Source organism: Natrinema hispanicum (assembly GCF_900111485.1).
Taxonomy (GTDB): Archaea; Halobacteriota; Halobacteria; order Halobacteriales; family Natrialbaceae; genus Natrinema; species Natrinema hispanicum_A.
Map to the genome: position 1 here is coordinate 1 of NZ_FOIC01000020.1, position 48,214 is coordinate 48,214.

Below are 48,214 nucleotides of genomic sequence, written 5' to 3' on the forward strand. Positions count from 1 at the left end.
TGCAAAGACGAGATCGAGACACCCACCGCTCCCGGCAACGAGACTGCCGGTATCGACCTTGGTATCAGCAACTTCGCCGCCGTCGCCTACAGCACCGAAGACGCCGACCTATACCCCGGCAATCGCTTGAAGCAAGACGGGTACTATTTTCCGAAGGAGATTGCTAAATGCGACAATAGCGGTGGTGAACGAGCCACTCGCTTGCACCACAAGTGGTCAGAACGCCGCACTCACTTCTTCCACAGCCTCGCCAAACACATCGTTCAGCGATGCGTGGAGAAGAGTGTTGGCCGCATCAATGTCGGAGACTTGGAAGGCGTCCGCAAGGACGAAGACGGCGACTCGAAGAACTGGGGTCGGCACGGCAACCTTGACCTGCACGGGTGGGCGTTCGACCGCTTCACGTCGATTCTTACCTACAAGGCGAAGGTCGAGGGTATTGAAGTCGTAGAAGTGTCCGAACGGGACACGAGCAAGACGTGTTGCGTGTGCGGTAGGGAAGACGACGGTCAGCGTGTTGAACGCGGGTTGTATGTGTGCGAGTCGTGTGACGCGGCGTTCAACGCTGATGTGAACGGGGCGGAGAACATCCGTCTCGGCATCAACAAAGAAAGTAACTCTGAGTCTGCGCCCGGTTTGGGTAGGGATAGGAGTACCGGCTGGTTGGCACAGCCCGGAGTCTACCTGTATGACCTCTCCTGCGGATTCCAACCGCAACGAGAGGTGGTGGACTGCAAACCGTAATATCCCAACCTTGGGATTCCTCCGCCTGAAGGCGGAGGAGGATGTCAATCGAAGTCGATGAGGGGTTTGATGATGCCGTCTTCTTTGGTCTCCATCAGCCGGAACGCCTCGTCGATCTCGTCGAAGGCGAACTCGTGGGTCGTCATCGGCGTTGGATCGACCACGTCTTCCTCGAGCAATCGCAAGAGCCGGCGCAATCGGAGTCGACCGCCGGGACAGAGGCCGGTCACAATGTCCTTTTCGGCCATCCCGACGCCCCACGCCTCGCGTGGAATGTTCACGTACTCTCCCTCGCCGTGGTAGCCGACGTTGGAGATGGTTCCGCCGGGTTTCGTCGCCGCGACACACTGCTCGAGCGTCGTCGAGGAACCGAGCGCTTCAATGGCGGCGTCGACGCCTCTGCCGTCGGTCAGTTCGTGAATCCGTTCGACGGGGTCGTGTTCTTCGAAGTCGACGATCGCCGTCGCGCCGTAGCGCTCGGCGAGCTCCTGGCGTTTGGGGACTGATTCGACTGCGAGGATCTGGCCGGCTCCCTGCAGTGCAGCCCCTTTGGTAGCCATAAGGCCGACGGGACCCTGAGCGAACACGGCAACGGTTCCGCCGATCGGGATGTCGGCGTGTTCGGCACCCATAAACCCTGTACTCATCATATCGGTGGTGTAGGCGGCTTCCTCGTCGCTGACATCGTCGGGAATGTGGGCCATATTCGCGTCAGCCTCGTTGACGTGGACGTACTCGGCGAACGTGCCGTCTTTGACGTTCGCGAACTTCCATCCGCCGAGGGCACCGTTCGACTGTGATGGATGGTCGTCCTGTGCCGCGTCGGAGCCCCAGTCGGGGGTGATCGCACCAACAGCGACACGGTCTCCCGGTTCGAACGAGTCGACGTCGGTGCCGACTTCCTCGACGACCCCGACGATTTCGTGGCCAAGCGTGAGGGCTTCCCGCTCGCCGATCGCGCCGTGGACCGTATGCACGTCGGAAGTACAGACGAGCCCCTTCGTTGGCCGGAGGATCGCATCGGTTGGACCCGGTTCTGGCTTGTCTTTGTCTGTGAACCCGGTTTCGCCGATCGCTTCCATGACAAATGCTTTCATGGCACGCACACGGTACCACAACTAAACCCTTGAAACGGTATTGTTCCTCCAACCGAAGATCTACCTGCAGTGAATTTTTCCATACTGGCATCCCGTGGATCGTTTCGGTGATGCTAGTGCAGCATCTCCCGCTGTTGAATCACGTATTCATGCGGCGTGACGCGGCATACACGAGATCGTCCGAAAATCGGAACGTGATTGCGGTTACCTCTCGTCGGACGGGTGTGGCTCGCGGATGATCGTCACGGACCCCGGCGACCGACGGACGACCTGTTCGGCGACGCTCCCGACCAAGAATCGTGACAGCCCACGCCGGCCGTGACTCCCGAGGACGATGTGATCGATATCGTGTTCCTCTGCATACCGGACGATCGACGACGCCGCCGTTCCGACCGTCGTGTCAGTCGTCAGGTCCGCGTCGTACTCCTGTGCGATCTCGGTCGCTTTCTCGAGGAGTCGTTCGGCGGACTCCTGTGACTGTCTATAGGCCGTCTCTGAGTAGAAGCCATCCATGCCGTCGGTACTCACCCACTCCTGTGGATCACTCACGTGGAGGACGTGAATCTCGGTGTCGGTGTACGTCGACAGTGCGTAATGTAATGCGGCGGTCGCCTGCGGTGATTCGTCGAACGCGACCAGAATCCGAGATGCCATGGTCTTCCTGTGGACGGCCAGCAGTGAATACGCTTTGGGCGCTCGTTTCGATGACGATTCCCAGGCCCACTGACCCCCCTGATTCATAGGGGCTGCTGTCGTACGCACGGTATGTCGCCGAAGCACCACCACCATCGCTGTAATTTCTGTGGCGACGACTTCGACACCGGCGAACAGCTTCGTGAACACGTCGAGCGCCGCCATCCCAAGGAGGACGTCCACTGGTGGGTCGTTGCGGAAGATCCCGCGAAAGAGCTCCGTTTTTCTTAGGCGTTCGACCATCGCCAGTGGCCGAGTGAGCGTTGCCGACGCTGGCGGCTGTCAGGGACGGAAACCCATCGAAAAGACGCGGTCGGTCGATGACGATCACGATCACCGAGTCGGTTTCCATCGCTCGCGACTACCCTTGTGGCGTTCGGCCGAGTTCGCGTTCAACCGTTGCCACTCTGTCTGCCGTATGCTGCTCGCGATCGGGTTGATGGTCGATTTCCAACGAGGTGATGGTTCGGTCCTCGTCGATCGCTTCGTGTGCGGCCGCTGCAGCGTCGAAGATCTCGCTCACGTCGTCGGCTTCGATGATCGTATCCATCGGTGTGAGTTCGTATGAGATGTCGAACTGATCGAGCGCATCGACTGCGGCGGCGATCTGATCCGACATGTGTTCTTCTCGAATCGGAATAATCTCGAGTCTGGCGATTGCTGTCATGAGTTTCTCCTCCATTAGACCCACGGTTGTTTGACACCGTGGCACACGACGTACCACCGGCATCGTCAAATGCTTTCGCGAGTCAGCGCTCGAGAGCAGCAGCCCTCACATCCCGGCAGCAACAAAAGAGGATGGTTATCCGAACAGTTCTCCGAGCCCCTCGCCCGACACGTCTTCTTCCTCCTCTTCTTCTGGTTCTTCCGCTTCCTCCTCTGGGGCTTCTGCTTCCTCTTCCGCTTCGTCCGCCTCTGCAGCGGGTGCAGCAGGTGCTGGCGCACCGATTGCTGCCTCTGCAATTGCGTCCTCGATATCGACGTCCTCGAGTGCGGCGACGAGTGCCTTCACGCGGGATTCTTCGCTATCGACACCCGCGGCCTCGAGCACGTCGGTAACGCTCTCTTCTGTGATTTCCTGATCGGCTTCGTGTAAGATGAGGGCTGCATAGACGTATTCCATGGTAATCACCGGTTCGAGCCGGAGTCGATCCACGACGTACACTTATAAGTGTCCCGTGTGACTCGACCCCGGTTCGAGCGACCCCTACATCGACGAGATACATAATCACTCCGTTGGTCACGACGTATGAAAGACATGCGAGTGGACACGACAGCCGCTCTCGAGAGACGAGCGATCGTAACAATTGGGCTGAGTGGCACACCCATCCCACAGCAGTCGGGCGAGCAGGTGTGCACTGCCGGTCAGTTGCTACTGTCGATGACGATCAGCATAGAATTACATTCATAGGATAGTAAATTACAGCACGACCTGACTAGCTCCCGGCCGATTCTCCCGGCGATTGAACGAGCCGGCGGCATCTCCCGACGGCCAAGCTTTAACTCATCTCGAGTGGCCCGTCCACTGGGCAGTTTGTATGCCCGTGAGAAGCGCTATGACTGAGGAACGTGATTCCACCGACCGATTCGACACGCAACTAGAGCGGCTCCAACGGCAGTTCGAAAACATCTCGCGGATGTGGGACCTCGAGCGGTTCGGGCTCTCGGAATCGGAGATGACGTCGATTGGAATCGATTTGATCGATCACGGAGACGAGTTCGAACTCACGGCGAACGTTCCGGGCTTCGATCGTGACGAGATCGACGCTCGGATCTCGGAGAACACGCTGACGATCACAGCCGAGCGCGAAGCAGAGACCGAAGCAAAAGAGGAACTGTACCTCAAGCGCGAACGAGCACACCGGTCGGTTAGTCGCTCCATTCGATTACCGGAACCGGTCGACGAAGAAAACGTAACTGCAACGTATGAGAACGGTGTCCTGCGGCTTACACTTCCGAAGCAGCAACCGAGCGATGTCGGTGGACACACGATAGAAGTCGAGTAATCGCGCTGTCGCCATTGGCCAGCTCGCGATTCGGGATGGCTCGTTACTGTCGTCCGCTCTCTGCCTCTCATCGATTACCCGGGGGCAGACGATGGGTACGCGTTCACGCGGTGTCGTCGGCAGATGAAACGCAGGATCGGACGTGAACAGGTAAACTTCGTTACTGTGGTATCGCCCCCGCCACTCCCTCCAAGAGTTTTGACGTTCGGGGTCGTAGCTCGAGCGTATGGAGTACGACGAGATCGATCTCCGGCTGCGTGAGCGCGACGGCCAGCGAATCATCGAGATAGACGGGTACTTCCGACCACATCCAGAATCGAAGACGTCTGAATACAGACGACACGCGATCATCGACCTGACAGAAGAGCAAGCACAGACCCTACACGACGACCTCGAGGAGTGTCTAACTGAGTGATCGACGCATGGTGTCAGACAGTGGATTCGATACGTGACCGGGAACTATGCCGATCCGCTCGGCCGTCCCCGTATCAGCGTTACAGGTATTGTCGATCGGCGTGACACGGTCTCAGCGACGCTGCCAGTGATGAGTCGCGCAGGCAGGGACCGACCGTGACTCCCCATGATGAGCTGGTCGAATTCGTTGTCGGCTGCGTAGTCGACGATCGACCGAGACGGCTCCCCATATATCAGTTCCGTCTCGACGGCGAGATCATCGTTTTCGATTGTCTCGACGGCTGCTTCGAGGATCGATTCTCCGTGCTCAGTGAGGTCGTCGACGATCTGCGCTGCGTACGTGCCGTCGATAGCATCGACATCGTATTCGAACGGCAGCGCTACGGCGTGGAAAATCGTGATCCGCCCCTCCGGAAACTGGCTGGTCGCGTACTCGAGCGCGGCGAGTGACTGATCCGAACCGTCGACGGGAACCAGAATGCGACCGGGGAGCTCTCGCTCGAGGAGTTCCGACTGGGACTCCGGAACGATCGTCGTCGAGACGGGGGCTCGCCGGACGACCGCTTCACTGACGTGGCCGAGAAACGGACGAACGATCGGTGATTCGCCGTGGCTTCCCATGACGACGTGGTCGATGTCGTGTTCGACGGTGTACTCGACGATCGTGCGATGTGGGACGCCTGTCTCGAGTATCGTCTCGAGTTCGCGGCCGTGCTCCAATGCAATCTCGCGTGCACGCTCGAGGAGCTGTTCGCCAGCCTGTTCAAGCCGCTCCTCGCTCGATTCGGGGGAGCCGACCGTTGCGTACGCGTCGTGTTCGGTGTCGGTGACGTGTATCGCGGTGATGGTGGCATCGGGAAACGAGACGAGCGTATAGATGAGCCCTGCGGTCGACTGTGACGAGCGATCGATTGGAACGAGAATGGTCGTTGACATGGTCTCTGATGGGATCACAGCATCCGGCGACGATGCGTGACAGTGATCCCGACGACGCCGAGAGAAATAAACCAGGGGTGACTGAGAGGCTCGAGCGGCGCACGCTGCGACCAGCACAGGCGCAATCCCGCAGTGGTCGCTGTGAACGGACGGTGTCGGTCGGTCATCGATGCTCGTCTGCTGACGTGGGTGCCTCGAGCTTGGCGTCGGTGATTCGAATCTGTCCCCACGTGCCGTCCCACTCCCGCTCGAATTCGAACGCGATGGGACGAGACATGTGCGGACCGTCGGTGACGATCGTCTGGAACTCGCCGCCTTCGCCCAGCAGATGGACACCGTATTCGCGGTGGAGCGCTTCCAGTTCCGCCAGCGCATCGTGATCGAGCTGGCGGCCGAGCCACGACTCGTCGAAGCCCGGCCCTGCCACCTCGACAATGTGTATCGTCAGTCCGCCGTCGATCATCGTCTCTGCGAGTTCACGCGGATCCATCTGCCACAGCGGCGCGAAGAACGCACAGTCGAGACGGTCACACATCGACTGCAGTCGATCAGCCTGATAGTCACTCGTGACGGTCCCGGCGACGAGGCCGCACAAACCGCCATCGAATTCGGTGTCCAGCCGCTCGAGGGCGGGCTCGAGTGCTTCTAGCTCATCCGCTTGCCCTTCTGACACACTCGTCCGCAAGTCGGGTGGCTCCATGTCGGTGACGGGAAGCCCAACGTCGAGGAGGGGAAGGCCAATACTGCGTGCAGCCAGTCGGATTATCGACTGTGCGGGCGCATGATACATGGACGACGTCTCCGGCGGCTGGACGACGACGAGTGTGCGGACGTCACGACCGGACTCGAGGGCCTGGTAGAGTGCCCACGAAGACTCCTTGCCTCCCGAAAAGAGCGCGGCCCAGCCACCGTTGGCTTCGGACATACGGCCCCTTCTCCATGGATGGATAAATTCCTGCGGCTCGGCTCGCTGGCGGTTCGTTCGATCCGTCCGCCTGCAGTGCCACCCGCGGGGACGGAGCGCGAGTCACTGACGACACGCTGGGATGGGTCGTCGTCAGCGGACGACGGTGACCGGAACGGTCGCCTGTTCGACGATCACTTTTGCCACGCTGCCGAGTAACCGTTCCATCCGCTCCGAGCGGCCGCGGTGGCCGAGATAGATCGCGTCAAACCCTTCCGTCTCGGCGTAGTCTGGGATTTCCGTGCTCGGATCGCCGTAGAGGAGTTCCTCTTCGACGTCGACGTCGCGTTCCGCGGCGACCTCGACCATCTCCTCGAGGATGGCGACGCCGCGTTGTTCGGCGTCTTCGATACTCTCGAGGACCAGCCGTTGGTCGGCGTCCGAGAGCGTCGAAATCGGTTCGCTGCCACCTTCGTCGTAGACGGCGGGATCGACCGCATGGACCACCGTTATCGAGCCGTCGACTGCGTTTGCGATCTCGAGAGCGTAATCGAGGGCGCTTTCGGCTTCGTCGGAGCCGTCAACGGCTACCAGAAACCTCATAGCCGTGAATTCGTTCCGGAGCGAGTTAAATCGCTGCCCGTTTTTCAGTTCGCCGTCGATGGCCGTCGTCCCTCCGCACGACCGTCACGTGCGGTTCTGGTTTGAGCTGCCCCTCGTCTCACGATCGGCTGCTCGGTGTCTGATCGTCGAGGATCGAGTCCGGATCGATCGCGATACCAGACGCCAAGCAGCACGTCCACCGATTGCACCGAGTGCGGTGAGAATCAGAAACGAGCAAAAATACCACGGCTTGGATTGCACCACGGCGAGTCCTTTCGTGGAAGCGGGGACGACACCGAGTGCCAGTAGATAGCAACCGGTGAGGAGACCAAGCGACGAGCGGTGGTACTCGTGCCAGTAGAGAACGCCGACGAGGAGTCCCGCGAGGAGGCCGAGTTGGCCGGAGTGAAGTTCAGGAATCGTACTAAAAATCGAGGACAGGACTGTCTCAACGGTCGCCATATCTACGTTGTGCTACGGAGGAATCGACATACGAGTTGACCTGCAACTGGACAGCTACTATAGTCCTTGAACGACAGCGGTTGCGCTGCGACCCGAGCGTTGCCCGTGCGCGCGAATCGGCAATCGTCCGGGACAGTCGAGGCCGTCGACGTGTCTGTCCGATCAGTCGTCGGCCTGTCCTGATTCTTTCATCCGGAGCGCAGGGCCGAGTACTGGATCCGCTTTGAGTTCGTCTCTGAGCTCTTCCGCTCGCGCGTTACACCGTGCTGATGGATGCGGCTCGCCGTCGAGCTCTCGTAGCCGCTCGAGTTTCTCGTACTTCGAATACGCTTCGAGCGTCTCTCTGAGGAAGTGGAGCGCGGATTCCGAGCTTCGTCCCTTTCCGGCGAGTTCTGCAACCATCTTTGCGACCTTTTGGTCGATCTCTCGCTTCGGTTGCAACTCGTGGTTCTTATCTAACTCGAGGACGGCATAACTTCCGTCCGTGTACGCGTCCCCATCTTGCAAAACTCGAAGGTCGTCATCCAACGTCAGGTCGCCGCTGACGGACTCGTCTCGGAAGCAGACGAAATAGCCGGGCTGGAGGAGCTTGTGTCTCGTCTGTGGCTGGTTGATCTCGAGCCAAAGTTCTTCGTCGAGTATCTCGTCGTGCTGATCGATATTGTTCACGAGGTCGACCAGTGGCTTCGAACCGAGACGGGCGATGTTTGCATACGTAGCGAGTTGTGGAAAGAGGACAGCGGAACTCTCTGAAAACTTCTGTATCGTGTCCACGAGGTCGGTATTGACGCCGTCGACATCGTATACCTGCACTCGGAGATGAAGTCGGTCGTTCTGCAGATCTGGCACCGATACGATCACATCGTCGAAAAAGTCACCTCGCCAGCCAAGCCGTTGTTCTTTTTCGATATAATGGAGCCGATCTACCGGTGGTTCGTTCTTGAACCGATATCTCGTTTTGACGATGAGATCGTTGTGCCATCTGCCGGGCGGTTTGAACCGATCCCGCCGCTCCTGAACCATTACACCGGATAATCGAACGCGGAGTTGATCCGCCTCGTGGAACGTCTTCGCTTCCGAGAACGTCTCATCGAGTGGTTGTAGACTTTGCCGCTCATCACTGCTATGACTCGTTCCTCTCCACATGACTGATTGCTTCTTTGCTGAGCGGCTTAGTACTATCTAGAAACACGCTGAATAATACTGGTGAGTTGACTAAACAGCCACATGTGATTTTGTCAAACTATGACAGTCACGATGTGGCTGATTCACTCGTTGAGAGGCGGCCGAGGCGAATGCCCTGCGGCGATTCACTGGCTCTCTCGAGGGTACCCATGCCACCTCTCTAGCTGTGACTATTGAGCCGATTGAACACAGTATGAGAGTGTCATAGAATGTGGGACTTACACCTACTATGCTGCCCCCAGGTTCGATACGTACAGGTCGTACCGTTATCGGCGTGAGATGCCGCCTATTTGTCTGCTACCAAGATCGGTCTGCTGAATAGAGAGGCTGATTCAACACGATGATCTCGTTTATTTCACGGCCAACCTACTGAACTAGCCGTTCTGCAGATGTGCTTATTGACCGCTGGGGATCCTACCAATCAGCGTATCTGTTCGAAGAGTCGTAATGAATACAGAGCGCGAATGTGGTACAATACTGAGAATCAGTCTTCGAAGAATAGTGGCCAATAGAGGGCCCTCATACGCAGAGCCTATATCGTTAGAGGTAGTGTACAACCGATCTCACTAGCAAATAACAATTAATCAACCCCCATTTGAATGCGGTGATGAAAGACGATCAGAATAATGCCGAAGTGGTTTAAAATAATAATAACCATGACGGTAACGTCCATCGACGAAAATATATGAAGGGAATTGGAGCCAGTAGCGTGAGTATGGCAGCCCTTGGGGGAATGTCGGCGACCGCCGGTGCACACGGTGATGGGTCGACATCCCAATCCGTTACCTACACACTTCAAGGTCAGCCCTTTAATGGGACGGATCCCTGCGTTTACGAACAAACCGCTGGAGAAGATGAGAAACTCGTTGTCCCCAATAGTGTGAAAATCAATCGAAATATCCCGAGGGACCGATGTTCACCCGTTGACGTGTACTTCAAGACGGAGTACTCAGAGGTCGAAGGAACCCTCAGTCCCAAGATTGCCCTGGGATTCATGGACTCCGAGGATGCGATATTAACCATCGATGTCGGGGACATTCCGTGGGGACCGAGAACCGCTGGCCCACAAGGATGGATCCGCATTCAGGATGTCGATTCGCTGCTTGCTGAATGGGAGGCCTTTATACAGGTGCTTCCACAGATAATTAACGAGCTACAGGGTGCCTCGCTACAGGGTATCTCGATGGATGACCTGGACATAAGCCAGTTTGTACTGGCGTTCTACACCTCTGAATTCACCGTTCGCCGATCGTCCGCAGACGACAACTGCGATACCAGTTAACAGTAAGACCACTGGCAACCGTAGCAGAACTGAAAGCTAAACACAGTCAGGGCTGCTAAACGCGGACTACAGTCCATTTTCCCGCAACTGTTTGAGCCGATAGTGGAGATTTTGGCCTTGTTGAAACCCTCACTCGGTGATAGGTTTCAGCGGGTGTGCTGAATACAGGGCGCGTACCAATCACCGATCACTCCTCCGAGTAAAGACTATTCTGATGCCACTCGTCTATGGACGGGGGCTATCGATATGGACGGAATTACAGTCACCACACAAGCCGAGTTGGAAGAACCAGACCGAACTGTCGATGTTTCTCGACAAGTCGTCTTCGAAACTGAGGATACCATCATGATTCAGTCGCGGGTTGCTGGCGGGGTCACAACCAGATGGCATCATAATGGTGACCGCCACGTCTACGGATATGTCGTGAAAGGGCACGCGATACTCGAATATGGGCCTACAGGCGACGCCTCGATTGACCTTGACGCGGGCGACTTCGTGTACGTTCCACCCCAAACTATTCGACGGGTGGTGAACCCCACCGATGAAGACTGGACGATCGTCATCAGCTTCATCGGGTCCGGGCCGCCCGCCGTTTCCGTTGATGGGCCCCAGTCAGAAGTCGAGTAGTCGACACTCTATGCTGAATTCATCCTCTCTATTCAGCAGGCGGCTTTTAGCATCGTTCGGATAGATCGATAGCCACTTCGGTAACTGCTTGCCCTGTACTAAGCGAGCACCACTTTCGTAGATTGGTCAGATCTCGTGTCGCATTCACACCTTGGATTCAGCAGATCCTGTCCGAACTACCGAGTAGCTGTCACGCTCTTGCTCAAACGAGCGAAACGACTCCAGAGTACGGAAAGCATCCCGCCTCCTGCTATCGATTGTGCCTACCCAACCAGCAGTCGGCGGAATGCTTCAGCAACTTGTATCGCTTGGTGCTTTAGAATTCCAGATCGGGCCGTTCGACGCCATCGTCAAGCGGATGTCCGTCGTCGTTCAGTTCGGATCGAGCGTCACCGTTCGCTGATTCCGGATGTCGGCGTAGCCGGAAGCAGTGAAGCGAAGACGAGGCACGCCGGGTGTCGTGAGTGTCTGGATGGCGAGTAAAGGCCGCTCGACGTCCATACCGATGTCTCGGAGCGCGCTCTCCAGCGTTTCGTAGGCGGCGGCCGTTTCCTCGACCGGCATATCAGCACATCGCCCGGCAAGCGGCAGCGGAACGTCTGCAACGACGTTGCCGTCGGCGACGGCAGCCCACCCACCGTCCATGTCGATGACTCGGTCCAGTGCCCGCTGCATCGCCGCCGCTGTTGATCCGACGACGAGGTGACCCGGATACTCCCAAAGCATCGACGTGGCGACAGCGCCCCGGAGAGGGCCCAGTCCCGTGACGAATCCCGTGAACGACGCTCCGTCTCCGTGCGGTCGCCGCTCGACGAGCGTAGCTTTCAGTAAGCCGGCGTCGGGATCGGCTACGAGTTCGCCGTCACGCTCGACGACTGGCTCGCGGGTTTCTCGAGTGAGCAGGCCAGAAACGTACTCGACCGCGCGGACGGCGTCGCCAGAAACCGCATCGCTGGGCACCCGGTATCGGTCGGGCTCGCGTGAAACGGTCGCAGTTTCGCGGAACGAATCGGGGTAGTCCGGCTGCATCGGCTCTACCAGCGCGTCACCGCCCCGGACGACGACGTCCCCATCAGCGACGACGGTGTCGACCGAAACCGTCTCGAGTTCGTCGAGGACGAGAATGTCAGCGACGCTGCCCGGAGACAGCGAGCCGCGATCGTCCAAGCCGAAGTGGCGGGCCGGGTTCAGCGTCGCCATCCGGAACGCGTCGATCGGATCGATGCCAGCCTCGATGGCCCGTTGGACCACCACGTCCATGTACCCCTCACTGACGAGGTCTCTGGGCCACATGCCGTCTGACGATAGTGAGAGCTCTCGTGTCGGTACCTGTTCGGCCGCCTCGGCGATCGCGCCGATGTCGTCACGAATGGTCCCGTAGCGGCCGACGGTGTGGATACCGCGGGTGACGCGTTCGATCACCTCCTCACCGGTGATCGCCTCGTGGTCGTTGTCGATGAGCGTCGCGAACGCGGAGAGGTTCTCGTCGCGACAGCCGGCAGCGTGCCCGGTGACCGGCTTGCCGACGGCGGCGGCACGGTCGTACAGCGCGGTTGCGGGCGTTTCGTTCCCGACGGCGTGAATCCAGTCGGTTTCACCGACGCCGACGATACGGGGGTGATCCAGCAGCGCACGGAGTGCCTCGTGATCTTCGGGCCGCCCCGGTTGGGGCTCGAACGTGTCGAAGAACAGTTGCGGTGGAACGGTAAACCGGACGTCAATCGGGAGCGTCGCTGTCCTGTCGAGTAGCGTCGTCACGCCATCGGCACCAAGCACGAGGGAGATACCCGGGCATTCGGCGATCAGCCCCGTCGTGCCGCCCTCCAGGATACGATGAACCGCTCCTTCGAGACTCTGATGTAAATCGACGTGTGTGTGCGCGTCGATGAATCCCGGAAGCACGTGCTGATCGGTCGCATCGATCACGTGCGTCTCTGAGCCCGTGACTGTGGACGCGTCGTCGGTGAGAGTGGCCACGACTCCGTCCGACACGGCGACATCGAGCCGCTGGAATTCGCCACGTTCCGGGAGGAACACGTGGCCACCACGAACGACGAGATCTGCTGTCGCTTCGCCAAGAGCAACTGCCTGGAGGTCGGTCATCTATTCGAGACTGCGAACAGCGCCGTGCTAAGCGTTCTGTTTCCGTCCGTCGATCGGTGGGTGCTATCGAGAGCAATCGTCGCGTTCCAGCTGGTGCCATCAATAGCGACGATGGACGGTCTCGATCACATCCCGACAGGCGATTCACACGTCATACGCGTGGGTTTCGAGCGTCTCCATATCCACGGAATCCAACACTACCTCGTTCGTTGCTTCGAGAACAACCGGCGGGACGGTCGTCTCCGGGAGCCGTTCGGTCCGGGTCGCTTCGAGGGCCTCGATCCACCGTCCAAGACAGAGACACCAGCGATCTCCCGGCTTGAGGCCGGGAAACTGCAACGCCGGGCGCGGTGTCACGAGATCGTTGCCCCGTTCTTTGCTGAACGTCAGAAAGTCCTCGGTCATCACCGCACAGAGTTCGTGTCGGCCCCGGTCGTTGGGATGGGTTCCACAGCAGCCGTCACGCTCGAACCCGGTCGTCGGATCAGCACTACAGGTGGCAAGTTCCCCACCGAGGACGTTCTGTTCGGACATACTGGTAGATCGTGTTGCGGGAATAAAAACACCTTCGAGGCTCTAGTACTCGTCCTCGGGGATTGTCAGCGGGTCGCTGCCCACGAACGGACAGCCTCCATCAGGCCCCGTTCCTGCCCGACGATGTCACGGCGATAGTGCATGTACACGGCACCGAGTGTCGGCTGGATGAGGTAGGCGAGCGCGATCGGCAAGACCGCTTCTGCTGGCGGGAACCCGGGCGCGGCTGCGATGGCCAGCGCGACCGAGAGGCTACGCATACTGGTCGCGTACACGAGCGCGACCGATTGGGCGTTATCGAGCAGCGTGCGACCGATGGCGGCCCCGGTAGTGAGGATCAGCGCGTAGAAGGCCACCAGCGGCACGATCACGAGCGCCGAGGCGACCGGCGCTGCGAGGATACTCCCCGATTGCATCGTCATGGCGATGAACACGATCACCATCACGCCGACGGAACTGACCCCGCCGAGCTTCGGCTTGAGACGCTTGAATCCCGCGGTGTCGTATCGGTGTAACAGCCACCGTCTGGTCAGGTTGCCGGCGACCATCGGGATTACGACGACGGTCGCCAGCTGGCGGTACAGCGCGGCCGGATCGAACCCGACAGCATCCCCGACGAGCACCGACAGATACGGTGGCAAGACGAACACGGCGACGATCAGGTTCACGGCGATCGCGACGAGGGCGTTTTCGAGGTCGCCTCCCGCCAGCCCGGTCCAGGCTGCCGTCATCCCAGACGTCGGGATCAGGGCGATCAGGTACAGCCCGACCGCGTAGTAGGGGTCTCCCGCGAAGAACAGCTGGGCGAGGCCAACGGCGACCGCCGGCGCGATCACGAAGTTCACCACGAGCCCCAGCACGATCGCTCGGAGGTGGTTTCTGATCTGGAAGATCTCCTGCACGTCGAGGTTGATCATCATCGGGTAGATCATCACCAACAGGGCCGGCAAGACCGCCTGCTTGAGGAGCGACCGCGTCGCCGGACCCACGACCTGTCCGGCGGCCAGTCCCGCGAACAGCGAGCCCACCACGACGTAGATGAGGTTTTGCTTGACCGTCTCGAGTGCGTCCCCGATCATCGTCCACTCTCCGCGCTGTGTCGGCCGTATTCGATGGTCGTTGCGACCCACACACGTCGTATCGAATCCTGCACCATGATATTGTGTAGTATTGTGACAATCCTACAAAACACTTCTGTCTGTGAGGGTGAACGTCTCGTCGGTTGCCTTCCGAATCAGTTACCGGTGTGATAGGAGGGCACTATACAACCTGCCGAGAGTTGAAGGCGAACACGTACCGCTGTGCGTCCAGCAGGGCTGCCATGAGTGGATATCGAGGGCGTTCCGCGGACAGCATTCCGAGACAAGCGGTGAAGACGAGACCGGTAAAGCGCGTACCTGTGACAACAACGACAAAACCGAGCGACGGTCGGGTCACGCCGGCTCAGTTGCCAGCACATCGATGATTGCGCTCTTGTCACTCGACTGGCTCGGCTTCGGGGAACTGACAACTCCCGTCGAGAATCTCTTCGTGAGGGAGAGAGCCGGCCCATATCTCGCCATCCCTCCGGCGTGTAGAGGACGTTCGACTGATCGGGGTCGGCACCGAAAGTAATCGTGATACTGCCGTCATCGGCTCGCTCTGCGGTCACAGTGTTAAGATTGACCCAGAATATACGAGTCAGGCGTGTTTGCTCACCGAGTGTGAGCAGCCAACTCGCGCAAACCGACGGGGTAACTCACCCAGTGCAACCGGTATCTCTAGCCTCGCTGCGCTCGGCCGCGCTGTCATTCGTTGGGCATCGGGACACAAACCACAGGGACGTCAGCGTTCCGGACGACGTTTTCCGTGACACTGCCCAGAAGGTGACGCTCGAGTCCGGAGCGACCGTGCGTTCCGATTACGATCAGATTGACCGCTTTCTCATCGGCATACTCCAGAATAACTCTCGCCGGTGGCCCGTTTGCGACGGTTCCTGTAACGCTAACACCGCTCGCTTTCGCACGGTCACGAACCGATTCGAGCGCGGTCTCGCCTGTGCGCTCGAGTTCAGACAGGATCGTACTCGGCTTCGATCCCATCGTGAGCCGGCTCGTGTCGGCCGAGTACAGCGCATGCACCATCGAGTCGAATACGTCCGCGAGATGGACGCCCCGGTCGACGGCAGCCGCTGCGCCCTCGCTTCCGTCCGTTGGAAGGAGAATATGCTCAGTGGTCTCCCGAGTGAGTGAGACGCTTTCTGCCGCCGGTGGAACGACCAGCACTGGAATGTCGACCGTCCGAAGGACGTTTTCGGTCACACTCCCGAGGACGACCCGCTCGAGTCCCGTCCGGCCTTTCGTTCCCATCGCGATGAGGTCGATTTCGGCCGTATCGACGTAGTCGTCGATACACTGAAACGGCGTGCCCTGTTCGATCGCCGTCGTGACCTCGAGGTCGGGAGCCTGTTCCTGAGCGATCGTCGCCACGGCTTCGACGGCCGACTCGGCGTCGGCTTCGAGCGCGTCTCGTTCCTCTGCTACCGCGTCGGTGTCGAGAACCAACGAGAGATCATCGAAGTCTGTCGTGTCGGCGACCGAGAGGACGTGGACCTCCGCGCCCACTGTAGTGGCTAGGTCGATACCACGCTTTGCGCCCGCGAGAGCGCCATCGCTCCCGTCTGTCGGTAGCAACACCGCATCGATCGACTGGGTTGCCCATGGCATCGTATTGCTGTTCACCGACTCGCCGAATAATTGTAGGGGGTCGCTGTCTTCGGCGGCTGGCCATCAAGTATCTTATACTTACGGGCGACAGGTCACTCGAGTCGACGGGACGACGCGATTCAAGACGGCGAACACCTAGAAAATCTGATGACCGAAAAGACGATTGGGTTCTTCCTGGTATCTAGTGGCATGGACGAGACACAATGGCCGGAGCTCAGCGGAACGGAACTACAGTACGGCGACCACACGTGGGAACTTACCGGGACAGTCGATGTCGGGAACACCGGTACCATGCTTGCGGTCGAAGCGAAGCAAGTCGACGACGTTCGCCAACGGAAAGCCGTCCTTCGGTTCGCCCTTGACGGCGATGCGCCGTCGTTGAATCCCGGTAATCTCGGGAGCCACTTCGACAGCCTCGAGCAAGCGGGTGGCACACAGCATCTCGTCGTCAAAAAAGCGGCTCGAACCTATCGATACGAACTACACGGGTTCGAGTACGAATGACCACTGCGACACGCTGCCCACTCTCTCCTGTTCGACGAACACCGATTGCGATGAACGAGAGGGGTGAACAGAACGACGGGGTGAACAGAACGACGACACCACTCAGTGCGTGTGCGAAAGCTACTGGCCAAGACGATGAACGAGATTCACGACAGAACAGCATGGCGAGCGTCCACCGATATCGAGGCTGCTGTGTCCGACGTTCGGTCGGTTGGACACGACCTGACGAGCCCGGCTGACCTTGACCAACTCGTCGAGCGATTCGGCGACAGGAAATACGTGCTGATCGGGCCTCGAGTTCCTCGACTGGCTCGAGGTGCACAACCAACTGCTCGAGCAGGACGACCGAATCGGCTTCTACGGCCTCGATGTGTATAGCCTGTTCGAGTCGCTAGACGCGGTCATCGACTATCTCGAGGACGTCGACCCGGATGCCGCAGCCGAAGCGAGAGACGCCTACCGATGTTTCGACCCGTACGGTGGTGACGCGCGGGAGTACGCGCAGGCGCTCAGGATGGTCCCTGAGACGTGTGAAGACGAGGTCCTCGAGACGCTGACGAACCTGCAGGAGGCGGCCCCGACGTACGATCACGGACAGGACGACTATTTCAATGCCGAACAGAACGCGCTCGTCGCGAAAAACGCCGAACAGTACTATCGGGAGATGGCCCGCGGCAACACTGACTCGTGGAACGTGCGGGACCGACATATGGTCGAGACGCTCGAGCGCCTCCAGCGCCATCACGGTGCGGAGTCGAAGGGGATCGTCTGGGCGCACAACACCCACGTCGGCGATGCTCGAGCGACGGACATGGAACAGCGCGGTCGGCTCAACATCGGACAACTCGTTCGGCAACACGAGGGCGCGTCCGAGGTGGCATTGATCGGCATGGGGACGTTTCGTGGGAGCGTCATCGCCGCCGATTCGTGGGACGCGCCGATGGAAGAACTGACAGTGCCGCCGGCACGATCCGGAAGCTACGAACACGTTTTTGAACAAGCCAGCGAAACCGATCAGCTCCTGCTCACTGACGAACTCGATGACGAGACGCCACTTCGAGAACCGCGGGGCAATCGTGCGATCGGCGTCGTCTATCATCCGAACCGTGAATCCGGAAACTACGTACCGACCGTCCTCCCCGACCGCTACGACGCGTTCGTTTACCTCGGCGAAACGAGCGCACTCCATCCGTTTTCGCTTCATGCAGACCGAACACACGTGCCAGACCTCTATCCGTGGGGGCTGTGAACAGAACGGCAGCGACTCCCGAAATCCTGACAGCCGGGTATTATTGGACCGGCAGGTGAACGGGGTGCCATGACGCTCGTTGCCTTCGACTTCGACGAAACGCTCTCCCAATCAGACCCGAGTATCCTCCTCGGGAGAGAGTACGACGTGGCAACGGAAATGCGCGGGTTCCTCGAGCAAGGTGTGCGTGACGACATCGATTTCGAAACGAGCCTGCAAGAGCGCGTCTCGTTGCTCGAGGGGATGCCGGAACGTCGGGTCGAAGCCGCGTTCGAGCGGTGTTCACTTCGTGACGGTGTTGCCGACATGATCACTGCACTCCGACGGTCGGATATCCGTGTGGCCGTTCTCACGGGCAGCTTCGAGCGAGCCGTCGAGGCAGCGCTCGAGCAGGCCGAAACGACGGTTGATCACGTCGTGGCGAACCGCCTTGTGATAGAAAACGGTGCAGTAACTGGCGGTGTCGATGGCCCCGTGCTCGATGGCCAGAAGGATGGGCCACTTGGGGAACTCGCCGTTGCCGACGGCGTCGATCTCGAGCAGACGATCGCGGTCGGCAACGGGGCCACGGATCTCTCGATGCTTCGTGCTGCTGGGACTGCCGTTGGTTTCAATCCGGAGCCGGTCGTCGAGCAATACTGTGATGTCGCCGTGACATCGGTTCGGAAACTTCACCTCTACTTCGAACAGCACGGCATTATCGACACGGGCGAACGCTAGTGTCGATGCTCGCTGACACTGCTGGTGAGTAGCCAGCGCTCTGTGCGCGCTCGTCATGGCTTGTCGAGACACACCTATGTTATATGCTACTGTCCATCGTTCGATGACCCGATGGGAGGAGCACGTCGATTTACCGACCGAACTGATGCGGGAGCGCAACTCGCAACGGCGCTCCGTGAGCGGGGGCTCGACGCGGATATCGCACTCGCCATCCCGAGAGGCGGCCTCCCGCTCGGGCGTGCAGTTGCCGATGCACTCGACGTCCCCCTCGATATCGTCGTCGCAAAGAAGATCGGTGCCCCGGGGAACCCGGAGTATGCGATCGGTGCTGTCGCAAGCGACGGGAGCGTCTGGCGGAACGAAACAGCGTTTCGGGGGACGAGCACCGATGAAGACTACTTCCAGGAAATGCGTGAGACGGAAGCAGCGAACGCACGTCAAAAGGCCGACCGCTATCGTGGCGACCGGTCGGGACCCGACCTGACCGAGAAGACCGTTGTCGTCGTCGACGACGGCGTGGCAACGGGATCGACTGTCAGAGCGTGTCTCAAGCGGCTTCAGAACACGGACGCCGAGCGCATCGTGCTTGCAGTGCCGGTCGGCCCGCCGAGTACGATTGATGAGTTGCAGGATGAAGCTGACGAGGTCGTTTGTCTCGAGACGCCCAGTGGCTTCCGGGGCGTCGGGCAGTTCTACGAGAACTTCGCGCAAGTGTCCGACGAGGAAGCGATGGAATATCTGGAGTCAGAGCCGTGACCGAACTACGACGGCCCACGTCTCGATTTGGGATCCCGAGACGACTCATCGAGGACGTGGGAGACAGACACCACACGCAGCTGCAAGCAGCACAGTCGCATCGGACGACAGATCGAACACTCGAGCGGATACACACCAACACCCATGGATATCGCTGACATCGTTTCGGACGAATACGTCGAATTCACGCCAGACACACCGGTCTCGAAGCTCGTCGGAACGTTCGAAGATTCCGACGTCAAGGGTGTCCTGATACGGGACACCGAGTTCGAAGGGGTCGTCACCAGACGACAACTTGCGACATCGCATCGCCAACCCGACGAAAAGCTCGGGTCGCTGGTCTGGCACGTCCCCAGACTCACACCTGACGAGGACATCCGCAAGGTCGCACAGCTCATGATCGAGAGCGACTCACAGCTCCTGCCGGTCTTCGAGGGACGGGAACTGATCGGCGTCGTCACCGTCGATGCAATTCTCCAGAAGGTCAAGCCATATCTTGACGCTGCGACCGTCGCCGAGGCGTATTCGAGCGATCTCGTCGTCCTCGATCCGGCGTCGACACTCGGTGAGGCGCTCAACGTCTTCCGGCAAAACAAGATCACGCACCTCCCGGTCGTCGACGGGAATTCGGCAACTGGTATCCTCAGCCTCTACGACGTGACCGACCTGACGGTCCGAGCAGAGGTCCAGAGCAAGGGCGGCGATGCGGGCGGGACAGACCCGTTCGGTGGCGAAATCTCCTCGAGCACTGGTCGCTCAGGGCGCGGCGGCTTCGGCGCTCGAGAGGGCGAGACGGCACGGATTCTCGACCTTCCGGTTCGGGACGTCATGGCCTCGCCGGTGCGTACGATCCCGCCAACCGAAACGCTCGAAACGGCCGTCGAAGAGATGTTCGAGGTCGGTGGCTCGTCGCTGGTGGTGACGTCGAACGGACAGCCCTATGGAATCGTCACGAAGACCGATGTCCTCGACTCGCTCACGTGGGAAGCAGGCGGGAATCGGGGCGTCCAGGTCTACGGGACTGATTTGATAGACGACGCGACCTACGACGAGATCGTCGCAATGGTCGAGAAGTTCGACGACAGAGACCACGGGATGAACGTCCTCGACGCAAAGATTCACCTCCACGAGCACGACGAGACACGTCGCGGGCGGCCACTCCTGCTTGCTCGCATCCGATTGCATACCGATCGGGGGCTCTACATCGCCTCTGGCGAAGGATACGGCGCGAGTCACGCGCTCAATGAGGCCCGCGAGGTACTGGAGCGACAGATCCGCGACCAGAAGACACACGGTCGGAGCAAGAAGCCTCCGAGCGCGGAGTTCTGGGAGAAGCGGTTCGGGTGGCTACTCGAGGAATAAGCGATCCAGCGGACGAACAGAATTTGGCCGGGACGTCTCTGTGAGGGAGGATCACGGCGCGTAGGCACCGGTCAACTGCGTTCGAGCGACGACGTGTTTGTCCATCGCCTCACCGAGGGCGTCGACCGTCGCCCCCTCCTCGAGGTCGAGTACGGTATCTAGCGCGTACAGTTTGAGCCGGTAGGTGTGTGTCTCATCTGGTGGGTTCGGTCCACTGTACCCGACGTCGTCGAAATCGTTCTCGCCTTCGACGGCGTCGGTGGGATCCCACCCTTCCGGTATCGTCGACGTCTCCAGTGGAACGTTCCACACCAGCCAGTGAACCCAGATCTGACCTGCTGGCTCGACTGCGTCGGGATCGTCCATCACGAGCACGAGCGACTCGGCGTCGTCCGGAACGCCGCCGATTTCGAGCGGGGGATTGACGTTCGCCTCGGCGTATCCGTATTCGTCGGGAATTCGCTCGCCGTCGTCGAAAGCAGGGCTCGTAAGCCGCAGGTCGCCTTCTTGGGTCGCCTCTGAAAGTGCGGGATTGTTCGCTTCTGTTCCTTCGGTCTCGTCACTGCCGCCGTTGTCGCTCCGATCGATGCAACCAGCAATTCCGAGTGCGAGCGCGACAGAGAGTTCCCGTCGTGTGATTTCTGAACGCTTTCGTCTCATAGCTCTCTTATATGATTCTTGACAGCCGAGTTCTGTCGATCGGACCACGATCGCTGCGTCACTGCGCTGTTGGTCGATGACCGACCGGTAACAGATACAGCGCCTCGAGCCGTGTCGGCAGCGACAGCGCTGCTGCGACGGCAGCGTCCGTGAACGCGCCGACGGGACAGGTATTCAACCCGCGCGCCTCACAGACGAGGTGGACGTTCTCCGCGACGTGTCCGGCCTCCATGTGGACGTACCGCTCACCGTGGTCCGGATACTGTCGTTTCGTTCGGTCGCCGTCTGCCGTCACCACGATCGTCATCGGTGCATCCGCGATGACCGACTGGTCGAGCGATGCGGCAGTGAGGTCGTCGTGGACGGCTGTCTCGAGTTCGCACTCGAGTGCGTGTCGCTGCTGATCGTAGCGGTACACGCCCGGCTCCAGGTCCTCGCTTCCGTTCGGCGCAATCTCGAGAACGACGGTAAGCGGATACGTCGCACCGGCGCTTGGTGCGGCGCGTAGCTCGACGCCGTCTCGGACGTGCGTTCGTCCCTGTGCCGCCCACAGGAGCTGTGCCACGTCGTTGATGTCGATCGGCGTCCGGGCAAACGATCGGCGGCTTTCTCTGGTCGCGATCGCCTGTTCGACGCTCGTCGATCCGTCGGTTTCGGGATCGGGTAGCTCGATCGAGGCCATCTCGAGCGTGTACGTGCCCCAGGAGGTTATAGCACTCCGTGGGAAAGCAGTGTGTATGTCGCGGACAGTGCTCGTTCCCGTCGACGGCTCGCCGTTATCGTTCGACGCACTCCGGCACGCGTTTCGGGAGTTCCCGGACGCAGCGATCGTCGCGTACCACGTCGTCGACTTGTTCAGGCCCGACTACGGGACGCTCGAGGACCTCGACTCGACGTACGAACCGATGATCGGGACCGCAGCGTGGGACCATGCCGTCGATAACGCCACCGACCAGCTCTTTGCGGAGGTCACCGACGTTGCTGACGAGTACGATCGGTCGGTCGTGACCGATTCGGATATCGGTGATCCGAAGCGGCTCATCGTCGAGTATGCAACGGTCGAAGACGTCGATCACGTTGTCATCGGCTCGCACGGCCGACTGGACGACCGGCGGCCGCTCTATGGGAGCGTCACTGAAACCGTCGTCCGTCGGGTACCGGTTCCGGTCACCGTAATTCGGTGAGTGCGGGTCTCTCGGCTGCTGGCAGCCAGCCGTCGTATCACGATCGCGAAACGTGTGGGTGCGTTTGATGCCCGTTCAGGTCGAACGACCGGCTATGTTCAGCACGATGCTCGTCCCGACAGACGGGAGCGCTGGTGCCGAAGCGACGATCGGTCATGCAGTCGAGTTTGCTCGGACCTACGGCGCGGCCGTGCACACGCTCTACGTCGTCGATACCGGTGCTGAGCCCGCAGGTATCGCCGGATCCGATCGCGAAACACTCTATGCGCCATCCGAACGACGGGGACGTGAGGCGACGATCCGGATTACGGACCGTGCTGCGGACGCCGACCTGACGGCTGCTCGAGAGGTACGCGAGGGAGTCCCGCATCAGGAGATTCTCGCGTACACGGACGAACACGACGTCGATATCATCGTGATGGGGACGCACGGTCGGACTGGCGCTGATCGCGCTCGCTTGGGAAGTACGACCGAACGCGTCCTCACGCTCGCTGACGTGCCGGTGCTTTCGGTCCGACTGGGTGATGACCGCGAGACAGCGGCGGCGGGACCGTACAAGCAGGTGATGATTCCGACCGACGGGAGCGATGCCGCCGAACGCGCCGCGGAAACAGCACTCGATGTCGCCGAGAAATACGACGCCGACGTGCACGTCGTCTACGTCGTCGATCCGACACCGTACGATCTCGAGGATGCACCACGGAGCATCATTGGCTCTCTCAAAGAGGGCGGCCGCAAGGCGACGGAGACGATCGCGACCATGGCACGCGATCGAGATCTCTCCGTGACGACCGCCATCCGTCGCGGCGAGCCAACAGACGAGCTCCTCGAGGCGGCGTCGGCGGTCGATGCCGACCTCGTTGCGATGGGAACGCGTGGCCGAACCGTCGGAACCGATCGATTGCTAGGCAGCACGACGGCACGCGTCGTCCGACGCTCGTCGATTCCCGTCTTGACGGTCGGCTAGCGGACTCGAGCGGTGTCCTGTGTCGCCTCCTTGCTGTGGGCTATTGCGGATCGACTGCGGTGAGGATGTCGCTGAGCCTCTCACAGCGATAGTGTCGTATCATTCCCTCTTGGCTATCGTACTCGATCAACCCCATGTCCTCGAGCAGTGGTAAGTGGATGTGGTGAAGGTCACGTTCCCAACCACTGATCGTTTCGTCCTCGTGTGGCACTCCCAGCCGCTGTGCCAACTGCTCGCGGTGAATCCAGTTGCTCTCACAGTTCTCTAGCGATACGACAACCCGTCGTCGGGAGGCGTCTGCGAGCAGACGAAGCACCTCATCTGTCTCACAGGTACTCTGCACGAGCCCGTCGTTGTCTGTGATCGGGAACTCGGTCATGGCTCGAGTTGAACCGACTATCGAGATACTGGTTGAAGTACCCCTGCTGGTGTTCCCACGATGTGGAAGCTCCATCGCTGGTGACCAGTCTGTTGAAGCCATCGGAACAAACGGTAAGTTCAGCTAGGCGTACTCGTCGGAATCGTGTTCGTTATCCGCTGGTGGCCCTGAAGATGAATGTGACCTCCGCAGAATCCCGTGCAGGCGAGGACCACGCGCTAATCAGTCGTGGTTATCGGATCACCGTCGATGACGGCCGTGACTCGTTTTATGCGATCTGTATCGAAGAACAGGACAGCGAGACGGCGTGGATCATGTCCGATACCGTCCGATCGCTGGAAGACATGCGATAGCTATCGCCGACATGATCATATAGAACGTCCGTGAACGGAATCTATGGGGAAATGGATCAAACGTCTTGGAAGTCTCCTCGTTGGTGTATTCGGCTTTCTCGCCGTCGGGATCGGCGTGACAGTCGCACTCGAGCCCTACATCTGGCCGTCCGCGATGCTGGGCTTGCCTGCTGGCGTCATCGCCGGAGCCGCCTTGTTCCCGCTTACGTATCTGGGGCTGACCTATTGGGAGGAGCGAACCGCCACTGGCACGGCGTCGCCGGAAACGTCGCGACGGTTCTGGACGACGGTTGCAGCGATACTCGGATTCCTCGGTGGTGGTGGGCTTGCCATGATCGTTCTCTCAATGCAGGCTATCGGACTCGCGGCAGCGATGCTATTCGGTGGCGTCCTGGTCGGAATTGGCTCGGGAGTACTCGCTGCATACGTCGTTTCCCATCGTAACTGGGGCCAGCACTCCAACACCGAGTCGGTGATTCGGTAACGGATCGCTGAAACATCTGTCGTCCGAGGAACTCTCCGAGCGTACAGCCGATATGCTCCTGTGTGGAATCGTTCATCGTGTCCCGGTCGGACATTCCGTGTCCCTGCTTGATCTCGAATTTTTGATGCCGGTCTCGAAAAACGCAGTATCTCGCCATGCGCTCGATTTTCAACCACTCAAACGGTCTGAGAAAGATCTTAAGACGATTTCTGTGGTAGTATGTAGTATGCCTGGGCCAGACGAACTGGCGGAGTACCTCCCCGAGGACCTCGAGGTGACGTCCATCGAGCCGGAGGAACTCCGCGACCGTATTGCTGCGGGCGAACAGGTAACCATCCTCGATGTCCGTGCAGAAGACGAGTACGAAGAGTGGCACATCGAAGATGACGACATCACGACGGTGAACATCCCGTACTACGAATTCCTTGACGATGTCGACGACGAACTGCTCGAGCAAGTCCCGGAGGGAGATCCGATCGTTGCGGTCTGTGCGAAAGGTGGCTCGAGCCACTTCGTCGCTGGAACGCTCCTCGAGCACGATATCGACGCCGTAAACATGGCCGATGGGATGAACGGCTGGGCTCGCATCTACGATGTCGTCGAGGTATCGCGCGCGCCCGGGCCGGCGACTGTGCTGCAGTTCCAGCGGCCCTCGAGTGGGTGTTTCTCCTATCTCGTTCACCACGACGGCGAGGGGGCGCTCGTCGACCCGCTCCGGGCGTTCGCCGACTTCTACGTCGATCTCGCCGATGATCTCGATATCGAACTGACGTACGCGATTGACACGCACGTCCACGCGGACCACATCAGCGGCGTTCGCGAGGTTGCAGACCGCACTGATGCCACCGCCGTGCTGTCACAACGTGCCATCGAGCGGGGCGTCGAGTACGATGTGGACCGCATCGTCGAGGACGGTGACGCTCTCTCGGTCGGTGACGCCACCATCGAGGTTCACGCGACGCCGGGGCATACGACGGGGATGACGTCCTTCCTCGTCGACGACGGTGTGTTACTGACCGGCGACGGCCTGTTCACGGAGAGTATCGCGCGACCGGATCTCGAAGAGGGGGCCGAGGGTGCACCCGACGCCGCTCGCCAACTGTATGACACGCTACAGGAGATCCTGTCGCTGCCGGATGACACCGTCATTTCACCGGGGCACTTCAGCGACGCGGCCGAGCCAGCGTCGGACGGCACCTACACGGCGCGGCTGGGCGACCTCGAGGACCGCATGGCGGCGCTGTCGATGGACCGCGACGAGTTCGTCGAGTTCATCCTGTCGGATATGCCGCCACGGCCGGCCAACTTCGAGGAGATCATCGCGACGAATCTCGGCCAGCAGGACGTCGACGACGACCGTGCGTTCGAGTTAGAGCTCGGCCCGAACAACTGCGCTGCAACCCAAGAGGCGATGACGGGCGACTGATTACCCGAAGCTGAACACGTGGGCAGCGTCCGCCGTTTCGTCGAGGAACGCGGCTGCACCGGCGAATTCCGTCGTCACCGCGTCATCCATTCCTTCGCGGTCCCAGCCGAGCATGTCAATGGTCGTCGTGCAGGCGACGGTCGTGACGAGTTCGTCCCCGGTTTCGACGAAATCTCCGAGCATGTCGTAGGGGTCGGGCACGCCCGCCTCGACCATTCGCTCGAAGTCGCCGAGGTCCTTCTCGCCCGCCATCAGATGTGTGAGGCCGTCGAACGTGAAGTAGACGATTACCTCCGTGTCCATCGCCAGGGCAACCTGACCGAGGTTCATCGCCATCGCGAGGCTTTTCGGATCGTCACTGTACACGATGATACCGATCTTGTCAATTGCTGGCATTGTTACACCACTCGTTGGATCTCTGTGTCGGCCATGTGCTCGAACGCGGTCGGCGAATCGGTGCTCATGTCGTTGTCCTCCGGACGTAATGCCGATAGACGGTCTCACCGTCTTCGTCGCCCTCGGCTTGTTCGAGAAGTTCTACCCCGTCCGTCGAGCTCGCCCACCCTTTGATGTCGGACATACTTCCGGGGTCGGTCGCGATGACCGCAAGAACGTCTCCCGACTCGAGGCTGTCGACTGCCTGCTTCGCCTTCACAACCGGCATTGGGCAATTCAACCCTTTGACGTCGACCGTTTCGGTGATGTCGTAGTCTGTACTCATGTGTCTTGCCGGCCTCGTACAGCGTTATCTATCGCGCACAGGTCGATAAAGTTTCGTCCCTCTGAAAATTGAGTGATATTTTCAACCGCAGACACTGGTATTCGCGGCGGTATCGTCTCTCTTTGACAGCGGTGTTCGGATGACGGGCGAGACGCAATGGCGCTGATTCAGGTCATCTCGCCGGTTGAAATGCTCTTCTTTCGGTATATTGTGCAATCCGCGCAAGTTTTAAGTGTTATCTTGACGCACGTTGATTGTTGCCACGAACCAACAGAGGTGGTCTCCATCACGAACTATGGCTTCGTTATCGACAACAGGCGGTGTATCGGCTGTCATGCCTGCACGGTGGCCTGTAAGGGTGAACATGACGATCCGATCGGCGTGAACAAGACGTGGGTCAAGTATATCGAAAAAGGTGAGTTTCCCAATACGAATCGAAACTTCTCGGTGATGCGGTGTAATCACTGTGCGGACTCTCCGTGTACCGATGTTTGTCCCGTTACGGCGCTGTGGGAACGCGAGGACGGCATCGTCGACTTCGATCCGGAGCGCTGTATCGGCTGCAAGGCCTGCATGCAGGGGTGTCCGTACGACGCGCTCTATATCGATCCAAACTCGGAGACGGCAGCGAAGTGTAACTACTGCAGCCACCGGGTCGACACGGGGCGCGAGCCCGCCTGCGTGACCGTCTGTCCCGAGGACGCGATTCTCGCCGGCGATCTCGAGAATCCGGACACTGAAATCGCTCGCACGATCTCCCGCGAAGAAGTTCAGGCCCGCAAACCAGAGAAGGGGACGGAGCCGAAGCTGTTCTACGTCGACGGCGACGAAGGCAGTACCACCCCGGGGACGACCGCCCGCGAGGAACACTACATGTGGAGTGACGCGCCCCATCAGGTCGAGACCGAGGGCGGCTCGGTTCCCGATTTCGACCTCGAGAAGGCAGCCGAGTCGCTCGCGGCGTCCGATGTCTCGCTTGGCAGTGCCGACAGCTCGGAGGATTCGGAGGCCCGCGCGGACGGTGGGCGGGGCGAGTGTGGCTGTGACTCCTGTGCGTGTGGCGACGGAGAGACCACCGAGCGGTCCGAAGCCACCAGGACCGCAGACCGGCAGTCAGACGGTGGCTACCAATCCGACGGTGGCTACGCCACTGAACCGTCCGGACGGACGCGCGACGACGAGGGCAACGCGAGTCGCACCGAGCGCGCGTATGAACTCCTCCACGAGGAGGCAACGCGGGTTTACGACATCGGTGAGAGCCACTATGGCTCCTGGGGGTGGGAGGTGTACTCCTACACCTGGACGAAGGGAATCGCCGCCGGGATGCTCATGCTCCCGGCGCTGTTCATGCTGTTCGGACTGGTCGACCCTAACGTGGCCGCCTTCGGCGCGAGCGCGTTCGTCAGCGGCCTGTTTCTGGCGGCGACCGGTGTTCTCCTCATCCTGGACCTCGAGCAGCCGACGCGGTTCCACTGGGTGCTGTTGCGGCCGAACTGGAACTCCTGGCTCGTGAAGGGTGCCTACATCATCTCCGCAACTGGCGCGTACCTCGGGCTCGTCGTATTGGGGGCGCTTCTCGGAATCGAGGCCATTGTCACCCCGCTCTCGCTTGGTGTGGCTGCTGTCCTCGGTGCGGCGACGGCGGTCTACACGGCGTTCCTGTTCAGCCAATCGAAGGGCCGCGACCTCTGGCAGAGCCCCGCAATGCCGCTGCACATGTTCACGCAGTCGGTCATCGCAGGCAGCGCGACGCTGGCCGTCCTTGGCGTTGCAGGTGTGCCGTGGTTTGAGGCAATGGTCGGACCAGCGGCGCTGGCACTCGGTGCCGGCCTCGTCGGCCATGCCGTGCTGGTTGCCTCTGAGATCTTCACACCCCATCAGACCGAGGACGCCGAAGAGGCCGCCGCGCGCATCACTCGCGGCCGGTTCCGGACGGCGTTCTGGATCGGCGGCGTCGTTGTCGGCATCCTGTTGCCGCTTGCGGCGCTGGCCGTCGGGTTACCGATCCTCGCGGCGGTGGCTGGCGCGCTCGCGCTTGTCGGGCTGTTCGCCTTCGAGTATTGCTGGATAACCGCTCCGCAGACGATCTCACTCGCCTGATCATGGGACACGAATTCGATCCGAGCCGCATCGAGAAACTCGCCGAACGACTCGGCGTCATTTCGAATCGCACCGAGAACACGAAAAAACAGCGTCAACGTCGCGGCGTCGACGGCATCGACCGTATCGCTCCGGAGGGTGAACTCGGCTCGTACCCCGACCCCGACCAGTGGCACGACTGGGTCGAGTACGAGTCCGAGGGACTCCCGAAGGAGTATTCGGTCGTCCCGACAGCCTGTTTCAACTGCGAAGCCGGCTGTGGGCTGCTCACCTACATCGACAAGGAGACCGGCGACATCCGCAAAATCGAGGGCAATCCCGAACACCCCGGGAGCCGGGGGCGAAACTGCGCGAAGGGGCCGGCAACGATCAACCAGATCAAAGACCCTCAGCGCATCCGTTATCCGCTCAAGCGTGACGGCCCACGCGGGAGTGGCGAGTGGACTCGCGTGTCTTGGGACGACGCTCTCGAGGACATCGCTAGCGAAATGCGCGAGACCATCACCGACGGTCGCGAAAACGAAATCACCTATCACGTCGGCCGGCCCGGCCACGAAGGATACATGGACCGGGTCATCAACGCCTGGGGGCTGGACGGACATAACTCCCACACGAACATCTGCTCGGCGGGTGCCCGGGCGGGCTATGCCTTCTGGCAGAAGTACGACCGGCCGAGCGCGGACTTCGCCAACGCCGAGTTCATCCTGCTGTTGTCCGCTCACCTCGAGTCCGGCCACTACTTCAATCCCCATGCCCAGCGCATCATCGAGGGGGTGATGGAGGGCGGCCAGCTCGCAGTCTTGGATCCGCGGCTGTCGAACACCGCCGCTATGTCGGACTACTGGCTGCCCACCCAGCCTGGCAGCGAGGCCGCGGTCTTGCTGGCGATGGCGAACGTCATCCTTCGAGAGGGACTCTACGACGAGGAATTCCTCTCCAACTGGGTGAACTGGCAGCAGTTCCTCGATGAGAAACATCCCGACCGCGAGCGGACGTTCGAGACGTACCTCGACGTGCTTCGGGACACGTACGCGGGCTTTACACCCGAGTACGCCGAGGCCGAGAGCGGCGTCGACGCCGCGACCATCGAGAAAGTAGGCCGGAAAATCGGCACTGCCGGGTCGCGCTTTGCCAGCCATATCTGGCGCTCTGCGGCGTCTGGCAACGAGGGCGGCTGGCAGGTCAGTCGGGCGCTGCACTTCCTCTCCGTGCTCACCGGCAGCGTTGGTACGAAAGGCGGCACCTCGCCCAACGCTTGGCACAAGTTCGAGCCGGAGCTCCCGAAGGAGCCACCGCGCCAGCAGCTCTGGGACGAACTTCAGTTACCGCCGGAGTGGCCGTTCGCCCACTACGAGATGAGCCAGCTCCTGCCGTACTTCCTCAAGGAGGGTCGCGGCAAGCTGTCGGTGTACTTCACCCGCGTGTTCAACCCCGTCTACACCTATCCCGACGGCTTCTCCTGGATCGAGGCGCTGAGCGACGAGGACAAAGTCGGGATGCACGTCGCGCTGACGCCCACCTGGAACGAGACGGCGTACTTCGCGGACTACGTCCTGCCGATGGGCCACAGTCCCGAACGCCACGACATCCAGAGTCAGGAGACCCACGCCGCGACGTGGGTCACGTACCGCCAGCCCGTCCAGCGGGAGTTCGCCGAACGCGAGGGCGAAGACATCGAGCGAACCTACGAGGCCAACCCTGGCGAGGTCTGGGAGGAAGACGAGTTCTGGATGGACCTCTCCTGGCGCGTCGACGAGGACGGCGAGCTAGGTATCCGGGAGCACTTCGAGAGCCCCTATCGAGATGGCGAGACGGCCGCAGCAAACGGCGGTGCGGCCACACAGCGAGACGACAGCGTGGCCGATCGGGGAGCACCGAGCAGTGACGGGGCCGCCGACGAACCGCCCCAGATGACTGTCGACGAGTACTACCGCTACGTCTTCGAGCACGAGGAGAACCTCGTCGAGGCGGCTGAGGAAGCCGGCATGGAACCCCTCGAGTACATGAAACACCACGGGGCGTTCGAGGCCAGCGAGAACGACTACGAACTCCACGAGGAGCCGCTCGATCCGGCGCTGCTCGAGGAAGACGGCGTGTTTGTCGACGAGTACGGGACCATCCACCGATTGCTCGACGAGGACGACGACGTCTCGATCCCCGAAGGGACGGCGCAGTCAGCCGAAATCGACGAGGGAGCCGACCATCCTGAAGGGTACGATACAGTTCCGCACGGCTCTCTCGCGGACCTCGAGACCCAAGTGCTCGGCGTGCTCGTCGACGGCGAACCGAAACGTGGGTTCCCCTCGCCGACTGGCAAGCAGCAGTTCTACTCGAAGACGCTCGCCGAATGGGGGTGGGATGACGAGGAATACACGATTCCTCACTACCTGAAGAGCCACGTCCACCCCGAAAATATCGACTACGAGAACGGCGAGATGGTACTCGTGCCCACGTTCCGTCTGCCAACGGCGATCCACTCCCGCTCGTCGAACTCCAAGTGGCTCGAGGAAATCTCGCACAACAACCCGGTCTGGCTGCACCGTACGGATGCCGAGCGACTGGGCGTCGAGACGGGCGACCTCGTGCGCGTGGAGACCGAGATCGGCTACTATGTCAACGAGGTCTGGGTTACTGAGTCGATCAAGCCCGGTATCGCAGCGATGAGCCACCATATGGGTCAGTGGAAAGTCGATCGTGACGGCGACGGTGAGGCTGACGGAGACTTCGACGAGGGTGGCGATCCCTACGGGAAGGTCACGGTCGATCTGAAAGACGAGGATAGCCAGTGGGGAATGCGCCAGCAGTCCGGCATCGAGCCGTTCGAGAGTGACGATCCCGACTCCGCGAGGGTCTGGTGGACCGACGGCGGCGTTCCACAGAACCTCACGCACGCGCCCCATCCCGACCCGATTTCGGGAATGCACTGCTGGCACCAGAAAGTCCGGGTTCGGTCAGCGAAAGCGGACGACTACTATGGCGACGTCTACGTCGATACCGACCGCGCCATGGAGATCTACCGTGAGTGGGTCGAGAAGACCCAGCCGGCAGCTGGGCCAGACGGAAAGCGCCGGCCGAAGTGGCTCAAACGACCGATCGCGCCGCCGTCAGACCCCGACGAGGACGATGCCTGGTACCTGGATGGCCCGATCGGTCGCGAGCAGCGATGGGACCCAGACGAGTTCGGCCCGCAGGGTGAGGACTGACCTGCGATGGCTGATTCCGACGAGACTCCTCACGCTGAGCAGAACGAGGGGGTGCCGACAGCGCCAGCCGACGCCGGACGGAGGGACGATACCGCCGCGGCCGTCCAGGAGGCAATCGCCTCGGCGGACGTGGGAACGGCGGACCTCTATGCCAATCTCATGGCGATCGATGGCGTCGGTGACATTGTTGTGCGCGACGGCGTGGCGTCGATCGGGATTTCTCTTCCGGTGCCGAGTGAGACGCTCCGCGAGCAACTTGCCGCGGACGTGGTGGCTGCCGCTGAGTCCGTCGCTGGCGTCGAGTCGGTCGACGTCGACTTCCGAGCCAGCGCTGCCGATCGAGGGGAGCGAATCGACATGCTTCCCGGCGTCAAAAACGTCGTCGCCGTCGCATCGGGCAAGGGTGGCGTCGGCAAGAGCACTATCGCGGCGAACCTTGCGGTCGCGCTGGCGGATACGGGCGCGGCCGTCGGCCTGCTCGATGCCGACGTGTACGGGCCGAACGCGCCGACGCTGCTCGGCCTCGATGAGCGACAACCCAACGCCACGAGCGACGACGAGATGGTCCCGCGTGAGTCCTACGGCGTTCGGGCGATGAGCATGGAGTTCATCACCGGCGAGGACGACCCAATCATCTGGCGCGGCCCACTGGTCGACGAGTTCATCAAACAACTGTTCGGCGACGTTCAGTGGGGTGAACTGGACTATCTGATCGTGGACTTGCCACCTGGAACGGGGGACGCACACCTCTCACTGGTGCAGCACTTCCCCGTCGCTGGCGCTGTTATTGTGACCACGCCACAGGAAGTCGCGGTCGACGACGCTGCTCGTGGCCTCGTCGGTTTCGCACGTCACGACACGCCGGTGTTGGGGATCGTCGAGAACATGGCCGGGTTCGAGTGTCCGGATTGCGAGTCCCTTCACGATATCTTCGGAACCGGCGGTGCCGACGATCTGGCCGAGCAGTTCGACGTTCCCGTTCTCGGTCGTATCCCACTCGAGCCGGCCCTCGGGACGATGGACGGTGACGGCGAACCGGTGCGTCCACCCGGCATCGACGTTCCCCTCGTCGGCCGCCTCGAGTTACCGCGGACCCACGAGGAGCGAACGCGGGGCGATAGAGCGCCCCCACTTGCCTGTCGGACCGACGGCGGTGCCGCTCGCGAGCAGCTGCGGATCACCGCGAGCCGCATTGCAGCGCGGCTGAACGAGGCTGCCGTGACGTTTCGGAAGTGAGCGTCCGAACGGCGCTGTTCAGATACGGAGTGACGGGAGAGACGTCACGCTTTCTGTGCACCCATGCCAGAAAACGCGTGTCTCGGTAGGAGTCTCGACCAGCTCTCGATTTTGGATACGAACGACACGGAACTCGGAACGCTGTCGAACGGATCTGCAGCGAAATAAAACGCCGAACTCCCGCGTTCTTAAATCAGTTCAACGCCGAAGCTGACACGGACCCTCGTCAGCTAGCTCCGATGCACCCGAACCTCGTCGTGCGGATGTGTCGAGGCACAGTGACAGCAAACTGCATGAAACAGCCGACGGGTGGCGCAACTTGGTTAGTGTCACATGGAATCAGCGTTTCTGAAAACTACCTGATTGAGCGACCACATTTTTATATTAGTCATCCGTTGTGTATCGGGAGATGTCAATGGTTGTTGGTACCAAGTGGCGCGCACTTGTTCTCGTCGGAATTGCCGAACTGTTCGCGATGACGTTGTGGTTTAGTGGGAGTGCCGTCGGCCCTGAATTGGCCGAGATGTGGAATCTCACGCCGGCCGAGACGGCGTGGTTGACCAATGCCGTCCAACTCGGATTCGTCGTCGGAGCGCTGCTCTCGGCTTCGCTCACCATCGCCGACGTGATCCGACCACGATATCTCTTCGCAGGCTGTGCGTTTGCCGGTGCGGCGGCGACCGCCCTCATCGCTGGCGTCGTCGAGAGCGGTGTGTCGGCGATTGTCCTGCGCTTTCTCACCGGCGTCGCGCTGGCCGGGGTCTACCCGACCGGGATGAAGATGATGGCCTCGTGGTTCGTCAAGGGACGTGGCCTCGCCATCGGCGTCCTCGTCGGCGCGCTCACTGTCGGCTCAGCCTCGCCGCATCTTCTTCGAGCGGTTAGTGGGATCGGACAGCCGCGAGTCGTCCTCTACGGAACAGCCGCCATCGCAGCGGTCGGCGGCCTGCTCGTACTGGCCTACGAGGACGGACCTCATCAGCCTGAAACAGCACCGTTCGATCCAAGCGCGATCCGCCGTATCGTGACCGACCGCGGCGTCGTCCTCGCAAACACTGGCTACTTCGGCCACATGTGGGAGCTTTACGCGGTCTGGACGTGGATTCCGGTCTATCTCCTCGCCAGCCTCGAGGCCAGCGGAACGACAAACCCGGAGCGATACGCGGCACTGCTTGCGTTCGGGACGATCGCGATTGGCGGTGTCGGGGCGTGGATCGCGGGGTCGGCCGCGGACCGCGCCGGGAGATCCGTCGTCACCAGCGTGTCGATGGTCGTTTCCGGAAGTGCGTGTCTGCTCGCCGGCGTGGTCTACGGCTCGTCGCTAACCGTCGTCGCCCCCTTCGTGCTCGTCTGGGGCTTTTTCATCGTCGCGGACTCCGCGCAGTTCTCCGCGGCGATCTCTGAACTCGCAGACGATAGCTACGTCGGCTCTGCACTGACGCTGCAGACCGCTATCGGCTTTCTGATCACCATCGGGTCGATTCAGCTCATTCCCGTCGTCCAGCGTGCCGTCGGCTGGCGGTGGGCGTTCATCCCGCTCGCTATCGGGCCGTTGATCGGGACGCTCTCGATGCTTCGATTACGGTCCTTGCCGGAGTCAGATCGACTGGCTGGCGGTCGCGGATAGCGCGTTGCTCCGGTTATGAGTTTAAATATTTCTGATCGACCCAGACAGTTCAGGCAGTGCCGTCTGTCCCATTGTTCGGCGGTCACGTATCTCACGCCACATGTAATTCGCCTTTTTTGTGCTTGCCCTCGAACAGGATCTCATGTCCCGCTGTCCCTGGTTCGGTTGTGCCTCGCTCGACGTCTTGGGCCGTGTCGTTGGTGGTGACAATGGCTGACCCCAGCACGTATCTGCCGATCGAGTCCTACGCCGTCATCGGCAACCTCGAGACGTGTGCGCTCGTTGCACCGAACGGCTCGATCGACTGGTTTCCCTTCCCACATCTGGAGTCGCCGAGTATCCTCGCCGCGATCCTCGATGCCGAACGTGGTGGGCGGTTCCGAATCGGACCGACCACCCGTTTTGAGACGAACCGGCGGTACGTCGACGATACGAACGTCCTCGAGACAAGCTTCCACACGTCCGACGGGACAGCGACGCTGACCGACTTCATGCCGCCGGCCGGACAGATCGACCAGCCGAAGAAAGTCCTCTACCGGAAAGTCACCTGTACGGACGGGGCCGTCGATCTCGAACTCGACCTTGAGCCGCAGTTCGACTACGGTCGCGCAGCGACGACGCTCGATTCCGTCGACGGCGGTGTTCTCGCCACTGGCGAGACCGAGCGGGTACTGCTCGAGACTGCGGTCGACCTCGAGATCGAAGCCGGGCGAATCACCGGCGAGTTCTCGCTCGAGGCGGGCGAGACGGTGTGGGTCCTGTTCCGATGTACTGGTGCCGAAAACGCAAATACAGACCCTGACGCCGCGTTAGACGAGACGATCGAGTATTGGACCGAGTGGGGACATAGCTGCGGTCCCGAGGACGACTGTGCATTCGAAGGGCCCTGGCACGACGCCGTCGTTCGTTCGGAGCTCGTTCTCAAGCTCCTGACACACGCCGAATCGGGAGCGATCGCCGCCGCACCGACCACGTCGCTGCCGGAGGACATCGGCGGCGTCCGCAACTGGGACTATCGGTTCAATTGGCTTCGCGACGCTGGGTTCACCGTCCAGGCCCTGATGAACCTCGGGACCGTCACGGAAGCGATCGACTATTTCGAGTGGTTCGTCGATCTCTGTCAGACGGCCGATCCCGAGACAATTCAGCCGCTGTACGGCCTTCACGGCGAGGCGGACCTCGAGGAACGAGAACTCGAGCACCTCGAGGGATATCGCGGCTCGCAGCCGGTGCGGGTCGGCAACGAAGCGGCACAGCAGCGACAGCTCGATATCTACGGTGAACTCCTGCTGGCCGTCGATGAAATGTGCCAGCGTGGTCGAGCACTGAACGACGACGAATGGGTTCGAATCCGGGACATCGTCGACTACGTGTGCGACGTCTGGGACGAACCGGATGCGGGTATTTGGGAGGTCCGCGGTGGGAACGAACACTTCGTCTACTCGAAAGTGATGTGTTGGGTCGCCCTCGACCGCGGGATCGAACTCGCTCGTGAACGCGATCGGGACGCCCCGCTCGAGAGCTGGCTGGAGACTCGCGAGCAGATCAGAGCGGACGTGCTCGAGAACGGGTACGACGAGGAGATCGGTGCGTTCGTCCAGTCTTACGGAACGAACGTGCTCGATGCGACGGCGCTTTTGCTACCGGTCGTCGGCTTTTTGCCCTTCGATGATGAGCGCGTCCAGGAGACGATCGATGCGATCGACGAGCGATTGGTTACGGACGACATCTTCGTGGCTCGCTACCATGGTGATGATGGGCTCCCTGGCAACGAAGGCGCGTTCGTCCTCTGTTCGTGCTGGTTCGTCACCGCACTCGCGCTCTCCGGGCGTGTCGAGGACGCCCGGTCACGGTTCGAGTCACTGCTCGAGTACCTGAGTCCGCTGGGGCTCGTCGCAGAGGAGATCGATCCCGAGACTGGCACACAGCTCGGGAACCACCCACAGGCGTTCAGCCACATTGGAATCGTCAATAGCGCGCTGTACCTCGGCTACGTCCACGGCCACGAACTGCCCGGACCGGACCCGATGGGGATTCGACTCGGTGATCCGGCCGTGGTTCCTGACGAGTGATTTTGATTGGCGCTCGAGCGGTCACTGACAAGTGTCCGCCTATCACACGTACGCTTGTCGAAAAAGTGGTGAAAGTGGCCGGAGGATCAGCTGCTGAACTCGTTGCAGACGGGAATGCCGATCGTGTTGTAATCGCTCATTGCGTCCAGTTCGTCGGGTACCTCGTGGATGTCGACCGTTTCTTCGACCAGTGCCGTCGGATCCAGCTTGCTTGACTCGACCATATCGAGCATTTCGCTGTACCGCGAGGGCTGGAGCCCGAGCGATCCCTTGAACTCGATTTCCTTGGCGACGAACTCGTCTGTTGGGAGTGGGATCATCCCTTCTTCATCGCTGGTCGTCAGCCCGATCTGGACGTGTGTTCCGCCCTTCCGGAGCGAGTTCACTGCGTTCTGGCACGTCGTTTCGATTCCGAGTGCGTCCGCAGAAATGTCCGCGCCACCGTTTGTAATATCTCTGACCTCAGCAGCAGGGTCGTCGACATCCGCTGCATTGACGGTGGCAACGGCACCGAGTTCTTCTGCTCGGTCCAGTTTCTCGTCCATGAGGTCCACACCGATGACGTTCGCCCCGAGGGCGTTTGCGATGTGGACTGCTGACAGCCCGATGCCGCCACAGCCGTGGATGACGACATCATCACCGGCGCGTACCGGTGCCCGGTGAGCCATCGCGTGGAAGGACGTCATGAACCGACAGCCCATCCCGGCAGCTGCTTCAGCGTCGATACCGTCCGGAAGCGGAACGGCGTTGATGTCCGCGTTGGGGATGTGTACCTCCTCGGCGAATGCCCCGGGTGCCTCGTTCATGAACCCGAGACCGATGTGGTTTTCACAGATGTTTTCTCGGCCGTTTCGACAGAGGTCACACGTCCCGCAGGCAAAATTAAACGGGATGGCGACCTCCTGTCCCTCTTCAATGTTTTCGACGTCCTCTCCGACGGCGACGATACGGCCGGTCGGCTCGTGGCCGAGAACGTGTGGGGGGTCGGGTCGGTAGCCAAACCAGTCCCAGTCACCCTGCCAGCAATGCCAGTCGGATCGGCAGATGCCACAGCCGATCACTTCGGCAACGGCACCATCCGGTTCAGGTTCAGGGCGTTCGACGTCTTGGACGGTTAGCGGCTCTTGGAACTCTTCTAGCAGTACGGCTTGCATCACAACTGTTACCACGCAACAATGATTGTTAAGCATTATGTATACTAATATATAAATGTGCCGTGATGGATGTCGTTCCGGAATTGCGAACCGGTGTTGACAAGCGCCAGCACCCTGCTAAACCGGTTTCTCGATAGTGTCTCTAGTTGGTTGGGACGCTATCGAGGCCGTACTCTATCCTTCCACACCATACTCGTCACCGAATCTTGCACCACATCCGCGTCTCTCGATTCAGTGCGACTCTGCCAACATCTCTGGTAGGTGGTAGAAGTAGCAACACGAAGTTCACACATGCACTTAGCGCGGGTTCCGGCGGGTTCCTAGTAAACGACCACGGGTCAGGTGACCCGTGGAACTCGCACTATACTCGTTAGAGTGCTCGCGGGTCGCTATCGACAATACTCGCAAACGCGACGTTCTCCTGAACCTGCTCGATTTCGATGGTAGGCTCATCACCAGGTTGGGCCCCAGAGACGATCACGACGTAGCCACGTTCGACTTTTGCAATGCCGTCGCCCTGATCGCCGACAGTCTCGATTGTCACATCGCGCACTTCGCCTTCCTCGACAGGAGGTCCCGATGGGGTGTGGCTTACGGGCTCCTGAGAGGGGGATTGCTGTGTCCCCTGTTGCATCGATGACTCTGTCGAAGCAGGAGACGCAAGAATCGCTACGCGATACGTTTCGTCAGCTGATAACGCCTCGTGATCGACTTCACTCGAGGGAACTTCAACAACGTATGTTCCATTTCGCTTTTTGACTGGGGCGCTGAACAGAGAGCAAAGGGAATCGGGAATCTCGACCATTGAGTTTCTAGTGTTCAGTACCCACGGGACAAGTAAGTTTCAGTACTTCACGAAGCTGGTTAGTTGAAAAATATGCTTGCATGAGGTGTATCTACTATCGGACAAGCAGACGATGTAATCCACGAGGACCTGGTTCGTGAAGTACTGATTTCAAAGCGGGAAACGCTGACGCAAAGCTAACGGACGAACGGACCATGCTGGCGAATTACCTCCCTAAATATGAAGCGTAGAAATGATACTTCTATTACTTGAATATTATACAGAGAATCTTCATACCTGTTCCGTGTATAGTCAGATTTGCACGTCATATGAGCGATTACGAACTTCCACCACTACCGTACGACTACGACGCACTCGAGCCACACATCAGCGAACAGGTTCTGCGCTGGCACCACGATACGCATCACCAGGGCTACGTTAACGGCTGGAACAGTGCCGAGGAGACGCTCGCGGAGAACCGCGAGGAAGGTGACTTCTCTGATTCGCCGAGCGCGATCCGCAACGTCACGCACAATGGATCGGGTCACATCCTCCACGACCTTTTCTGGCAGTCGATGAGCCCCGACGGTGGCGACGAGCCCCAGGGAGACCTCGCGGATCGTATCGAGGAGGACTTCGACTCCTACGAAGCCTGGAAAGGCGAGTTCGAGAGTGTCGCATCCGCCGCAGGCGGCTGGGCACTCCTCGTTTACGACTCCTTTAGCAACCAGCTCCGTAACGTCGTCGTGGATAAGCACGACCAGGGCGCACTCTGGGGAAGCCACCCGATCCTCGCGCTGGACGTCTGGGAACACTCCTACTACCACGATTACGGCCCTGCACGTGGTGACTTCATCGACAACTTCTTCGAGGTCGTTGACTGGGAGGAGCCGTCGGCACGCTATGAACAGGCTGTCGAACAGTTCGAGTAACCGACACTCGATACGGCGGGCATTGCTTCGACTCGCCGCATTCTTGTTCAGCTACTGAAGACCGTCGAATGACCCCTACCGCGGAAGGTGTTCGACGATCGCCGTCCCGATGACAGAGCCGGTTTCGTCGACGAGGACTTGGATCTCGTCGTTCTCACAGGGGAGTGCCAGTTGCACACGGAGTGGATCATCCGAGACGATCGTCGTCCGGGTGTCGCTCACGCACCAGTCGAAGTGCCAGAACGGTTCAGTATTCAGATCAACGCCACGCTTAGAATGGAACACAAGGACGTCGGCGTTATCCAGCAGCGTGAGGCCGACGGTTGACTGTAACTGGTAGCCACACCGTTGACAGGTATGTTCGACAGCGACATCCTGATCGTCTGCATCCAGCCCGTGGACGAGATCCGTTTCGACAGTTCCGGTACATTCCGGACAGACGCCATCGGTAGCGAGGCAGTAGTGATGCCGCACGTAGTGATGGAACGCCTGAAGGAGTTCGTCGGTCGATCGGTCGTCGAGTCCGCCAGTCGGGAACGGATAACTCACCTGGATCGTCCCGCAGTTGGTACAGCCGATCGTGAGCGTATCGTCGACGTACCGTCCCTGAAGCGAACTCTCGCACGAGTAACACGAGCCGTCGACGGGGAACAAGCCCAGCTCAGCACGTTCGGTAAACGTGCCGCTGAAAATCGAGCTGACGACCTTCCGTCCGGGGTAGCGGAACTCGTAGCCCTCGTCGATCTGCGCAACGAAGTGATCCGTGAGTTGCTGCAGATGATAATTGAAATTCGCGCTATCCTCGATATCGACCGCCTCGAATAGGTCGGTGAAACTGACCGGTGAGTCGTCTGCCCCAAGCTCGAGCAGTGACCGAAGAATATCGACCCGTGTCTCGTTACCGAGCGTTGCAAACACGTCCGCAGGGAGCAGCTGTGATTCGGTCTGTGTGACGGATTCCGCTTCTGTCACCGGTTCGGTGTCACGATCGGAATCCGTCCCCGATTCCGCGTTGGATCCGACCGTCCGGTCGAACTGACTCATAGTATTGACTAGGTGAGATGGTGGTAAAGCCTATCGAAGCCAGTGATCTCCTTGACGACGCGGACCCAATTCCCGCTAGTCGGCAGCTCGAGACGGATAGGAATATTCGTGGGAGTAGTTGCGGTCGCACTCGTGTATATATCTAGCTCACAACAGAAACTGGTTTTAGAAAGCGATCCGAACAGTATCGTCTATGACGGAGAAGGCGGAAGATTGGCGGTTTGGCCTCTTTGGGTTGTTCGGACTAATGGGCTTCCAGGCCTTCCCGACTGATGAACCACTCTTTCTGTTTTACTTTGGGTTTTTCGGCTTTCTGTCCTACTTCCAATATTACCACGAGAAACTGAAGTATCTCGGCCTTCTTGGGGTCGTTGGGGTTATCGTTGCAATAGCTGGCGTCATAGGATTGTTTCCAGTTTAACACAACGGTGACGGAATGATACTGCTATCCACGCTGTTCTCATTTGCTGCGACCAGTGCTTCTCAGGACGTGGAAGCCTCTTGATGTACTATATGTGTGTTCAATGTATGCAAGTTCCATGAGCGACACGACGATGACGGATCAAAAACAAATTGTGCAGGAGTCAGAACATGAAGCGTGGAACGAGGGCAATGTGGACGCATACGATGAGGTCTATTCGACCGAGTACGTCTTGCACAGTCCTCTGGGCGATCAGGAGTTGGCTGATGTGAAAGAAACAATTGAGGCAGTGCGAGCAGGAAACGCAGACTTCGAATTCGCGATTATGGACGTCGTCGGCGAAGGCAACAAGGTCGTTCTGCGGTACACGATGGCCGGGACCAACACCGGCCCGTCCCTTCTGACAGAGGAACCAACCGGCAAGTCATGGGAGGCTTCGGGAATTTCGATCTACCGATTTGAGGATGGAACGATAATCGAACAGTGGGATAATTTTGACTATCTCAGTGTACTGCAACAGCTCGGCCAGATTCCGTCCGATCCAACGGAATCAAGCCAGTGAATGGAATCGGGACTTATCGGGTTGAGGGCTTTATTTTCCTCATTGACGAAGGAGTAGACGATGGAACAGCCCTCGGCGCTGGATAAAGTTCGCACGCGTATCGGTGCCTTCCGGATGAAAGGCGCATCACGCGACGAGATCCAGGCGAGACAGAACCAACGTCTCCAGGACCTCCTCGACTTCGTCATCCGCGAATCCAGATTCTACAAGCACCTGTATGCAGACGTCGAGCGACCGATCACTGACCTGCGATCGCTCCCGCCGGTGACTAAATCCCAGTTGATGGAGCACTTCGATTCAGTGGTGACCGATACGGCGGTTGAATTCACAGATGTCAAGGCATTCACGAGCGAAACAGCGACCATTGGCCAACGATTTCTGGGCCGGTACCCAGTGTGGTTGACCTCGGGAACGACCGGCGAACCGGGCAGCTTCCTACAAGACGACTGGGCGTTGCTGGCCACGGACTCGGTCGGTGACCGATGGTCGGCCCCTGCCTTCATCGACCGTGAGACGATCAAACGACTCGTCACGCACAACGCACGGACCGCCGAGATTGCCGTCGGTGGCGGGCACTTCGCCGCCGCTTCGGGCGTCGAAATGTTTCGTAGGGAGAATCGGTTTCTTCGCGACCGGATGCGCCTCGTCTCCCCGGATCGGCCACTCTCGGAGATCATCCAGGAACTCGACGCGTTTCAGCCAGCGATCTTGGTCGGATACTCGACGGTCCTCATGGAGCTCGAGCGAGAGCAGCGGGCCGGGCGATTGAACCTTTCACCAGCGTTCATCGTACCCAGCGGCGAGCCGATTACGGAAGCCCAGAAGGCCCGCCTCCGCGAGACGTTTGATTGTATCGTCCGCGAGGTGTACGGTGCGACGGAGTTCTATAGCATCGCTGTCGAGTGTGATCACGGGAACTTACACGCCAATACTGACTGGCTCGTTCTCGAACCGGTCGACGCAGACTATCAGCCTGTCGGGGTTGGGGACCCATCCGAGACGGTTCTCCTGACGAACCTGGCAAACCGAATTCAGCCCATTGTCCGATACGATCTCGGCGACAGCATCACCATGTACGAGGAACGCTGCTCCTGTGGGAGCGCCTTCCCGGTGATCGAGGTAGAGGGTCGGCAGGGTGATATTCTGCACTTCGAAACGGTCGCTGGCGAACAAATCCCGATCTTTCCGCTCCCACTCACGACCGTTGTGGAGGAGGTCCCAGGCGTCCATCGATCTCAGATCGTCAAGACCGGCCCAGAGACGGTCAGCGTTCGCCTCGAGGTCGAGGCCGATGCCAACGAAGCGGCGGTGTGGGAAAGGGTCAATTCAGCTCTTGTGGTCTTCTTTGATACATACGGGGTCCAAGACCTGACCGTCGAGCTGGCGGCCGAATCACCGGCTCGAGATCTCACGAGTGGAAAGTACCAACACGTCTGGTCCGGTGTCTGATTGGAGCTCACACGGAAATACATATAAATTAACACCGCCCTATTTACCACAGTAATTCCGACAGTAGTACAGTAGTTCGGACAGAGCCTACTGATCGACGGCACGTACCAATCACAGATCACTCCTCCGAGTTCTGTGTTACATACTGCCAGCACTTATTTCACGAGCAGCGGTGTACTGCCGGCCGATGGTCGAAACCGTGCTGCTGGTCGGAGTCGTCGCGTCGATTTTCGTCGGCTTCAATATCGGCGGGTCGTCGACGGGGATCACGTGGGGACCGTCCGTCGGCGCTGGGATCGTAACGAAGACGACGGCGGCGGCGGTCATGACGTTCTTTGTCTTCTTCGGGGGCTGGACCGTCGGTCGGAACGTGATGGACACGCTCAGCGAGGGGATCGTCACGATGGACCTCACGCTGACCGCCGGTGTCGGTGTGCTCTTTTTCATCGGATTGGGGATGCTCGTGGCTAACATTTTTGGCGTCCCCGTCCCGACGTCGATGACGACCGTCGGCGCGATCGCCGGCCTCGGACTTGCGACTGGGACGCTCAACTACGAGACGATCGCGGGGATCATCACTTGGTGGATCGTGACGCCGGTTATCGGCCTCTGGATCGGCGTACTGATCGGCCGCTACATCTATTCGTGGGTCAATCGACGAGTGCAGATCGAGAAGTCCGAGGGACAGTTGTTGCGCCTCGATCGTCGCGGCGCGGTTCCGACGCCGACACTGGGCCCGAACACGACGTGGCAGGAGCTCGTCACGACGGTTGTCGTCCTCATTATCGGCTGTTACATGGCGTTCAGCGCCGGCGCGAGCAACGTCCCGAACGCCGCTGCACCGCTCGTCGGGACCGCCAGCGGACTGGACGCCGACACTGCAATCGTCGTCGCGACACTCGCGATCGGACTCGGCGGCTTCACGATCGCGCGGCGAACGATGGATTCCGTCGGCGGCGAACTGAGCGATATCCCGCTCCTCGCGGCGCTGTTCGTCATGGTGACCGCGTCCACGATCACGACGCTGCTCTCGTGGGCTGGCATCCCGATCAGCCTCGTGATGGCAACGGTGATGACGATCGTCGGCATCGGCTGGGGCCGGGCGACCCGTCCGATCACGGTCCGAGAGGCGGTCGCCCGTGATGTCGAGAACCCCGAGATCGAGTTGGGCGCTATCGTCGCCGAAGAGAAGGCGGGCGAGACGGCACCCGACATCGGCGAACCTGAGCCCGAAGAGGTGCTTCACGGCGGGGATCTCTTCAACCCCCGCGCGATCATCAAATACGTCACGATGTGGATCATCGGCCCGTCGATGTCGACGATCCTCGCGTACGCGTTCTTCTCGATCCTCCCGGGCGTCGCTTAACGTTACGTCACTGGAGGCAGTATCTCGGCGCATGCTCTCGAAGATTCTGGTTCCGATGGACGACTCAGAACACGCCGGCCACGCTCTCGAGTATGCGCTCGATAACCATCCCGACGCCGAGGTTACCGTGCTTCATACCGTCGGTGTCCCGTCGATGATGATGGGCGACGCTGTGAGTCTTACCCTCGAGGATGACCTCGACGACGCTGCAGCCGAGCGTGCTGAGTCGGTCTTCGAACGTGCTCGCGAGATCGCAGCCGAACGCGACCGCGAGATCGAAACGATCGTCGGCATCGGACATCCGGCTCGCAACATCATCGACCGCGCCGAGGAGTACGACACGGTCGTCGTCGGCAGTCACGGCGAAGACTGGAGCCGTGCAACGCGCCGATTCTTAGTCGGAAACATCGCCGAGACGGTCTCGAAGCGGTCTCCGGTCCCGGTGACCATCGTCCGGTGACGTCTCGTGAACGTTCGCGCCGCTAGGTTTCCGACTCGTCCTCGACCGACTCCTCGATGATCTCCTCGACTTCGTCCTCTCGAGGGCGACGGTCGACTCGCTCGTTGACAGCCTCAACCTGCGTTTGGACGTCTTCGACCTGTTCTTCGACCGTTTCGCCGACGGTCTGTTCGACGGTCTCTTCGACCGTTTCGCCGACGGTCTCTTCGATTGTTTCGCCGACTGTCTGTGCGACCTGTGTCTGGACATCTTCGACCTGTTCTTCGACCGTTTCACCGACAGTCTGTTCGACCTGTGTCTGGACGTCTTCGACCTGTTTCTCGACCGTCTCCTCGACCGCTTTCGTCATCCAGTCTGGATCGAACCGGGCCATCTTCCAGACGACGTGAAGAACATACGAGACGAACACGCCGACGCCGAACGCGAGCCCGACCCTCGTGTCGAGCGTCGCTATCAGGCCGATCGAGAGAATGATCAACGCGCCGTACGCGAGATCGATGACTGCGTCGACGCGAGCTGGACTCAGCATCGTCGACCGTCACCCAGCTGGGTCGGCTCGAGGTAGTCCACGTGTCGGCCGATTTCAGTTCGAATCGCTCCGTCGAAAGGTACGTCTCGTCGTTTCCGTCGTAGAATGAAATCCCTCTCGAAGCACATGATACCGGAACGTACGGTAGGTGGAGTTGAAATTCTTTGGCTGGGTGTCGCGAGGACAGCGGTATTGGACCTGCCCGTCCGACTTCGGAGGGGCGAAACGGATCACTCGAGAAACACGACCAATCGCGATAAAGTACCACGGGTCACCCGACCTGTGGTCGTTTCCACTACATATCAGTATAAACGATCTGCAGTGGCAGGTCTTTTTGATCCACCGGTGGATCGTCTGGTAGCGTTTCGAAATTTGTATCCCCCAGTTTCGCGGTAAGTGCAAGCGCCATCGCGTCCAGCAGATCGTCTCTATTTGAGGTCCCTATTCGTCGAGCCCAGGGAGGTTGGTCCTCAATATACGCGGAGACGAAACTCTCGAATGTCTCTCGCACGGAGTCATCTACCTGTTCCAGACACGCAACACGCTCGTCCTCACCTGCACGACCGTGTTTGGAGTTCAGTGGGTTGCCTTCGTTGAAGGTAGTAAAGCAAACTTCAGGATGGGACTCGAGTATCGTTTCCCTGGCGTTCTCGTCGTCTCGGAGAAGGCGGTCGACCTCTTGAATTCGCGGAATAAGGCCCCATGCCTGACTCGAGAGGCCGTCGCCGCGGCATGCTTCGTTCGCTTCGGCTGCTTGGTCGTAGGTGTCAGCTTCAACAGCGGCTCGACAGGGCGTCCAGAAGACACTCCGTGCCCGTTCTGAGCCGAGGAACTCTTTCGCTTCTCGATCACACTCGCGTCGTCGGTCCTCAGGCAGCCCGATCGGGATATCGACCAAAATCGAGTTCGCATCCCGATGCGTGACCCAGACACTGTGGATTGAGGGATGCATTCGTGCCGTCCACTCATGGCCGTCCGTTTCCACGACAAGCCAGCCCCGCGACGCCCAGTCTACTCCTACATACGAGCCCATATTGCGGTTGTCGTCTCTCAGAACAAATAACGGATACACTCTCGAAATACTGTGTAAAAGCTTGGAAAGAACACTGTTCTCGACTCCAGGTCACTCCAACGTGCGAACCCCCGATTAACTAACCACCTCGAGAACCGTCGCGGTCACGAACTTTCGCGGGCCGATGTCGCTGGGGCCTTGATGGCGGACTTCGAGTCGGACCTCGAGAACACCGCCGATGACCCCGTCGATCTCTCTGGGTTTGAACTCGGTGATCGGGAAGGTCGACAGGTCGACGGCGGCTAGAGTTGGTAGTAGAACCCCATTCAGCATCGTTGCGAGACCTCTCGGTCATGTCTTGACGGCAGTGGTGACCACCGCCGAACAACCTGGGTACGAAGCCCGATAGACTTTATCGGCAGCCGTTATAGACTCAGTATGACAGACGAAAAACAAGACCCTGAGACCGAAGCGGACTCGACAGACAACGAGACGGAACGCGAAGGTGAGCGAGTGATGAACCGGGGAGACGGTGCGGAGATCCTGCGAGAAGTCGCTGCCGGTGTCGAGAACGGGACGATCGACATCGAAGGAGAGAACGGCTTCACGGTGGCGGTACCAGAGCGCTTCGAACTGGAAGTCGAGTACGAGGTCACCGACGACGAGGCTGAGCTAGAAGTCGAACTCGAATGGCAGATGGAAGACGGCGAAGCGGTATCGGCAGACGAGTGACTCGAACGGCGGCCCCTGTGAACCGCCTCGGGATCACGCCCCGAGGCACTCGGCCTGCTCCGCCTGTAGAGAACCGGTTCGCTCGAAGATACCCGGATCACTCCGGGGCGATCCGCTTCAGGAGGCCCGCCACAGCACTTATTTACACTGATTGCAGTGTTGTTCACACTGCTCTGTTGAACAGCGATCTAATCAGCCGATATCACTGGCTTAGAAGGATGAAGCCGAGGAATTCGATTCTGTCCTATGGAAATCGATCTCCTCGACTTCATTGAGCAGTGTCGTGACCTAGCCAAACAAGCGTTGGGGAAGCACGCGGGCGAGCCCGCCAGCGGCGGGTTCGCCCGCTGGGTCCATGTCGTCCTACACTGTTTTCGGCTCGAAGAAGGTCACAGCTACCGTGAAACGCCGAATCGGTTGAAGTACATGACCGAGATTTGTGACGTACTCGGTCTCGATCGAGAGAACCTC

The 48,214-nt window shown here is 60.0% G+C and carries 52 protein-coding genes and 2 pseudogenes; 30 read left to right on the forward strand and 24 right to left on the reverse strand.

What is annotated here, in order from left to right; translation table 11 throughout:
• Positions 1-744 (forward strand): RNA-guided endonuclease TnpB family protein (locus BSG09_RS14930; RefSeq protein ID WP_139246226.1); only part of this gene is annotated, 744 nt, incomplete at its 5' end.
• A 44-nt stretch (positions 745-788) separates the two neighbouring features.
• Here BSG09_RS14930 and BSG09_RS14935 read toward each other — a convergent pair.
• Together BSG09_RS14935 and BSG09_RS14940 are read right to left on the reverse strand one after the other, a co-directional pair.
• A complete protein-coding gene (locus BSG09_RS14935; RefSeq protein WP_092934474.1) occupies positions 789-1,841 on the reverse strand; it encodes an NAD(P)-dependent alcohol dehydrogenase in 1,053 nt (350 codons plus the stop codon).
• 204 nt (positions 1,842-2,045) lie between these two features.
• A complete protein-coding gene (locus BSG09_RS14940; RefSeq protein ID WP_092934476.1) occupies positions 2,046-2,495 on the reverse strand; it encodes a universal stress protein in 450 nt (149 codons plus the stop codon).
• A 111-nt stretch (positions 2,496-2,606) separates the two neighbouring features.
• Here BSG09_RS14940 and BSG09_RS20895 point away from each other — a divergent pair, with 111 nt between their 5' ends.
• Entirely contained in the window at positions 2,607-2,765 is a 159-nt protein-coding gene (locus BSG09_RS20895; protein ID WP_008014727.1) for a hypothetical protein, read from the forward strand.
• A gap of 130 nt (positions 2,766-2,895) precedes the next feature.
• Here BSG09_RS20895 and BSG09_RS14945 read toward each other — a convergent pair whose 3' ends face one another.
• Together BSG09_RS14945 and rpl12p are read right to left on the reverse strand one after the other, a co-directional pair.
• The gene (locus tag BSG09_RS14945) at positions 2,896-3,201 is read right to left on the reverse strand and encodes a thiamine-binding protein (RefSeq protein WP_049911989.1); all 306 of its coding nucleotides are present in this window, start codon (positions 3,199-3,201) and stop codon (positions 2,896-2,898) included.
• Between the two features lie 135 nt (positions 3,202-3,336).
• The gene (gene rpl12p / locus BSG09_RS14950; RefSeq protein ID WP_092934560.1) at positions 3,337-3,657 is read right to left on the reverse strand and encodes a 50S ribosomal protein P1; all 321 of its coding nucleotides are present in this window, start codon (positions 3,655-3,657) and stop codon (positions 3,337-3,339) included.
• 433 nt (positions 3,658-4,090) lie between these two features.
• On the opposite strand from rpl12p, the gene BSG09_RS14955 reads away from it, so the two are divergent.
• Both BSG09_RS14955 and BSG09_RS14960 read left to right on the forward strand, forming a co-directional pair.
• On the forward strand, positions 4,091-4,540 hold the full coding sequence (locus tag BSG09_RS14955) for an Hsp20/alpha crystallin family protein (RefSeq protein WP_092934478.1): 450 nt from the start codon (positions 4,091-4,093) through the stop codon (positions 4,538-4,540).
• 226 nt (positions 4,541-4,766) lie between these two features.
• Entirely contained in the window at positions 4,767-4,955 is a 189-nt protein-coding gene (locus BSG09_RS14960) for a hypothetical protein (protein ID WP_092934480.1), read from the forward strand.
• A gap of 44 nt (positions 4,956-4,999) precedes the next feature.
• On the opposite strand, the gene BSG09_RS14965 is transcribed toward BSG09_RS14960, so the two are convergent.
• The 5 genes from BSG09_RS14965 to BSG09_RS14985 all read right to left on the reverse strand — a co-directional run bounded on the left by BSG09_RS14965 (position 5,000) and on the right by BSG09_RS14985 (position 8,882).
• Positions 5,000-5,890 carry a universal stress protein gene (locus BSG09_RS14965; RefSeq protein WP_092934482.1) on the reverse strand — a complete coding sequence of 297 codons (891 nt, stop codon included), beginning with the start codon at positions 5,888-5,890 and terminating at the stop codon, positions 5,000-5,002.
• Positions 5,891-6,053: 163 nt separating this feature from the next.
• Positions 6,054-6,815 carry a diphthine--ammonia ligase gene (locus tag BSG09_RS14970; protein ID WP_092934484.1) on the reverse strand — a complete coding sequence of 254 codons (762 nt, stop codon included), beginning with the start codon at positions 6,813-6,815 and terminating at the stop codon, positions 6,054-6,056.
• Positions 6,816-6,947: 132 nt separating this feature from the next.
• On the reverse strand, positions 6,948-7,397 hold the full coding sequence (locus tag BSG09_RS14975) for a universal stress protein (protein WP_092934486.1): 450 nt from the start codon (positions 7,395-7,397) through the stop codon (positions 6,948-6,950).
• 84 nt (positions 7,398-7,481) lie between these two features.
• Positions 7,482-7,859 carry a hypothetical protein gene (locus BSG09_RS14980; RefSeq protein WP_092934488.1) on the reverse strand — a complete coding sequence of 126 codons (378 nt, stop codon included), beginning with the start codon at positions 7,857-7,859 and terminating at the stop codon, positions 7,482-7,484.
• A 162-nt stretch (positions 7,860-8,021) separates the two neighbouring features.
• Positions 8,022-8,882: a hypothetical protein gene (locus tag BSG09_RS14985; RefSeq protein ID WP_092934490.1), complete on the reverse strand. Its 861-nt coding sequence runs from the start codon at positions 8,880-8,882 to the stop codon at positions 8,022-8,024.
• 877 nt (positions 8,883-9,759) lie between these two features.
• On the opposite strand from BSG09_RS14985, the gene BSG09_RS20245 reads away from it, so the two are divergent.
• Positions 9,760-10,326, forward strand: coding sequence for a hypothetical protein (locus BSG09_RS20245; protein ID WP_139246227.1), 567 nt, complete (start codon positions 9,760-9,762; stop codon positions 10,324-10,326).
• 246 nt (positions 10,327-10,572) lie between these two features.
• Positions 10,573-10,953 (forward strand): cupin domain-containing protein, encoded by a 381-nt coding sequence (locus tag BSG09_RS14995; RefSeq protein WP_092934494.1) that lies wholly within the window; start codon positions 10,573-10,575, stop codon positions 10,951-10,953.
• A 372-nt stretch (positions 10,954-11,325) separates the two neighbouring features.
• On the opposite strand, the gene BSG09_RS15000 is transcribed toward BSG09_RS14995, so the two are convergent.
• The 4 genes from BSG09_RS15000 to BSG09_RS15015 all read right to left on the reverse strand — a co-directional run bounded on the left by BSG09_RS15000 (position 11,326) and on the right by BSG09_RS15015 (position 16,295).
• Positions 11,326-13,056, reverse strand: a complete 1,731-nt coding sequence (locus BSG09_RS15000; protein WP_092934496.1) for an adenine deaminase C-terminal domain-containing protein — start codon at positions 13,054-13,056, stop codon at positions 11,326-11,328.
• Between the two features lie 144 nt (positions 13,057-13,200).
• Positions 13,201-13,590, reverse strand: coding sequence for a DUF2237 family protein (locus BSG09_RS15005; RefSeq protein ID WP_092934498.1), 390 nt, complete (start codon positions 13,588-13,590; stop codon positions 13,201-13,203).
• A gap of 65 nt (positions 13,591-13,655) precedes the next feature.
• Positions 13,656-14,669, reverse strand: coding sequence for an arsenic resistance protein (locus BSG09_RS15010; protein ID WP_092934562.1), 1,014 nt, complete (start codon positions 14,667-14,669; stop codon positions 13,656-13,658).
• 708 nt (positions 14,670-15,377) lie between these two features.
• Positions 15,378-16,295: a universal stress protein gene (locus tag BSG09_RS15015; RefSeq protein ID WP_092934500.1), complete on the reverse strand. Its 918-nt coding sequence runs from the start codon at positions 16,293-16,295 to the stop codon at positions 15,378-15,380.
• Positions 16,296-16,484: 189 nt separating this feature from the next.
• On the opposite strand from BSG09_RS15015, the gene BSG09_RS15020 reads away from it, so the two are divergent.
• The 5 genes from BSG09_RS15020 to BSG09_RS15040 all read left to right on the forward strand — a co-directional run bounded on the left by BSG09_RS15020 (position 16,485) and on the right by BSG09_RS15040 (position 20,886).
• Positions 16,485-16,799, forward strand: a complete 315-nt coding sequence (locus BSG09_RS15020; protein ID WP_092934502.1) for a hypothetical protein — start codon at positions 16,485-16,487, stop codon at positions 16,797-16,799.
• Positions 16,800-17,115: 316 nt separating this feature from the next.
• On the forward strand, positions 17,116-18,048 hold the full coding sequence (locus BSG09_RS15025) for an erythromycin esterase family protein (RefSeq protein WP_092934504.1): 933 nt from the start codon (positions 17,116-17,118) through the stop codon (positions 18,046-18,048).
• Positions 18,049-18,117: 69 nt separating this feature from the next.
• On the forward strand, positions 18,118-18,768 hold the full coding sequence (locus tag BSG09_RS15030) for an HAD family hydrolase (RefSeq protein WP_092934506.1): 651 nt from the start codon (positions 18,118-18,120) through the stop codon (positions 18,766-18,768).
• A 111-nt stretch (positions 18,769-18,879) separates the two neighbouring features.
• On the forward strand, positions 18,880-19,524 hold the full coding sequence (locus BSG09_RS15035; protein ID WP_092934508.1) for a phosphoribosyltransferase: 645 nt from the start codon (positions 18,880-18,882) through the stop codon (positions 19,522-19,524).
• 144 nt (positions 19,525-19,668) lie between these two features.
• On the forward strand, positions 19,669-20,886 hold the full coding sequence (locus BSG09_RS15040; RefSeq protein WP_092934510.1) for a CBS domain-containing protein: 1,218 nt from the start codon (positions 19,669-19,671) through the stop codon (positions 20,884-20,886).
• A 51-nt stretch (positions 20,887-20,937) separates the two neighbouring features.
• On the opposite strand, the gene BSG09_RS15045 is transcribed toward BSG09_RS15040, so the two are convergent.
• Positions 20,938-21,546 (reverse strand): YbhB/YbcL family Raf kinase inhibitor-like protein, encoded by a 609-nt coding sequence (locus tag BSG09_RS15045; RefSeq protein WP_092934512.1) that lies wholly within the window; start codon positions 21,544-21,546, stop codon positions 20,938-20,940.
• 58 nt (positions 21,547-21,604) lie between these two features.
• Entirely contained in the window at positions 21,605-22,228 is a 624-nt protein-coding gene (locus BSG09_RS15050) for a SagB/ThcOx family dehydrogenase (RefSeq protein WP_092934514.1), read from the reverse strand.
• A 55-nt stretch (positions 22,229-22,283) separates the two neighbouring features.
• Between BSG09_RS15050 and BSG09_RS15055 the strand changes: the two genes are divergently transcribed.
• Positions 22,284-22,730, forward strand: a complete 447-nt coding sequence (locus tag BSG09_RS15055) for a universal stress protein (protein ID WP_092934516.1) — start codon at positions 22,284-22,286, stop codon at positions 22,728-22,730.
• A gap of 94 nt (positions 22,731-22,824) precedes the next feature.
• A complete protein-coding gene (locus tag BSG09_RS15060) occupies positions 22,825-23,697 on the forward strand; it encodes a universal stress protein (RefSeq protein ID WP_343124073.1) in 873 nt (290 codons plus the stop codon).
• A gap of 40 nt (positions 23,698-23,737) precedes the next feature.
• On the opposite strand, the gene BSG09_RS15065 is transcribed toward BSG09_RS15060, so the two are convergent.
• Positions 23,738-24,076 carry a DUF7344 domain-containing protein gene (locus tag BSG09_RS15065; protein WP_092934520.1) on the reverse strand — a complete coding sequence of 113 codons (339 nt, stop codon included), beginning with the start codon at positions 24,074-24,076 and terminating at the stop codon, positions 23,738-23,740.
• 173 nt (positions 24,077-24,249) lie between these two features.
• Between BSG09_RS15065 and BSG09_RS15070 the strand changes: the two genes are divergently transcribed.
• The 3 genes from BSG09_RS15070 (at position 24,250) to BSG09_RS15080 (ending at position 26,339) form a co-directional block, all read left to right on the forward strand.
• Positions 24,250-24,429, forward strand: a complete 180-nt coding sequence (locus BSG09_RS15070; protein ID WP_049911966.1) for a hypothetical protein — start codon at positions 24,250-24,252, stop codon at positions 24,427-24,429.
• A 43-nt stretch (positions 24,430-24,472) separates the two neighbouring features.
• Positions 24,473-24,913: a hypothetical protein gene (locus tag BSG09_RS15075; protein ID WP_092934522.1), complete on the forward strand. Its 441-nt coding sequence runs from the start codon at positions 24,473-24,475 to the stop codon at positions 24,911-24,913.
• A 226-nt stretch (positions 24,914-25,139) separates the two neighbouring features.
• Positions 25,140-26,339 carry an MBL fold metallo-hydrolase gene (locus tag BSG09_RS15080; RefSeq protein ID WP_092934524.1) on the forward strand — a complete coding sequence of 400 codons (1,200 nt, stop codon included), beginning with the start codon at positions 25,140-25,142 and terminating at the stop codon, positions 26,337-26,339.
• Here the strand turns inward: BSG09_RS15080 and BSG09_RS15085 are convergent, their stop codons facing one another.
• Together BSG09_RS15085 and BSG09_RS15090 are read right to left on the reverse strand one after the other, a co-directional pair.
• Complete coding sequence (locus tag BSG09_RS15085; protein ID WP_175542217.1) at positions 26,340-26,735, reverse strand: DsrE family protein; 396 nt, start codon at positions 26,733-26,735, stop codon at positions 26,340-26,342.
• A 64-nt stretch (positions 26,736-26,799) separates the two neighbouring features.
• Complete coding sequence (locus tag BSG09_RS15090; RefSeq protein WP_092934526.1) at positions 26,800-27,060, reverse strand: sulfurtransferase TusA family protein; 261 nt, start codon at positions 27,058-27,060, stop codon at positions 26,800-26,802.
• Positions 27,061-27,336: 276 nt separating this feature from the next.
• On the opposite strand from BSG09_RS15090, the gene BSG09_RS15095 reads away from it, so the two are divergent.
• From BSG09_RS15095 to BSG09_RS15115, 6 genes and pseudogenes are all read left to right on the forward strand, one after another.
• Positions 27,337-29,160, forward strand: coding sequence for a 4Fe-4S dicluster domain-containing protein (locus BSG09_RS15095; RefSeq protein ID WP_092934528.1), 1,824 nt, complete (start codon positions 27,337-27,339; stop codon positions 29,158-29,160).
• 2 nt (positions 29,161-29,162) lie between these two features.
• Positions 29,163-32,363 (forward strand): molybdopterin-dependent oxidoreductase, encoded by a 3,201-nt coding sequence (locus BSG09_RS15100; RefSeq protein ID WP_092934530.1) that lies wholly within the window; start codon positions 29,163-29,165, stop codon positions 32,361-32,363.
• Positions 32,364-32,369: 6 nt separating this feature from the next.
• Positions 32,370-33,599 (forward strand): Mrp/NBP35 family ATP-binding protein, encoded by a 1,230-nt coding sequence (locus BSG09_RS15105; RefSeq protein WP_092934532.1) that lies wholly within the window; start codon positions 32,370-32,372, stop codon positions 33,597-33,599.
• 95 nt (positions 33,600-33,694) lie between these two features.
• Positions 33,695-33,817, forward strand: a pseudogene (locus tag BSG09_RS21340) (IS6 family transposase); the annotation flags it as partial.
• A gap of 191 nt (positions 33,818-34,008) precedes the next feature.
• Complete coding sequence (locus BSG09_RS15110) at positions 34,009-35,226, forward strand: MFS transporter (RefSeq protein ID WP_092934534.1); 1,218 nt, start codon at positions 34,009-34,011, stop codon at positions 35,224-35,226.
• 209 nt (positions 35,227-35,435) lie between these two features.
• Positions 35,436-37,298, forward strand: coding sequence for a glycoside hydrolase family 15 protein (locus BSG09_RS15115; RefSeq protein ID WP_092934536.1), 1,863 nt, complete (start codon positions 35,436-35,438; stop codon positions 37,296-37,298).
• Positions 37,299-37,384: 86 nt separating this feature from the next.
• Here the strand turns inward: BSG09_RS15115 and BSG09_RS15120 are convergent, their stop codons facing one another.
• Both BSG09_RS15120 and BSG09_RS21755 read right to left on the reverse strand, forming a co-directional pair.
• Positions 37,385-38,452, reverse strand: a complete 1,068-nt coding sequence (locus tag BSG09_RS15120) for a zinc-dependent alcohol dehydrogenase family protein (protein WP_092934538.1) — start codon at positions 38,450-38,452, stop codon at positions 37,385-37,387.
• Between the two features lie 370 nt (positions 38,453-38,822).
• Positions 38,823-39,257 (reverse strand): TRAM domain-containing protein, encoded by a 435-nt coding sequence (locus BSG09_RS21755; RefSeq protein ID WP_092934540.1) that lies wholly within the window; start codon positions 39,255-39,257, stop codon positions 38,823-38,825.
• A 308-nt stretch (positions 39,258-39,565) separates the two neighbouring features.
• Between BSG09_RS21755 and sod the strand changes: the two genes are divergently transcribed.
• The gene (sod, locus tag BSG09_RS15130; RefSeq protein ID WP_092934542.1) at positions 39,566-40,168 is read left to right on the forward strand and encodes a superoxide dismutase; all 603 of its coding nucleotides are present in this window, start codon (positions 39,566-39,568) and stop codon (positions 40,166-40,168) included.
• A 75-nt stretch (positions 40,169-40,243) separates the two neighbouring features.
• Here the strand turns inward: sod and BSG09_RS15135 are convergent, their stop codons facing one another.
• Complete coding sequence (locus tag BSG09_RS15135; protein ID WP_092934544.1) at positions 40,244-41,212, reverse strand: winged helix-turn-helix domain-containing protein; 969 nt, start codon at positions 41,210-41,212, stop codon at positions 40,244-40,246.
• A gap of 193 nt (positions 41,213-41,405) precedes the next feature.
• Here BSG09_RS15135 and BSG09_RS15140 point away from each other — a divergent pair, with 193 nt between their 5' ends.
• From BSG09_RS15140 to BSG09_RS15160, 5 genes are all read left to right on the forward strand, one after another.
• The gene (locus BSG09_RS15140; RefSeq protein ID WP_092934546.1) at positions 41,406-41,633 is read left to right on the forward strand and encodes a hypothetical protein; all 228 of its coding nucleotides are present in this window, start codon (positions 41,406-41,408) and stop codon (positions 41,631-41,633) included.
• A 118-nt stretch (positions 41,634-41,751) separates the two neighbouring features.
• Complete coding sequence (locus tag BSG09_RS15145; protein WP_175542218.1) at positions 41,752-42,195, forward strand: ester cyclase; 444 nt, start codon at positions 41,752-41,754, stop codon at positions 42,193-42,195.
• A 60-nt stretch (positions 42,196-42,255) separates the two neighbouring features.
• Positions 42,256-43,644 carry a phenylacetate--CoA ligase family protein gene (locus BSG09_RS15150; protein WP_217650134.1) on the forward strand — a complete coding sequence of 463 codons (1,389 nt, stop codon included), beginning with the start codon at positions 42,256-42,258 and terminating at the stop codon, positions 43,642-43,644.
• Between the two features lie 187 nt (positions 43,645-43,831).
• On the forward strand, positions 43,832-45,010 hold the full coding sequence (locus tag BSG09_RS15155; RefSeq protein WP_092934550.1) for an inorganic phosphate transporter: 1,179 nt from the start codon (positions 43,832-43,834) through the stop codon (positions 45,008-45,010).
• Positions 45,011-45,041: 31 nt separating this feature from the next.
• Positions 45,042-45,470 (forward strand): universal stress protein, encoded by a 429-nt coding sequence (locus BSG09_RS15160; protein ID WP_092934552.1) that lies wholly within the window; start codon positions 45,042-45,044, stop codon positions 45,468-45,470.
• Positions 45,471-45,492: 22 nt separating this feature from the next.
• Here BSG09_RS15160 and BSG09_RS15165 read toward each other — a convergent pair whose 3' ends face one another.
• From BSG09_RS15165 to BSG09_RS20900, 3 genes are all read right to left on the reverse strand, one after another.
• Positions 45,493-45,999 (reverse strand): hypothetical protein, encoded by a 507-nt coding sequence (locus tag BSG09_RS15165; RefSeq protein WP_092934554.1) that lies wholly within the window; start codon positions 45,997-45,999, stop codon positions 45,493-45,495.
• Between the two features lie 295 nt (positions 46,000-46,294).
• The gene (locus BSG09_RS15170; RefSeq protein WP_092934556.1) at positions 46,295-47,032 is read right to left on the reverse strand and encodes a DUF429 domain-containing protein; all 738 of its coding nucleotides are present in this window, start codon (positions 47,030-47,032) and stop codon (positions 46,295-46,297) included.
• Positions 47,033-47,146: 114 nt separating this feature from the next.
• The gene (locus BSG09_RS20900; protein ID WP_175542219.1) at positions 47,147-47,344 is read right to left on the reverse strand and encodes a hypothetical protein; all 198 of its coding nucleotides are present in this window, start codon (positions 47,342-47,344) and stop codon (positions 47,147-47,149) included.
• 105 nt (positions 47,345-47,449) lie between these two features.
• Here BSG09_RS20900 and BSG09_RS15175 point away from each other — a divergent pair, with 105 nt between their 5' ends.
• Positions 47,450-47,743 (forward strand): amphi-Trp domain-containing protein, encoded by a 294-nt coding sequence (locus BSG09_RS15175; protein WP_092934558.1) that lies wholly within the window; start codon positions 47,450-47,452, stop codon positions 47,741-47,743.
• A 246-nt stretch (positions 47,744-47,989) separates the two neighbouring features.
• Positions 47,990-48,214 (forward strand): annotated as a pseudogene (locus tag BSG09_RS15180) (IS5/IS1182 family transposase); the annotation flags it as partial.

What these genes read in the sequence shown, in the direction of transcription:
- BSG09_RS14935 (WP_092934474.1), bottom strand. Translation starts at nt 1,841, where the DNA reads ATGAAAGCATTTGTCATGGAAGCGATCGGCGAAACCGGGTTCACAGAC.
- BSG09_RS14940 (WP_092934476.1), bottom strand. Translation starts at nt 2,495, where the DNA reads ATGGCATCTCGGATTCTGGTCGCGTTCGACGAATCACCGCAGGCGACC.
- BSG09_RS20895 (WP_008014727.1), top strand. Translation starts at nt 2,607, where the DNA reads ATGTCGCCGAAGCACCACCACCATCGCTGTAATTTCTGTGGCGACGAC.
- BSG09_RS14945 (WP_049911989.1), bottom strand. Translation starts at nt 3,201, where the DNA reads ATGACAGCAATCGCCAGACTCGAGATTATTCCGATTCGAGAAGAACAC.
- rpl12p (WP_092934560.1), bottom strand. Translation starts at nt 3,657, where the DNA reads ATGGAATACGTCTATGCAGCCCTCATCTTACACGAAGCCGATCAGGAA.
- BSG09_RS14955 (WP_092934478.1), top strand. Translation starts at nt 4,091, where the DNA reads ATGACTGAGGAACGTGATTCCACCGACCGATTCGACACGCAACTAGAG.
- BSG09_RS14960 (WP_092934480.1), top strand. Translation starts at nt 4,767, where the DNA reads ATGGAGTACGACGAGATCGATCTCCGGCTGCGTGAGCGCGACGGCCAG.
- BSG09_RS14965 (WP_092934482.1), bottom strand. Translation starts at nt 5,890, where the DNA reads ATGTCAACGACCATTCTCGTTCCAATCGATCGCTCGTCACAGTCGACC.
- BSG09_RS14970 (WP_092934484.1), bottom strand. Translation starts at nt 6,815, where the DNA reads ATGTCCGAAGCCAACGGTGGCTGGGCCGCGCTCTTTTCGGGAGGCAAG.
- BSG09_RS14975 (WP_092934486.1), bottom strand. Translation starts at nt 7,397, where the DNA reads ATGAGGTTTCTGGTAGCCGTTGACGGCTCCGACGAAGCCGAAAGCGCC.
- BSG09_RS14980 (WP_092934488.1), bottom strand. Translation starts at nt 7,859, where the DNA reads ATGGCGACCGTTGAGACAGTCCTGTCCTCGATTTTTAGTACGATTCCT.
- BSG09_RS14985 (WP_092934490.1), bottom strand. Translation starts at nt 8,882, where the DNA reads ATGGTTCAGGAGCGGCGGGATCGGTTCAAACCGCCCGGCAGATGGCAC.
- BSG09_RS20245 (WP_139246227.1), top strand. Translation starts at nt 9,760, where the DNA reads ATGGCAGCCCTTGGGGGAATGTCGGCGACCGCCGGTGCACACGGTGAT.
- BSG09_RS14995 (WP_092934494.1), top strand. Translation starts at nt 10,573, where the DNA reads ATGGACGGAATTACAGTCACCACACAAGCCGAGTTGGAAGAACCAGAC.
- BSG09_RS15000 (WP_092934496.1), bottom strand. Translation starts at nt 13,056, where the DNA reads ATGACCGACCTCCAGGCAGTTGCTCTTGGCGAAGCGACAGCAGATCTC.
- BSG09_RS15005 (WP_092934498.1), bottom strand. Translation starts at nt 13,590, where the DNA reads ATGTCCGAACAGAACGTCCTCGGTGGGGAACTTGCCACCTGTAGTGCT.
- BSG09_RS15010 (WP_092934562.1), bottom strand. Translation starts at nt 14,669, where the DNA reads ATGATCGGGGACGCACTCGAGACGGTCAAGCAAAACCTCATCTACGTC.
- BSG09_RS15015 (WP_092934500.1), bottom strand. Translation starts at nt 16,295, where the DNA reads ATGCCATGGGCAACCCAGTCGATCGATGCGGTGTTGCTACCGACAGAC.
- BSG09_RS15020 (WP_092934502.1), top strand. Translation starts at nt 16,485, where the DNA reads ATGGACGAGACACAATGGCCGGAGCTCAGCGGAACGGAACTACAGTAC.
- BSG09_RS15030 (WP_092934506.1), top strand. Translation starts at nt 18,118, where the DNA reads ATGACGCTCGTTGCCTTCGACTTCGACGAAACGCTCTCCCAATCAGAC.
- BSG09_RS15035 (WP_092934508.1), top strand. Translation starts at nt 18,880, where the DNA reads ATGGGAGGAGCACGTCGATTTACCGACCGAACTGATGCGGGAGCGCAA.
- BSG09_RS15040 (WP_092934510.1), top strand. Translation starts at nt 19,669, where the DNA reads ATGGATATCGCTGACATCGTTTCGGACGAATACGTCGAATTCACGCCA.
- BSG09_RS15045 (WP_092934512.1), bottom strand. Translation starts at nt 21,546, where the DNA reads ATGAGACGAAAGCGTTCAGAAATCACACGACGGGAACTCTCTGTCGCG.
- BSG09_RS15050 (WP_092934514.1), bottom strand. Translation starts at nt 22,228, where the DNA reads ATGGCCTCGATCGAGCTACCCGATCCCGAAACCGACGGATCGACGAGC.
- BSG09_RS15055 (WP_092934516.1), top strand. Translation starts at nt 22,284, where the DNA reads ATGTCGCGGACAGTGCTCGTTCCCGTCGACGGCTCGCCGTTATCGTTC.
- BSG09_RS15060 (WP_343124073.1), top strand. Translation starts at nt 22,825, where the DNA reads ATGTTCAGCACGATGCTCGTCCCGACAGACGGGAGCGCTGGTGCCGAA.
- BSG09_RS15065 (WP_092934520.1), bottom strand. Translation starts at nt 24,076, where the DNA reads ATGACCGAGTTCCCGATCACAGACAACGACGGGCTCGTGCAGAGTACC.
- BSG09_RS15070 (WP_049911966.1), top strand. Translation starts at nt 24,250, where the DNA reads ATGAATGTGACCTCCGCAGAATCCCGTGCAGGCGAGGACCACGCGCTA.
- BSG09_RS15075 (WP_092934522.1), top strand. Translation starts at nt 24,473, where the DNA reads ATGGGGAAATGGATCAAACGTCTTGGAAGTCTCCTCGTTGGTGTATTC.
- BSG09_RS15080 (WP_092934524.1), top strand. Translation starts at nt 25,140, where the DNA reads ATGCCTGGGCCAGACGAACTGGCGGAGTACCTCCCCGAGGACCTCGAG.
- BSG09_RS15085 (WP_175542217.1), bottom strand. Translation starts at nt 26,735, where the DNA reads ATGCCAGCAATTGACAAGATCGGTATCATCGTGTACAGTGACGATCCG.
- BSG09_RS15090 (WP_092934526.1), bottom strand. Translation starts at nt 27,060, where the DNA reads ATGAGTACAGACTACGACATCACCGAAACGGTCGACGTCAAAGGGTTG.
- BSG09_RS15100 (WP_092934530.1), top strand. Translation starts at nt 29,163, where the DNA reads ATGGGACACGAATTCGATCCGAGCCGCATCGAGAAACTCGCCGAACGA.
- BSG09_RS15105 (WP_092934532.1), top strand. Translation starts at nt 32,370, where the DNA reads ATGGCTGATTCCGACGAGACTCCTCACGCTGAGCAGAACGAGGGGGTG.
- BSG09_RS15110 (WP_092934534.1), top strand. Translation starts at nt 34,009, where the DNA reads ATGTCAATGGTTGTTGGTACCAAGTGGCGCGCACTTGTTCTCGTCGGA.
- BSG09_RS15115 (WP_092934536.1), top strand. Translation starts at nt 35,436, where the DNA reads ATGGCTGACCCCAGCACGTATCTGCCGATCGAGTCCTACGCCGTCATC.
- BSG09_RS15120 (WP_092934538.1), bottom strand. Translation starts at nt 38,452, where the DNA reads ATGCAAGCCGTACTGCTAGAAGAGTTCCAAGAGCCGCTAACCGTCCAA.
- BSG09_RS21755 (WP_092934540.1), bottom strand. Translation starts at nt 39,257, where the DNA reads ATGGTCGAGATTCCCGATTCCCTTTGCTCTCTGTTCAGCGCCCCAGTC.
- sod (WP_092934542.1), top strand. Translation starts at nt 39,566, where the DNA reads ATGAGCGATTACGAACTTCCACCACTACCGTACGACTACGACGCACTC.
- BSG09_RS15135 (WP_092934544.1), bottom strand. Translation starts at nt 41,212, where the DNA reads ATGAGTCAGTTCGACCGGACGGTCGGATCCAACGCGGAATCGGGGACG.
- BSG09_RS15140 (WP_092934546.1), top strand. Translation starts at nt 41,406, where the DNA reads ATGACGGAGAAGGCGGAAGATTGGCGGTTTGGCCTCTTTGGGTTGTTC.
- BSG09_RS15145 (WP_175542218.1), top strand. Translation starts at nt 41,752, where the DNA reads ATGAGCGACACGACGATGACGGATCAAAAACAAATTGTGCAGGAGTCA.
- BSG09_RS15150 (WP_217650134.1), top strand. Translation starts at nt 42,256, where the DNA reads ATGGAACAGCCCTCGGCGCTGGATAAAGTTCGCACGCGTATCGGTGCC.
- BSG09_RS15155 (WP_092934550.1), top strand. Translation starts at nt 43,832, where the DNA reads ATGGTCGAAACCGTGCTGCTGGTCGGAGTCGTCGCGTCGATTTTCGTC.
- BSG09_RS15160 (WP_092934552.1), top strand. Translation starts at nt 45,042, where the DNA reads ATGCTCTCGAAGATTCTGGTTCCGATGGACGACTCAGAACACGCCGGC.
- BSG09_RS15165 (WP_092934554.1), bottom strand. Translation starts at nt 45,999, where the DNA reads ATGCTGAGTCCAGCTCGCGTCGACGCAGTCATCGATCTCGCGTACGGC.
- BSG09_RS15170 (WP_092934556.1), bottom strand. Translation starts at nt 47,032, where the DNA reads ATGGGCTCGTATGTAGGAGTAGACTGGGCGTCGCGGGGCTGGCTTGTC.
- BSG09_RS20900 (WP_175542219.1), bottom strand. Translation starts at nt 47,344, where the DNA reads ATGCTGAATGGGGTTCTACTACCAACTCTAGCCGCCGTCGACCTGTCG.
- BSG09_RS15175 (WP_092934558.1), top strand. Translation starts at nt 47,450, where the DNA reads ATGACAGACGAAAAACAAGACCCTGAGACCGAAGCGGACTCGACAGAC.